Origin of the sequence: Candidatus Igneacidithiobacillus taiwanensis (assembly GCF_031962545.1) — a bacterium.
In the GTDB taxonomy this organism is placed as follows: Bacteria; Pseudomonadota; Gammaproteobacteria; order Acidithiobacillales; family Acidithiobacillaceae; genus Igneacidithiobacillus; species Igneacidithiobacillus taiwanensis.
Genome location: NZ_JAVRKK010000008.1, coordinates 1 through 48,658, shown reverse-complemented (window position 1 = coordinate 48,658; position 48,658 = coordinate 1). Strand labels below are relative to the sequence as shown.

Below are 48,658 nucleotides of genomic sequence, written 5' to 3'. Positions count from 1 at the left end.
TATGCCGACCCCGGAGTGGCGCCATTACAGCGACCCTGAGATGGCGCCATTATGCCGACCCTAAAATGGCGCCATATTGGTGGCCGTTGACAACAGGCACGGCTCGATCTGGAGAGCCACGCCGGGCGTGTTGTCGTTCGGCCCGTGACGATCACCTTGCCAGAAAAGCCCGATTTTAAGAGCGTGCCTAAACCGGTGCGTGACAAGGTGAGCTGGGACGGCAAGCTCAACCGGCTAACCATCACCGCCCCGTTGACCGAGGACGAGACCGAGGCACTCAAGGCCTCGGTCACTTCCGAAACTGCAGCAGCGACGATTGTGCAAGCTGCCGAAATCAGTCGCACCACGGCGATCGAGTTCTTCCAGACTCCAGCCGAGCAGGGTGAGCGCCTTTGCGTGCCGCAGCTGGCCTTGCGCGTGCAAGGCGAGTTGCAGCTGTTCGACGACCCGGAGGTGCTCGATTACCCTTGGGAGCTGTCGAGCTACGATGCTGCGCCAACGGATGCGGAACTTGCCGCACTGGGCGCGGCGCTAAAAGTGTCGGAAGGCGGTGAGATCGACATCGATGACGGCGGCCGCGTCATCTCGCGCTTTCTGCCTGAATTGCAGCGTGACCTGGGCCTCGTTTATCAACCCGAACACTGGGATCAGGTACGCCTTGCCACCTGGCTGTGCCGCAACCTGCCCGAACCATCGCTGACCCATACCAGCAAGCAGGCCTTTGTCGCCGCCTGGCTCACCGATCTACTGCACCGGGATGGATTCACGCTGGCACGCGCCAACCTGCAGAAGTTCCTGATCCGCAATCTGCTCGAGGCGCGCATTCGCGAACTGCGCAAGCAGGCCGTTGGCAAGGCATTCCAGCAAGTTCTATTTGGTGACGATGCGGCCACGCGTGTGGCGGTGACGGATCAATTCACCTTTGAGTTTCATGCCCAGGCCTACGCGCCCAGCCGTGACTACGACGGGCGCTTTGGGCATTTCGATTTCCGCAGGCACTTCCATGGGCGCATCGGCGACTTCGACAGCAAGGAGGAATTCGAGTGTGCCTGCCAGTTGGATATTTGGGCGCAACGGGGCCGTATCCAGTTCTGGGTGCGCAACCTGGTGCGGCGTGAAGGCAGTTCATTCTTCTTGCAGAAAGCCGATGGCCGCTTCTATCCAGACTTCCTCTGCCAGTTGCCAGGGACGGCAGGCCGGCTGGGGCCGATTCTCGCGGTGGAATACAAAGGCGCGGATCGCTGGAACGGGGCTGAAGATGATCGCCTGATCGGGGACCTGTGGGCCAACCTGTCGGGGGGCCGTTGCCGATTCGTGATGGTCAAGGACAAGCGGTGGGATTGGATCGAGGCGAAGCTTTGATGGCCGAAACATACTGGTTCGTTGGTGCAAGCTACGATCGCACCCACGATCAAACACCACGATTTCTTGCCGAGGGCATTTGGGAAAACGGATACGACGAGTCGCCACTCACCGGCGCGGGCGCCCATCGTGCACCATCCCTACTATTCCCGATGGAGGCCGTATTCGAGGCCTTCGTTGCCAAGCACCTTGCCCGTCAGCTCGGGCAAAAGGTTGGCTGGGGCGTTGGCGATGATTTCGATCATTTTTGGGCGAAAGCGGGTCTGCCAATGGATGGGTAAACATGGGCCCTTGGACCGATAACGTCTTCCGTCGCTGAATGCATCCGGCCGCCGGCTTCCCAACGGCGAGGGAGAAAAAACCGGGAGTCGCACATAGCTCTTTGCTTGCGGATGGCAAGCGGCCAACACCGGTCCTCAGGCGTAACACATTGGAGGTATTTTCGCTGCTAGTGCAGAGCCTTGCCGGCAGCAAAAAGGGCCGCAACTTCGCTGGCATCGAGGCGGTATACGGTCTGGCAATATTCACAGGTGACCTGGATGCTGCCTTCGGTGGCCAAGGTCTCCTCTACCTCGGTCTCGCCCAGGGCAATGAGCATCCGCTCCACCCGCTCACGCGAGCAACTACATTGGAATTGCAAGGGCTCCGGGGCACGCAAGCGTACCCCGACGTTTGGGAAGATCTCGGGCAAAAATTGCTCCGGCTGCGCCAGCAACAAAGAGCGATCCGATCCCACCGCCAAAAAGCCGGTGGCGGTATTCCACTCTTCGGTGGTGAGCACTCCGGGCAAGCGCTGCAAAAAATATCCTCCGGCAATTCCCTGTTCGGCATCTACCATTAGGCGAAAGTAGGCCGGCGCCTGCACCGATTCCAAAAAGTAGGCCTCGAGGGATTGGGTCAACGTTTGCCGCAGTTGAATCAAGCCTTGGTAACGGTCCCGATCCAAGCCCATGTCTACGGTTAGCGCCAAGAGTGCCTCGGGCAGGGTTGCGAGATCGACGCTTTCGTCGTCGCCACGCCAACGCGCGTAGGCGCGCATGCCGCCACCGGTGAGGAATTCCGCCACCAACAGCTGAAGATTTCCCCCACTCTGCGCTTGCAGGATGAGACGCTCAAAATGCTTTTGCGTGCTGGAAAGCAGCGCCAGCCCGACCATAATTTCGCCGAGAAGCTGGCGCACACTGTGGGGAAGCTGCACGTCGCGCAGCACGCGCTGGAATACGCCGTCCACCCGGCAACGCGCACCTCGCAGGGGCAGGCTCTCCCAGTAAAAGCTCTGCACGAAATCACTCGAGTTTGTATCGCTCATGCTGGCACCTCTCGCGCCATGAGGGGTTGCATGGCGTGTAACAGTTGCTTGAATAGACGCGGATCGCGCGCCTCTTGCTCGGCAAGAAGCTCCTTCATACGCTGCCGCTCGGTGGGATGACGAAAGCAGGCCGGGCAGTTTTCGATGATGATGGGTAGCCCCTGCCCTTCGGCGTAGGCGCGGGTCTGTCGTTCGCGACAGTACACCAGGGGCCGGATGACCCGCAGGTCGCCCTCGCGGACCCGGTAATGCGCCTTCATCGTACGCAATTCGCCGTTATAAAACATCGACATAAAAAAACTTTCGGCAAAGTCGTCGAGGTGCTGGCCGAGGGCTACGACGTTATACCCCTCGCGGCGGGCACATTGGTAGAGTACCCCGCGTCGCATTCGCGCGCAGAAACTGCAGTAGGACGGGCGGCCGAGATGTTTCTGCGCCCTGCCGAAAATATCCTGACGTTCCCAGAACCAGGGCAGGCCAAGACCGCGCACATGATCGCCGAGGGGTTCGGGCTCAAAATCCGGGCTTTGCGGATCGACCGTTGCCACCCCCAAAGAAAAAGACAATTTACTATGGCGCTGCATCTGCGCCAGCAGGGCAAGTAGGCTCAGGGAATCCTTGCCACCGGAGAGCGCCAGCAGGACCCGGTCTCCGGGCCGGATCATGCGATAGTCTTGGATGGCTTTGCCGACGCGTCGAGCAAGCAATCGGGGCACCGGCAGCCGGTGCTCCTCCCCCAACGTCCTCTCCACGCCCGCCTCAGGCTGGGGTAACACCGGCAAGCTCCAAGGCTGCGGACAATTCTTCTGGGGAAACGGTGGCAGCGCCCAACTTCCCGACCACAATGCCCGCTGCCCGGTTGCCCAACTCGACGGCACGGTCCAGCGGCCAGCCAGCAGCTACCGCGGTAGCAATGGTGGCAATGACGGTATCGCCGGCACCGGTAACGTCAAACACCTCGCGCGCCTGGGCGGGATGATGATGAATTCCATCGGCCAGGAAAAGCGTCATGCCCTCCTCGCCGCGAGTCACCAACAAGGCCTCCACTTGCCAAGCCTGGCGCTGCTGCTCCCCGAGTTGCCGGAACTCCTCCTCAGAACGCCAATTGCCGGCCGCAGCCTGAAATTCACCCTTGTTTGGGGTAATCAGGGTAGCGCCGCGGTAGCGGGTATAGTCGCGCCCCTTGGGGTCGACCAGTACCGGCAAACCCTGAGCGCGGGCGCACTGAATCCACGGCTGCGGATCGAGCAAAACCCCTTTACCGTAATCGGAAAGGAGTAGCGCCGCACAACCGTGCAAAAAATCGGCATCGGCAACAAAGAGCTCTGCCAGCCTGGCCTCCTCGGGCCGCTCTTCAAAGTCGAGACGCAAGAGTTGCTGCTGCTGCCCGATTACCCGCAGCTTGACGGTGGTGGGCAAGCCGTCGAGATGTCGGAAGCTCGTCTCCACTCTTGCTTGCTCCAGGAGTTGCGTCAGCGCATCGGCCGCCGCATCACGCCCCAAAAGGGCGCGCAAGCGGCAGTCTGCTCCGAGCGCCACGATGTTAAGGGCAACATTGGCAGCACCGCCGGGACGCTGCTCTTCCCGACCGACCTGCACCACCGGCACCGGTGCCTCGGGAGAAATTCGCTCCACCCGACCGAACCAATAGCGGTCGAGCATGACATCGCCAAGGACGGCTACCCGGGCCCGACGCAGGCGCTGCAAGGCTTCAGGGACGACCAATGGCACGGTAGCGGAGCCCTGCAGACCGCGGAAGGCGGGGTTCGTAGAGATTGCGGCCGTCGATGATCAGCGGATTGCGCAGCAAGTGGCGCAATTGCGCGAAATCGGGACTGCGAAAGATTTGCCACTCGGTACAAATGACCAAGGCGTCGGCCCCGGTACAGGCGTCGTAGGGGTCGGCACAAAGGCGTAGGTCGGTGGCGTTACCATAGATGCGGGCGGCCTCGTCCATGGCTACCGGATCAAAGGCCTGTATTGTCGCACCCCGCCGGCGCAGTCCATCGATGAGGGTACGGCTTGGCGCCTCGCGCATATCGTCGGTGTTGGGTTTGAAGGCTAGGCCCCAGATGGCAATGCATTTGCCGTCGAGATCTTCGCCAAGTTCCTCCACCAACTTGCGCTCAAGTACTCGCTTTTGCGCATTGTTGACAGTCTCGACGGCGCGAATGAGAGGCGCGTCAAAGCCCAACTCCCGCGCCGTATGCTCGAGAGCGCGCACGTCTTTGGGAAAACAGGAGCCGCCATACCCGCAACCCGGATAAATGAAATCAAAGCCGATGCGCGGATCGGAGCCAATGCCAATGCGTACCTTCTCGATATCGGCACCCAGTTTTTCTGCCAGGCCAGAGAGCTCGTTCATGAACGAAATCTTGGTGGCCAGTAAGACATTGGCGGCATATTTGGTCAATTCTGCCGAGGGCAGATCCATGAGAATCAGACGATCATGATTGCGGTTGAAGGGAGCATACAGATCGCGCATACGTTGCGCAGCATTTTCGTTATCCGTGCCAACAATGATGCGGTCGGGCTTCATGAAGTCGCCAACCGCCGCCCCCTCTTTCAGAAATTCGGGGTTGGACACCACGGCGAAATCACAACGCACCCCACGGCGGTCGAGCTCCGCCTGAATCGTGGCACGTACCTTTTGCGCCGTCCCCACTGGCACTGTCGATTTATTGACGATAATGCGCGGTTCCTGCAAATGTTTGCCAATATCCGCCGCTACTCCAAGCACGTAGCGCAAGTCGGCCGAGCCATCCTCGTCTGGAGGCGTCCCTACCGCAATGAAAAGAAATTCACCGTGGGCCACGCCCTCGGCAATGTCGGTACTAAAGCGCAAGCGTCCGCCAGCAATACCGCTACGCACGATTTCCGGCAAATCCGGCTCATGAATGGGAATTTCACCCGCGCGCAAGCGCTCGACCTTGGCGGCATCGACATCGATGCAGAGCACCTGATTGCCTACCTGCGCCAGGCAGGCACCCGACACCAATCCCACATAACCGGTGCCGATGATGGTCACCCGCATGATTCACCCTCCAAATTGGCACCGGCCTCTTCTTCGATGACGACGGTGGCAACAGCAAATTGTGCCTCATCGCTCAGGCTGAGCCAAAGCCGCGGCCGCCGCGCGCACTTTGCCAACTGTTGCTGGGCCGCACCCGAAAGGTGCAGAGAGGGGCGTCCCAAGGCATCGTGGCCCACCTGAATGTCGCCCCAGCAGATGCCATTGCGGAGGCCCGTTCCCAAGGCTTTCACGGTGGCCTCTTTGGCGGCAAAACGCCGCGCCAAAAAGGCCGCTCCTTGGCTTTGCGGAAACTCCTCGCGCTCCTGCTCGCCGAGGATGCGCAGCAACAGCCTGTCTTCCCAGCGATTGAGCAGGCCCGCCATGCGTTCTACCGATACCAGGTCGGTACCCAGGCCAACAATCACCGGCGTGCCTGTTCCATGATCCGTTTCATTTCCCGCACGGCATTTTCCAACCCAACAAAGACCGCGTGGGCAATGATGGCGTGACCAATGTTCAACTCGGCAATTTCGGGAATGGCAGCCACCGCCGCCACATTGGTGTAATCCAGACCATGCCCGGCATTGACCTGCAGCCCCAGGTCATGTGCCTGCTGCGCCGCCTTCTGCAATAACGCCAACTGCGCCTGCGCCTCTTGCCGACTCGATGCGTTGGCATAGCTACCCGTGTGCAGCTCGATGGCCGGAGCGCCAACGGCGCAGGCGGCCTCGATCTGTTTGGGGTCAGGATCGATGAAGAGCGAAACCCGCACCCCCGCGGCACCCAAGCGCTGGGTTGCCTCGGTAATGCGTTGCTGCTGTCCGAGCACATCCAAACCACCCTCGGTGGTCAGCTCGGCACGACGCTCGGGAACCAAACAGCAGTCACTGGGCCGTAAGCGCTCGGCAATGGTAAGAACGTCCTCATTGACCGCCATTTCCAGGTTGAGACGAGTGCGGAGAACCTGCCGTAGCAAGGTTACGTCGCGCTCCTGAATATGCCGCCGGTCCTCCCGCAAATGCGCAGTAATGGCATCTGCCCCGGCGCGCTCGGCCACGAAAGCAGCCTCCAAAGGATCCGGATACAGGGTACCGCGCGCCTGGCGCAGGGTAGCAACGTGGTCGATATTGACTCCCAAGGCTATCATCGAGCCTGCATCTCCTCTCCAGTTTTCCGCTTCCGATCTCGGCGCAAGTATGCCGCAAGAAGACGGCGACTCTCCAGTGGCCGCCCTGCCAACAGTTGATCCAGCTCTGCGGCAAGATAGGCACGCAGCTCCCCAGCGAGCCCGCGCGGTGGCGGCGCTTGCATCGCTCCCGCGAGCCAGACGCGGGCAGCCGCAGACAGAGGCGTAGCGCCCGATCGCCGATGGGCAGCGCAGAACAGGCCAGAACCCGGCTGCGCGTACCCTTCGTCTAATGCGCAACCGCACGCCGCGCAACACTGCAAATCGGCTGCCCAGCCCAAAATCTCCAACAAACGCCGCTCAAAACGACGCAAGCGCCAGTACGCCTCGGGCTCCGCGGCAAGGGCCTGCAGGGTATCCTCCATCTCGGCAAAGAGCATCGGCTGCGGATCACCGCGCTCGGTCAGGCGCAAGAGCAGTTCATTCACGTAAAACAGGAGCAAGGCCGGCACGGGCTGCAAGGTAAGAGAACAAGGAATCTCCTCGGCACCCTGGAGCACCGGCAACTCCCCTCTCCCTGCCCAGCGCAACCAGTAGGGGCGCCCCGCTTCGAGACGTCCGCGGCGCCGCTGCCCACGCGCCAACACCCCAAGGCGGCCGTGCTCCTCGCTAAAAACCTCAAGAATCAAACCGCCGTCGCCAAAAGGATGATGATGGAGGATCCAGGCCCGCTCGCCGCGATTACGCTCCATAACCCATTTCGCGTAGCAATCCGGGGTGGCGATCCCAGTCCTCGCGTTCTTTCACCCAGAGTCCCAGCCAAACCCGCGTGCCCGTCTGCTGGGAAATGCTCTCTCGCGCCCGAGTGCCGATCCGCTTTAGTCGCTGCCCCTTTTCTCCCAGCAAAATTGCCTTTTGCCCAGCCTTGCGACAATAAATGGTGGCCTCGATTTCATGACCGCCGTCGGGCGCAATATGGTACTTTTCGATGGCCACGGCGGTTTCGTAGGGAAGTTCCGCACTCAATTGCCGAAACAGCTGCTCCCGCACCGCCTCGGCAGCAAGAAAACGCATCTGGCGATCGGTAACTTCGTCGGCAGAAAAAAGCGCTGGCCCCTCGGGCAGGCGCGGCAAGAGAACATCGGCAAGATGCTCCACGTCATCCCGACGCCGCGCACAAAGGGGAATGATTTCTGCAAAAGATGCCCGTTTTGCCAGCTCCTGCAGGTAGGGCAACAGGCGCTCCTTGTTGCCAACGCGATCGATTTTGTTGACGACGGCAAAGAGAGGCAGCTCGCGTTGCTGCAGCCAGCGCAAGGCCTCGGCGTCGCCCGGCGTCCATACCGACGCTTCGACCACCAGTACGCCGATATCGGCGGCATCGAGGGCGGAGCGAGTGGCGCGCAGAATATGGCGATTGAGGCGACGATGCCCCTGGTGCACCCCTGGCGTATCGAGGAAAAGGATTTGCCCCGCAGGACGAGTGTAAATACCAAGAATCTGGTCGCGGGTAGTCTGCGGCCGCGGTGCCGTAATACTGATTTTTTGGCCAATCAGATGATTGAGCAGGGTAGATTTACCGACGTTGGGTCGCCCAATCAGGGCGACACTGCCGCAGCGATGCGCGGTCGCTGACTCCTCAGCCGACATGACGCTGACCGCCCAAGCGGCTCTGCAGTTGCGCCAGCATCAACTGCGCTGCCCCCTGTTCCGCCTTGCGGCGACTGCTGTCCTCGGCCTCCGTTGCCGGCATCCCCTCCACACTACAACGAGCAACGAAGCGTCGCTCGTGCGCCTGCCCTTTCTCTTCGACGAGTTCATAGCTGGGCAGGGCCCGCCCCTTCCCCTGCAAAAATTCTTGCAGACGGGTTTTGGGATCGCGCAATTCCTCCGCACCCAAGGTATCGGTAATCAAAGGCACGATCAGATGGTCGACTATCGTCTCGACCGCCGTCATGCCACCGTCCAGGTAGGCAGCACCGATGATGGCCTCTACCGCATCGGCGCGGATCGAGGCACGCCGAGCTCCGCCGCTACGTAGTTCGCCGGCGCCAAGAATGAGGGCATCGGCCACGGCAATCGCCTCCGCAACTTGCGCCAGGGTTTCCTCCCGCACCAGCCGCGCCCGCATCCGCGACAAATCACCCTCACTACCTCGGGGAAAGCGGCTGTACAAACGCGCGGCAACCACAAAATTGAGAGCGGCGTCGCCCAAAAACTCCAAACGCTCATTGTGGAGGGCAGCGGCACTACGATGGGTGAGGGCCTGACGCAATAAACTCAGGTCCTGAAAGTGATAGGCAATACGATCTTGCAGATGGTCGAAGGCGTTCATAGGCATAGTATACCCTCGCCGCCAAAAGAGAGGAATAAATCCTTAACTGTGGGTATGGAAGTGGATCAACAGACTGGTATTACCAATCAACGGCACGACCCGTTGATAGTCGACGACGATCTGCACCGGTGCATCGCCCTCTTTGACAATACGAATATCTTCGGACTTGATCTTAATCATGGCGACGTGGAGGCGATCCTGCAGGTCGTTGATGATCTGCTCATCGGACTCGCCAGCGCGAATGTGACGGGCCTGATCCTGAAGAATGTTTTGCAGGGACAAATTATCGTAATAGGCAGGCCCAATCTTCACGATCAGACCCACAACCACTGCCAAAACCACGATCCAAAAAATGGCGCCAATGAGGCCTATGCCAGCCTGACGACCTTGCGCACGCACCATCTCCTACCCCGAGTAAACACTGCTGGTTTTACTAATTAGAGGATAAACGTCAATCTGCAAGTTTTTCATCGGCCGCAAAATCTCAGTTATTGGCACCGTCGAGGGCACGACCAATCTGATGCCAGCGCACAGACCACGTCTCAGCATCCCAAGAGAACCAAATGAACAAGGCCTTGCCGACGATGTTACGTCGCGGCACACAACCCCAGAAGCGGCTGTCATCACTGTTGTCGCGATCATCCCCCATCATGAAATAACAATCCGGCGGCACTTTGTAGGGACCAAAGTCCATGTGCGCCTCGGGAGTATTGAATTCGATGATATGAAAGGTGTGGCCACCAATGGTTTGCGCATATTCCTTGGTGGGGATGACCATACCGCTCTCCCCCTGACCCTCGGGACGGTAATTGAAGGTGCCAAGATAGGTTTTGGGAATCAATTTACCGTTGATGTAGAGATCATTGCCTTTCACCTCGATGGTGTCACCAGGCAGACCAATTACCCGTTTGATGTAGTCGATGCGAGGATTCTTCGGAAAGCGAAAGACCATGATGTCTCCCGCCTGCACCGGATTGCCCTGGGTCAGCTCCGTATGAATCAACGGCAGGCGCAGGCCCCAGGTAAATTTATTTACCAACAAAAAATCGCCGACGCGGATGGTGGGCAGCATGGAACCCGAGGGTACCTGAAAGGGCTCAAAAAGAAAGGCGCGAATCAGAAACACCACCAGCAGTACAGGAAAGAAACTACGGGCATAGTCGATAAGCACGGGCACACGCTCGTCGACAGCACGGCGGCGACGTAAAAAGAATTGGTCGATAAACCAGATCAAACCGGTCACCACCACCGCCAAAAATAACCCGAGAGTAAAATCCATGCCCTGTTCTCCGTCGGTACGCGCTTAGTTGCGCTTGTCGCTCTGTAAAATAGCCAAGAAGGCTTCCTGGGGAATCTCCACGCGGCCCACCTGCTTCATTCGCTTTTTGCCTTCCTTTTGTTTTTCGAGGAGCTTACGCTTGCGGGTAATATCCCCACCGTAACACTTGGCGAGCACGTCCTTGCGCATGGCCTTGACCGTTTCGCGCGCGATGATCTTGGCACCAATGGCAGCCTGAATGGCCACCTCGAACATCTGCCGCGGAATGAGATCTTTCAAACGCCCCGCCAATTCCCGGCCACGCCGCTCGGAAAAATCTCGGTGCACGATCCACGACAGCGCATCAAGTTTTTCGCCATTGATGAGAATGTCCATCTTTACCAAGGGTCCCGCTTGGAAGCGAGAAAACTCATAATCCATCGACGCATAGCCGCGGCTCACCGATTTGAGCCGATCAAAAAAGTCGAGCACCACCTCGTTGAGGGGCAGCTCGTAGGTTACCATTACTTGGCCGCCAGTGAATTGCATGTTTACCTGCCGGCCGCGACGCTCTTCACAGAGGGTGATCACCTGCCCCAAATACTTTTCCGGCACCAGGATATTGGCGCGAATCATCGGCTCGCGAATTTCCCGAATCCGATTGACTGGCGGCAAATCTGCTGGATTGGAAAGGTGCACAATCTCGCCATCGGTGGTCTCGATCTCATACACCACTGTTGGCGCCGTACTCAGTAATTCGAGCTGATATTCCCGCTCCAGGCGCTCCTGGATGATTTCCATGTGCAGTAGGCCAAGAAAACCACAACGAAAACCAAAGCCCAGGGCTTGCGAGACCTCCGGCTCAAATTGCAGGGCTGCATCATTGAGACGCAGCTTTTGCAAGGCTTCGCGAAAGCGTTCGTAATCCGACGAATCGATCGGATACAGGCCCGTAAAGACCTGCGCCTGCACTTCGCGAAAACCCGGTAGCGCCGCGCTGGCGGGCTTGGCGGCATCGGTGAGGGTATCGCCCACTCGCGCCCCCTCGATGCTGCGGATGCCGGCAATCACAAAACCCACGGTTCCCGTCTCCAAAGCTGGCACCATGAGTGCTTTGGGGGTAAAAACACCCGTCTTTTCGACGGTGTATTCTTTGCCACCGGCCATGGTCCGAATACGCTGGCCGCTGCGCAGGTTGCCATTTACCACGCGCACCAGCACTACCGTACCGACGTAGTTGTCAAACCAAGAGTCGATGATCAGGGCTTGTAGGGGTGCTTGCGGATCACCTCGAGGCGCGGGGATATCGTGCACCACCTGTTCGAGAATTTCGCGAATACCGATGCCTTCCTTGGCACTAGCAAGGATGGCATTGGCGGCGGGCAACCCAATGATTTCCTCGATTTCACGCTTGACCCGCTCTGGATCTGCCGCCGGCAGGTCCACTTTGTTGAGCACCGGAATGATCTCGAGGTCGTGCTCCATAGCGGTATAGCAATTGGCCACACTCTGCGCTTCCACCCCTTGCGAGGCATCGACCACCAGCAGGGCCCCTTCGCAAGCGGCGAGAGAGCGGCTGACCTCGTAGGAAAAATCCACGTGCCCCGGGGTGTCAATCAAATGAAAAACGTAATCTTGGCCGTCGTCGGCATGGTATTGCAGGCGTACGCTCTGGGCTTTGATGGTGATACCGCGCTCGCGCTCGATATCCATGCTGTCGAGTACCTGGCTTTCCATCTCGCGCTCTGTCAAGGCACCACAGAGCCGAATGAATTGGTCGGCGAGGGTAGACTTGCCATGATCGACATGGGCGATGATGGAAAAATTACGAATTCGCTCTTGCTCTGTGCTCATGCACCCAAATCTCAATACAAAAGGGGGGTGGCTCGATGCCAACCCCCCGGAAACCGCCAGAAATCAGCGGGGCAGGGAGAGAACCACGTAGAAGTTCCCTTCGCGACGATGGATGAGTACCGGAATCGGCTGCCCAGCCGGTAAAGAGGATACCAACTTCTGCAATTGTGCGACGTTGTCGATGGGCTGCTGCGCCACCTGGAGAATGACGTCGCCGGGCCGAATTCCGGCCATTGCCGCCGGACCGTTGGCAACCCCAAGTACCAGAACGCCCGAGGAGACATCGAGCTGTTTGCGCGCTGCTGCGCTCAAGGGGCCAACCTGAATTCTCATCCGCGCCACACTGCCCTTCTGCTCCGGTGCCTCGCTTTCTTGGGCGGGGCCACCCTGATCGTCGGCGCTGGAGGGCAAACTTTCGACGGTAACAGGAATCGTCATCGACTTACCGTTGCGGATGATTCCCACCTTGGCCTGAAAGCCAGCCGGCAAACCACCTACCAGGGGCGGCAGCTGCGCCGAGTTGTAGATCGGCTGCCCGTCAAAGGACACGATGACATCGCCCGGCTTGAGACCGGCCTTGGCGGCGGGACCATCCGGCTCCACCTGAGATACCAGGGCCCCGATCGGCTCCTTCATGTGGAAAGAGCGCGCCAAGTCCATGCTGACGTTCTGCACCATCACCCCTAGCCAACCGAAATGTACCTTCTGGTGCAGTTTGAGCTGCTTGACGGCGTCCATGGCAACATTGATGGGAATGGAAAACGACAAGCCCATATACCCGCCGCTGTTGGTGTAGATCTGGTCGTTAATGCCCACGACCTGGCCCTTCATATTGAACAGCGGACCGCCCGAATTACCGGGATTGATGGGCACGTCGGTCTGAATGAAGGGAATGTAGGGATCGTCTGGCAACGGCCTTGAGGTGGCGCTGACCACCCCCTGGGTGACACTATTCTCAAACCCAAAGGGAGCACCCACCGCCAGTACCCACTGCCCGACCTGCAGGCGGGAGGAATCGCCGAGCTGCACCGTCGGCAGGTTCTGGGCGTCGATCTTGAGCAGTGCCACGTCGATGCGGTTGGAGAGACCAACGAGTTTCGCCTGATATTGTTGGTGATTGGTCAGGCTGACGATGATTTTCTGCGCTCCCCGCACCACATGGGCGGCGGTAACGATATAACCATCTGGGCTGACGATGAAGCCCGAACCAAGAGACTGCACCTGATATTTCTGGGCTGGCCCTTCGTTGGGTCCCGCGAAGGGGCCAAAGAACTGTTGCAAAGGCGAATTAGGCGGGAAAGGCGATTGCGGCTCTTTTGCAACTTTGGTCTCGGTGGTACTGATGTTGACTACCGCCGGACCGAAGCGCTTGACGATTGGGGTAAAATCCGGAAGCGCAACCAAATTGGCCGTATCCGCCAGCGCCGGGATGGGCGAAATTGCCATGCCCGCCAACACCACACCCAAAGCGGCAACCGAGCGCCGCAACTGCCATTTATTCCCTTGCACAGAACCTCCAGTATGTCGGCACCCAAGCCGATTCTTATGGGTAAACCACTGCGCCACGCCAAGGCGCCCTGCCGTGGCTTTTCGATCGATGGCAGATTTGTCACCATCGATCAATGCGCTACAGAGGGTAGCGAGGAGAGTGGGGCTTGTCCAGAACCGGAACCATCAATGATGGTCAGCGGCATCCAAGCCGGCATAGATGCCTTCCTGCGCACGATAGTCGACCGGCAAGAGCCCCGCGGATGCGGAAGAAAACCAAACAATCTGCGCAGAAGAACCCGACAAGTAACGCTCCGGCGCTGGCCGCCAGATTCGCTGTATATCACGTTGTATGGTTAGATCGGCATGCAGCAGGGGCGCCGAAGAAGTCGTGAAACGTACTGGGCGCAGATGAAAATGCTCCGCTGCCGGCTGGGCGAGGGCTGCAGCCGAGACGACGGCTTGTTCCTTGGCCACGGGGCTCACGCTGTCCCGCCAGGGAGTAAACACGAACAGCGACACCGAAAGTAGCGACACGGCCGCCACGGAAGACCATCCCCACCAATGCGCAGCCCGCCGACCCCGAGGTAATGCGGGGACTTCGGCGGCAATGGCCGCTTGCACGCGATCGGCAAAGCCGGGGCTCGCGAGCACCGCACCCGTACCGCGGGCACGCAGCAAAAATGACACGCGATATTGTGCCTCCCAAACATCGCGCAGTGCTGTCTCCTGCTCCAGGCGGCTAGCCATTCGCCGCGCCGAGAGAGTGCTCAATTCGCCATCCATGAATGCCATCAAGGCCGATTTCGTTTCATCGTTCATGACTACTATGCTCCAACAAAGGCGCCAAGACCTTGGCAATCGCCTCACGCGCCCGAAAGATTCGAGAACGCACCGTCCCCACCGGGCAATCCATCACCTGGGCAATTTCGTCGTAGCTCAGGCCTTCCAACTCCCGCAGGCTGACCGCCTCGCGCAAATCCGCCGGCAAGGCCTTGAGCGCTGCGTCGATGTGCTGCGCAATCTCTTTGCTCAGCAAGATGCCCTCGGGGGTATCGTATTCCCTTAGTCCATCGGCACTATCGAATTGTTCCGCCTCATCGGTGTCGACATCGGCAATGCTGACCTTACGCCCCTGCGCAACGAGGTGATTTTTGGCGGTGTTGACCGCAATACGATAGAGCCAGGTGTAAAAAGCGCTGTCTCCGCGAAAATTGTGCAGAGCGCGATAGGCCTTCACAAAGGCCTCTTGCGCCACGTCCTCGGCCTCTTCGGGCTGGCGCACGTAACGGCTGATGAGAGCGACGACCTTATGCTGGTACTTGCGTACGAGCAAGTCGAAGGCACGCCGCTCACCTTTCTGTACCCGCTGCACGAGGAGAAGATCGGTCTGGGCGCCACCATCCGTATTGCTCTCGGTAGCCGTCCCTGACGGTTTACGCATTCGGTATTTCCTTTTGGAAAAATCTGCTGGCCCATGCAGCGGCAAAAGTTGGCGCGCCTTTCACCAGTGCATTCGTCATCGTATCATGAGCGGTCCATAGTCGCGCAACCGCAAGGGCAATTCCCTCCATGCTAGAGACCGATTTTTTGATCATTGGCGCCGGTAGCGCCGGCCTTGCCTGCGCCTTGGAGCTAGCCGCCTTGGGGCGGGTAACGGTGCTCAGCAAAGACGCACTGACCCTCTCGGCGAGCGATTGGGCGCAAGGCGGCATTGCCGCCGTATTGCCAGAGAGCGACGATAGTGTCGACCAGCATGTGGCAGATACTCTGCGCGCTGGCGCTGGGCTTTGCGAGCCCGTCGCCACGACCCAAATTTTGGCGCAGGCACCGGCAGCCATTGCGCGACTCCTCCATTGGGGGGTGCAGTTTGACCGGCAAGACGAGCACTGGCAGCTCACCCGCGAGGGAGGACATCAGGCCCGCCGCGTTCTGCATCGTGCCGACCGGACCGGACACAGCATCATCCAAGGACTGCTGCACTCGGCGCAGGCGGAACCGCGCATCCAGCTGCTGCCCCACACCCTCGTTGGCGCCCTGCAGGAGGATGACGGGCGCATTACTGGCGCCTGGCTACAGGCTTCTGGGCAAGACTCGTGGACCTTTCTTGCGGCGCGCGCCGTGATCTTGGCTAGCGGTGGTTTGGGGCAGGTGTACCGACACACCAGTAACCCCAGCGTGGCGACGGGGGATGGCATCGATCTCGCCTGGCGCGCCGGGGTCACCCTGCGCGACCTAGAGTTCGTGCAGTTTCACCCCACCACGCTCTACAGCCCGGGCGAACCCGCTTTTTTATTGAGCGAAGCCCTACGTGGGGAGGGCGCCTTGCTGCGCCTGCCCAATGGCGAACGCTTCATGCCCCGTCACGACGAGCGTGGCGAATTGGCACCCCGCGACGTGGTCAGCCGCGCCATCATTCGCGAAATGCAGGCCAAGCGGCTCGACCATGTTCTGCTCGATATCAGTCATGCGCCTGGACATCTGATCGAGCAGCACTTTCCCAACATCGCCCGGCACTGTCGAGAGCGGGGCTACGATCTCGGCCGCGGCCCGATTCCCGTGGTGCCGGCCGCCCACTATAGCTGTGGTGGGGTGTTGGTCGACGCGCAAGGAAGAACCGAACTGCCCGGGCTCTACGCCATTGGCGAGGTCGCCAGTACCGGTTTACACGGCGCCAATCGCTTGGCAAGCAATTCCCTGCTCGAGTGCGTCGTTGCGGCACACGCGGTGTATGCCGACCTGGCCGGTGCCAGCGCCCTCCCCGACCGCAGCGCGAAGCGCCCGCCGCAACCCGCCACGGCGCCCAGCGCAACCCAAGCACAACGGCCGGAGCGGATTCGCGAACTACAGGATTTGCTCTGGCAGGAGGTCGGCATTCTCCGTCAGCAGCAAGGTATGGAGCGTGCCCTTACCCAGCTGCGGGAGTGGGAGGCAGAGGGTCTGGATACCGCGTTGCCCGTAGGACGCACCGACCTGGAGTGGCGGAGCCTACTACGCTGCGCCCTATTGATTACCGAAGGGGCCTTGCGGCGCCACGAATCCCGTGGCTGTCATTTCGATCAAGATTTTCCGGAACTGGCGGAGCCGCCGCGGCATTTGCTGCAGCGTCGCGACTGGACGGCTCCCCGAGCCGCAGACGTCGGGCGTGGACCCGCCATCGACGCCAACGCGGATCTTCGGGCGGAAACCACGCCAGCGCCGTGATTCGCGCACCGTTTTCCGCCTGTAAACGTAACACGAGCAGACGATAGGCAAAGACGGCACCGGGTAGGATGGTGCCGCGCCAACGCGCACCAGAAAGGAGGCGCAACTCGTAGACATCGCCGCCACGATGCAGCAGCAGGCGCGGCCGCTGCCGCGGACAACGTAGGTAGGTCCAGGCGCCCGCAATCGCCAAGAGGATGAGGCCGACGCGCCAGTCTACCCAGATGGTCAGCAGACTACAGCATATTGCCACGTAGCAGGGCAAGGCATAGAGCAAGCGCTGCGCGCGTCGATTACCCAAACGCAGAGCCGGTAATGATTGGTCCAACTCGCCTCCTGCGCTATCATGAGCGACCTGCAACAACCCATTCTTGGAGACAAACCCCATGGCCGACATACACTACGCTCCCCTGACCGACAGTTTGGGAGCCCTGCATGTCCATGGCCCCGACGCCGACAAATTCTTGCAAAGCCAATTCTCCAACGACCTACTCTCCCTGCCAAGGGGCGCCGGGCAGTGGAGCAGTTACAGCACCGCCAAGGGACGGATGATTGCCAACTTCTTTCTGTGGCGCGGCGAGAACGGTTTGTTCCTCTTCCTCGCCCGCGACCTCGTCGAAGAGGTGGCGCAACGACTGCGCAAGTTCCGCATGATGGCCAAAGCCGAAATCGAAACCGTGGCAGCAGACGTATGGGGGCTCTGGGGTACTGGTCTCGATCCGGCTGGGCTTGCAGAGCATACCGGCATTGCCGCTCTTGCCCCCCTACCCTGGCCAGTACCGGCGGCACTTCTGCTCGTCAGCGACGCCGCCTCAGTCGGCGATACGTTAGCCAAACTCCCGGCAACGGCAACTACCGCCAATGACTGGTGGGTAGCAGCCATTCGTGCCGGCACCGGCTTCATCACCCGCGCCAGCAGCGAGCAGATCATCCCCCAGGAGCTGAATTTGGAGGTGCTGGGCGGTATCAATTTCAAAAAGGGCTGCTATCCGGGGCAGGAAATCGTCGCCCGCTCGCACTACTTAGGGGTGCTGAAACGGCAGTGCTATCTAGTAGTTGCAGATGTGCCCCTAGAGCCCGGGCAAGAAGTCTTTGCCCCGAGCATGGGAGAGCAGCCCGTGGGTATGGTCATCAATACCGCAACCGAAGGCAACGAGCATCTCGCCCTCGTTGTATTACGCGCGGCAAATGCCAGCGAGCCGCTGCACCTCGGTGGTGGCAATGGCGGCAACCTACGGATTGGCACCTTGCCCTACACCCTGCCCCTCGACGCCAAAGCCAAGGAGTAAGGCATGTGGGGGCTGGTTGCTGGCATCGTCAGCTACTTTCCCTTTGCCTGGTATGGCCATCGCTACCTCGACGAGCATGGCATGCCTCCCGGCTTTAGCCGCAAGTTACTGGTATTTTTGATTGCCAGCGTACTGTCGACGGCGGTCGGCTTTGGAGTGTCGCGCTTGAGCAGCAGCCCACAGCATGCCGCAGCGCAGGCGCAGTTGCAGCAAAAGACCAAGCAACTGCTGAGTAGCAGCCTACATTGCCTCAACGACCCCGCCCAGCCACAGTGTCAACAAAACAGCGCCGCCGCCATGCAGTTACTGCACGAGATAATAGACACGGAATTCGGCGGTAAGCAGAGCTGACTCACGCGTCAACAAGGGTGCCGCCAAACTGCGCGAAGCGGTGCAGCAGGCTGTCGGGACTTACCACCAGTTCTGCGTAGCTTCCCTCCTCCTGCACCTTTCCGGCTGCCAGCACATAGATACGGTCCATATCCTCCAGCCCCAAGAGGCGATGGGTGATGTAGATGACCGTGCGGTCCTGCATCAGGCTGCGCAGGTCCTGTAAGAATTTTGCCTCGGTTATGGCATCCAGTCCTTCGCTCGGCTCATCGAGGAGGAGGATGGGACTATCCTTGAGCACCGCCCGGGCAATGGCAATGCGCCGCGCTTGTCCACCCGAGAGATTCACACCGCCCTCGCCGACGATGTTATCGAGGCCGTGGGGCAATCCCGCCACGAAGTCCGCGAGCTGAGCCTGGCGCAGGGCCGCCCAGAGCTCGTCCTCTTCGGCATCGCCTTTGGCAAGCAAGAGATTATCGCGAATCGTGCTGTGAAAGAGATGACTGCGTTGCGACAGCACCGCAAAGTACCGGCGAAGCTGATCACTCGGATACTCGCGTAACTCCCGCCCGCCCAGCTGTGCGGAACCGGTCTGGTAGTCATAAAAACGCAGGAGTAGGTTGGCAATACTGCTCTTACCGGCCCCGGTAGCGCCAAGAATAGCCACCCGCTCTCCCTGGCGCACGCTCAAATCCAAGCCAGCCAGCGCATCCTGCCGCGCATCGGGATAGCGCAAATGCACACCCTGCAACTGGATATCAAAGCGCTGCGGCTCTGGTACCGGCGTTTCGGCATCAGCAAAGAGCGGCTGTCGGTCGGCAATCTCAAAGATGCGGCGCGCTGCCTCGCGCGTCTGCCCGAGAAACTGGAAGGCCAGCGGTAACGCCAGTACTGCCTCAAAGGCTGCCATGGTGCCCAAGGCAAACATCGGAAGCTCGGCGGGGGGCAAAGAGTGCCGTGCCACCATGGGAATTGCCAAGAGCAAAATGACCCAGAGGGTGAGGTTGGCCATAAAGCTCATACCAGCGGTACCAATACCGGCCACTCCTGCCAGTCGTCGCTGGCGCTCGAGCAAGGCCTCGTTTTCGTCAAGAAACCGCTCCTGGACACGGCCGGCGGCATTGGCGGTGAGAATTTCGCCCATTCCCTGCAGGGTGTCCACGATCTGCACCCGCATTTCTGCCTGGATTTGGGTAATTTCGCGGCTACTTTGCGCGCCCAAGCGCTCGCTGAGCAAGGGCAGCAGCAAGCCGGTAAGGGCGAGCAAAATTAGTAGCGCAAGCCCCACCGACCAAGCATAGAGGGCGAAAAACCCGGCCATGAGCAGGGTCGCAATGCCGGCCACCAAAAATGGCGTAAAGACGCGCAGGTAAAAATTATTGAGAGTATCGATATCGGCAACGATGCGAGAGAGAACGTCGCCCGAGCGATAGCCCTGCAGTCCCGCCGGTGCCAGCGGCTCCAGCCGGGTATAAAACCAGACTCGCAGTTCAGCAAGCAGCCGAAAGGTCGCTTCATGGGTAACAATGCGTTCGAGCCAGCGGGAAATTACCCGAGTAGTCGCAAAGCCGCGCACGCCCGCCGCCGGCAGGAAAAAATTGTATTGGTTTAGGGTCGCCCAACCACCCAGACCCGCCAGCGCAGCACTTGCCAAAAACCAGCCGGAAAGCGTCATCAGTCCAAAGTTGGAGAGCATAGTGAGCAAACTGAGTAGTGCCCCCCCCAGCATCCACCAGCGGTAGGGAGCAAAGAGACGCAGCAGGCGCCAGAGATCGCGGTTTTTATCCATGATGCCCCCGATAGGCATGTACGAGGCGCGCGTAGGCGCGGTTCTGGGCGAGCAGTGCTGCGGGGCTCCCCTGTTCCACCGCGCGACCGGCGTCGAGAACGACAATGCGCTCCGCCCGCTGCGCGGTGGCCAGACGGTGGGCGATGACGATCACCGTACGTCCCTGACGCAAACGCTCCAAAGAATCCAGAAAGAGAGACTCGCTCTCCATATCGAGATTGGCGGTGGCCTCGTCCATCAGCAAAAAGCGCGGATTTTTGAGAAAGGCGCGCGCCAAGGCCAAGCGCTGGATCTGCCCGCCTGAGAGACCTTGGCCAAGATCACCAATGCGGGTATCCCAGCCCTGAGGTAACTGCTCGATGAATTCGAGGGCATGGGCATCTCGTGCTGCCTGCCGCAGCTCGGCATCCGTCGCCGCGGGCTTGGCCAAGCGCAGATTGTCGGCAATGCTGCCATAAAAGAGCCGCGGATTCTGTGGAATCCATGCCAACTGGGCATGCCAGCTATCGCGATCGATTCTCGCCAGGTCTTCGCCGTCGATACGAATACTGCCGCTTTGCGGCTGCAGGAAGCCCAAGAGGGCATTGGCCACTGTGCTCTTACCCGCACCGCTGGCGCCAACGATGGCGGTGTAGCTTCCCGCCGGAAAGCTCGCAGAAAAACCAGCCAGGGCCTCAGCATCCTCGGGGGCGTAGCGAAAATGTAGATCGTTGATCTCGATGGCAGGTGCCGTCGTCGATGGCGGCAAGGTCTTTTCCGCCGCCGAGCGCTCCGGTACCGGCATATCGAGGATGGCGAAGATGCGCTTGGCGGCCGCAATGGCGCTCATCCGCGCATGATAATGGGTAGACAACCCGCGTAGTGGGGCAAAATATTCCGGTGCCAACAGCAACACAAAGAAAGCGGCATAAAAATCGATAGAGGCATGCACTTGCAGCAAGCGTGCGCCAAGAGAGACCGCCACCAAGGCAATCGAAAGGCTGGCAAAGAATTCCAGCACCGCCGAGGTCAAAAAGGCGACACGCAGACCAGCCATGGTCGTGCGGCGATAGTTTTCGGAAATATGAGCAACGATCTCGATTTCGTCCTTGGCGCGACCAAAAATCTTGAGGGTCGTGAGCCCCTGCAGAACATCGAGAAAGTGCGCGCTCATCAGCAGGAGTTGCTGCCATTGCCGTTGATTGATGGCCTCCGCGGCATATCCAACGAGCACCATGAAAAACGGCACTAGGGGGCCACAAATCAACAAAATCAGACCACTGATCCAATCGACCGGAAAAACAAAGACGAGGATGGCCAAGGGCACCAGACTGACCAAGGCCATCTGTGGCAGGTAACGGGAAAAATAGGGCTCCAGGGCTTCGACGCCCTCGATCAGGGTACTGGCGACATCACCGGCACGTTCACCGGCCAAGGCCACCGGCCCAAGACGGAGTAGATGCTGGAGCATCTCCTGGCGCAACTGCGTTTTGATGCTGGCACTGGCTCGAAAGGCCACCAACTCCCCCGCCCAAGACAGCAAGGCGCGGAGCACAAAAAGACCGAGCAAGGCGCCGAGGAGTCCCGAAACCGCGGCAAGGCCCCAGCCCTTGAACGAAACATCGTTGACGATGTGGGCAAGGAGCCAGGCCTGCAAAATGACCAAAAGGCCAGCGAACACTCCCAAGCCGATGGCAAAGTAGAGCGCAGCTCGCGCCCCTTTGCCGGTTTTCACGAGTCGTTGATCTACGCGTTCCGCTTTCGCCACCGTCTCCGCCTTTTTGCTGCGATGATCGAGTATATCACAATACAGGCTTTACTGATGGACTAGCCCAAAAAGAGGGTGAGCACGCCGGTGTAGCCATAAATGCGGTCGTGGTAGATCTCGCCATTGGCAAAAAAGCCGACTAGGGGTATGGCACCAAGGACATCGGAGATCATCCGCAACTCCGCGGCCTGCGGGCCAAAGAGATTCTCTCCGCGCCCCAAACAAGAAACATAGAGCCCACCTCGGATCGACCGCCCGGCGGTCAGCTCGCGCAACTCGGTCAGCATGCGCTCCAGATCCTGCCGCGCACTCTCCGCATCGCGCTTACAAAACATCAGTTCCGCCCCGGGTTCGACATAATCGCCAATGGCCACCAGCCCGTTTTGTTCGTCCACACCAATGAGATTGCGTACCAAATAATCGCTACGGTCCGAGCCCGGTAGCGGTAGTGCCGCAAAGATAAAGCCCGAAGCGCGGCGCAGATCCCGCGCCAAAATCTCGCCGACCTCCTCGCGCAGGACCGCCAGGGCAGGACGGCGATCGAGGGTAGCGATGATATTGCGCTCGGCCTCTTGGATGTGGTGTACCGGCCCGATAGGGGTGCAGCCCTGACTCAAGCGGGTGCGCACCGCCACCGCATCCGACAAAGCCACACCACTCAGCCCACCACGGACTACGCGCCCGGCAATTTGTGCCCCCTGACTGCGGCTACTGCTAACCCCGCCAATCAGGAAACCGGTGCTGCAACGTCCTGCCAAATGCCGCACCTGTTCGGGCAAATCGGTACTTTGCGGGTCACCGTGTACAATGGCGAGGGCGGCCTGGCGTCCGTCGTCCAGGGTCAAAGCACCCTCGCCGTACGCATCCATACCCGCAAAGAGGCGGTACTCTGATTTTGCTAGATCGGTGAACAGCAGCGCCAAGGCCGGCTCATCGAGGTATTCCGCATTGGTGGCGGCAATACCAATGCCCACCGCACCCACCCAATCTGCCACTCCCGTACGTTCCTGAAGGGTGGTCAGGAGAAGCGGCAGCTCCGTTTCGAAAGCTTCGTTGACATAAACAAAGCCGAGCGTGCTCGGAAAGTCCTGCCAAGCACAGCTTGCCATCGCCTGATCGAGAGCATCCTGCCAATGCGCAGCAGCCGCATGGCCAAAGGGAAAGGGAGTAGGCATCCGTATCGTCCTGATGTTTGCGGCAGGCAAACCTGCCATGGTTTGGGCATTGTACGGAGACTGGCGCCGCGACGAAATGCCTAGCCCAGCTACCTAACCTCCATTATTCGTCGATCGGCAGGGGTGGTCTGCGGCGGTTTCCAGTGACTGCGGCGCGGCTTGTGTTGGTCTGCACAAATGCTGTGCAACGAATGACGATAGGCGCAGGCAGCCCGCAAGATGCAAATGGATGTCGACGCGAGCGGAAAGCTAGGGCGAGACGGTTCACTGCGCGAATCGAATTGTCTGGATTGCAGGGGCATCGACTTGGATGAGTCAACCTGATGCACATGTGCCTATCCGCGTGAGCCCCAGAGCAGACACTATTGCTTGCGGTGTCGGCCAGTAAAAATCGCCATAGATCGGCCGGGCCGCTTACCCGACGGGAAAGCTGATCCTACACGCTGCGGTTGCTACCCCTTACAAACCACTCCTCGAGGGTGGGGAGGTCGACCACCCGCTTTTGCCCTGCTTCGGTACCCGCAAGAACGGTACCCGGCTGCCCTACCTCGCCAAGGTGATCGAGCACACGCAGTGCACCAGAAAAATCCTGGTCGGCAGTGTACTCGGTTTGGGTAATGACTACCGCGAGGTCAGCGCCGAGGGCGGAGCGCAGGCCGTTCTCGGAGTCTTCCAGGGCCAAGCATTCCGCAGGAGAGAGCTGCAGTTGGGCAAGAACGTGCTGGTAGATGTCGGGTGCCGGTTTTTTGTGGGGCACGATGTCGCCTGCGCCGATGTAATCAAAGCGTTCCCAGGCGCCGGCGCCAAGGGTGCTTTGCAGTAGGGCCGAAACATTGTCGGGGGTCGTGGTGGTGGCGATGGCAAGCCGCAGCCCCGCTGCTTGGGCGGCATCGAGCAGGCGCGCTACGCCCGGGCGCAGGGGTGCCACGCCCGCGGCGATGATTTCGCCGTAGAGGGCTGTCTTGCGCTGATGTATTTGGCGAATCTCGGCATCGCTCAGTTGCGGATACTGGGGATGATCGTTGAGAAAGCCGCGCAGCCGCTCCTTGCCGCCGGTAATCTTGAGATATTTGCCGTACGTGGGCACATCCCACCGAAACGGTAGGGAAAACTCCTCAAAGGCTAGATTGAAAGCAACGCGGTGGGCGTCGCGCTCGGTATCGGCCAAAGTTCCATCAACATCGAAAATCAGGGCGCGCAAGCGATGCATTTTGGTCTCTCCTCGAAGCTACGGTTGGCGCCAGTGCGGTGGCCGCGCCGATGCGGCGGAGTTATACCTGAAAATGTAACAATTGCCAAAGGCGGTAATCTCTGCTAAACCATGGCGAATTTTCTGTAAGCTAACCATAGGAAGACAGACCATGACGGACAGCGCTGCCGCCCTCCAGCCAGGCAATGCAAGCCAAATCCAAGCCTTTGAGCCCTACCAGCCGGGGGCCGACGAAGAGTACATGAGCCCCGCCCAGGTTGCACATTTTCGTAAGATCTTGACCGACTGGCGCAACGAGCTAATGGCCGAAGTGGATCGCACGGTGCAAAACCTACAGGTGGAGAACGTCAACTACTCCGACCCCAACGATCGCGCCAGCCTGGAAACCGATATGGGCCTGGAACTGCGGGCACGCGATCGGGAGCGCAAGCTCATCCGCAAGATCAATCAGGCCCTGGCGCGCATCGATGCGGGAGAATATGGCTATTGCGAGGCCTGCGGGGTAGAGATTGGCCTGCGTCGCCTCGAGGCGCGCCCCACCGCCACCCTCTGCATCGATTGCAAGACGCTCGAAGAAAAACGCGAACGGCAAATGGCGCAGGATTGATGCTCCCGCCCTCCCTACCGGTGGGCAGCAGTCCAATCCACCCAGAGCCACTCCTCCGCGCCGGCCGCTGTGAGCGCCGGCGGGTAAAAGCCGGGGATGCAGAGAATCTCCCCGGCTTCTGTCCATAAGATCGGGATGCGGTCGCGCAAAAAAGGCGGCACTGCGAGCTCCAGCAACAGTTTTTTTACCGGGCGCTTTTGTCCGCTGCGATTGCAATAGAGGCTCCCCTCTTCGCGGCGCCGCCAGTACAGTCGGCTTGCTGCCAGCTGCGTTTTGGTGCCCACCGCCACTGCGCTCTCGCTGAGTTCGACCGGCCGCTCCTTGCCCCAAGCCCAGCGGAATCCGCAGCTTTCCCCGCTGGGTAGCTTGGGTAGCCAAGGTCTTTCATCGAGACAAAAATCCGGCAGCTCGCGCCAGAACCAGAGCCGCTCTCCCTGGCGCCAAAAGAAAACATCCTGCCATTGCAGTCGTTTGCCGCCTTGCTGCGGCCCGCACAGACGCAGAAGGCGCTGCAGGGTGTGCTGGTCGGGCATTGGCACCGCCAAATCGCGCAGCCAACGGCGCAGCAAGACCCGCTGTAGCGGTGGGGACAAGGCCTGCACTGCCCGCACGGGAAGCCAGTGAGGAGGCGACTTCGATGTCGCCCAGATCTCCTGCTTTCGCGCTAGGTACCACGCATCCTCCACGGCGCGCTGATCTGCTAGGTTGGTGGCGCTGCGCGCTAGGCATTCTGAGGCCTTGGGCCAGCCCAAGTCGGCAAGGAGCGGAAAGACGTGTTGACGCACGCGAGCACGGGCATAGCGCGGATCGGCATTGGCCGGATCCTCGATCCACGTAAGCCCGCGTTGCCGCAGGTACTGCTGCAGCTGCGCCCGCGACAAGGTCAAAAAAGGACGCGCCAAGGTACCGCGGCCAAGGGGACGGCGCTCGGGCATGGCCGCCAAGCCATCAATGCCCGCACCACGCAAGAGCTGCAACAGCAGGGTCTCGGCTTGGTCATCGCGATGCTGGGCACTGAGCAGCCAATCCCCTGCCTGCAGTTGCGCGGCCAGCAGGGCATAGCGCCCTTGCCGGGCACGGTCTTCCGGGCCTTCTCCTTCCAGGTCGGCAGGCAGATTAAGCACGGTGCAGGGATAGCCGTAGCGCGCGGCTTGTTGCTCGGCATGCGCAGCCCAGCGATCACTGTCGGGATGCCAGTGGTGATTTACGTGCAACAGGTGCAATTGCAAACCGATGGCCTGCCCAGCCGCCAGTAGGGCCGTGGAATCGCCACCGCCGCTAAAGGCAAGAAAAAGACGTTTTTCTGGGGGAAGGGACCACTCAGTCCAGACTTTGTGGCGCAGCCAAGCCTCGGGCTCAGGCGGCGCCAACGACACCATAGTGCATCAAGCGTTCGTAGCGATGGCTCAACAGCCGACTAGTTTCCAAACTTTTCAGTTGCTGAAGCTGCGCGGCAAAACTCTCGCCAACGCGGCGATAGACCAAGTCGGGGTCGCGATGCGCACCACCCAGGGGCTCTTCGATGACTTCGTCGACCAGCCCGAGAGCCTGTAAGCGGCGCGCCGTGATGCCCAGGGTTTCTGCCGCTTCTGCCGCCTTGCCGGCATCCTTCCACAGAATCGAGGCGCAACCTTCTGGTGAAATCACCGAATACACGCTGTGCTCGAGCATCAACAGGCGATCGCCAACGCCAATAGCCAAAGCGCCACCAGATCCCCCCTCCCCAATCACCAAAGAAATGATGGGCACGGCGAGGTCGGACATCACCGCCAAATTGCGGGCAATGGCCTCGCTCTGGCCACGCTCCTCGGCGCCAATGCCGGGGTAGGCACCAGGGGTGTCGATGAAGGTGAGCACCGGGAGATGAAAGCGCTCCGCCAAACGCATCAGGCGCAGGGCTTTGCGGTATCCCTCGGGACGCGGCATGCCAAAATTGCGCAGAATCTTTTCCTTGGTGTCGCGCCCCTTCTGCTGCCCGATCCAGACCACGCCCTGCCCCCGAAAGCGTGCGAGACCACCGACGATTGCCGCATCGTCGGCGAAGCTGCGGTCACCGGCAAGCACCTCCACCTCGGTGAACAATGCCGCGACATAGTCGAGGGTGTAGGGACGCTGGGAGTGCCTTGCCACCTGTACCGTTTGCCAAGCGCTGAGCTTGCTGTAAATCCGCTGCAGCTCCTTACGCGCCTTGAGTTCCAGGCGCTTGATGTCTTCCTGAATGCCCGGCTGATTGAGGGCCTTGAGCTCTTCCACCTTGCCTTCGAGTTCGGCAATGGGCTGTTCAAAATCGAGATACTGTAATTTCACCCTTTCTCTCTCTCACGCAGAACGCTGACGCCGCAACTCTTCGCGGGAAGAAGCAGCCTCGCTGAGCAGGTTGCCTGCAGGCGCATATTGCCATTCCTGTCGGCTGGGGTCGAGCAATGCCGTCAGGGCAGTACGGAAGACAGCGTTGGCGGCGACACCGCCCGCCGTCGATTCGAGCAGGGCCACCGCCCGCCCATCGGCAAGGCTGAGGGCGATACGTAGGGGTGTTGGCCCCGGGTGGGCGCGGAGCAAAGCCGCCAACTCGGCTACCGCCAACGGCACATCCGGCCCCACATGCAGCACTATCTGCCGGGCCAGCAGTTCGCGGGCCTCGTCGAGCTCGAGCACGCGCTGGGCAGTCAGGCGCAGGCCACCGGCATATTTGTCTTCACTCGTCTCGCCAACGATCAAGAGTGGCTGATCGTCGCGGATCTGGCCGCGAAACTGCTTCCATGTTTCGGAAAAGACCACCACCTCCATGCGCCCGGATTCGTCTTCCAGGGTGAGAAAGAGCATGCGGTCGCCGCGCTTGCTGCGCATACTGCGCCGGGCCACCACCATGCCCGCCAAAAAAACCTGCTGCCCGGCGTTGGCCTGGGCGATTTCCTCGATCCCCAGGGCGCGCAGGTCCGTGCGCAGGGCGCGTAAGGGGTGATCGCTAAGATAAAAACCCAGGGTTTCGCGCTCGCCATTCAGGTCGCTACCCGCCGCAACGGGTACCGGCAGGAGGACGGGACTCGCCCACTCTTCGGGACTATCGTCACCAAAGAGAGAGGATTGGGCGCTGAACGCTTGCCGTTGCTGCTGCTGCGCTGCCTCGAGGAAGCTATCGAGGGAAGCCAGCAATTGTGCCCGGGGTACGGCAAAGCTATCGAGGGCACCGGCCTTGATCAGGGCCTCGAGGCTACGACGATTGATGCGTTGCCCGTCGATGCGGCACAAAAAATCGAAAAAATCGCGGAAGGGCCCGCGCGCGCGGGCTTCGATGATTGCTTGCACCGCCGCCCGTCCCAGCCCCTTGATGGCACCCAGGCCGTAGCGTAGTCCCGCGGCATCCGGACGGAAAGCAAGATCACTGAGCTGCACGCAAGGCGGCAGTATCGCAATGCCCATACGCCGGCATTCGCTGATCATGGCCACGACCTTATCGGTATGGTCCATATCGGCAGTGAGTACGGCAGCCATGAAATGCTGGGGGTAATGGGTTTTGAGGTAGGCAGTCTGATACGACACCAACGCATAGGCGGCGGAGTGCGACTTGTTGAAGCCATACTCGGCAAATTTTTCCATCAAGTCGAAGATGGCGGTGGCCTGATGCACCTCGATGCCATTCTTTGCGGCCCCGGCAAGAAAAATTTCCCGCTGCTTGGCCATTTCTTCCGGCTTCTTTTTACCCATGGCGCGGCGTAGCAAATCCGCTCCGCCCAGTGAATAGTTGGCAAGAACCTGGGCGCACTGCATTACCTGTTCCTGGTAGACGATGACGCCATAGGTGTCTTTGAGGATGGGCTCGAGCAGGGGATGCGGATAGGCGACCTTGGCCTTACCGTGCTTGCGGGCGATGAAGTCATCGACCATGCCCGACTGCAGGGGGCCAGGCCGAAAGAGCGCCACCAGCGCGACGATGTCCTCGAAATTATCCGGCTGCAGACGCCGAATGAGGTCGCGCATGCCCGCGGATTCGAGCTGGAAAACAGCGACGGTTTCGGTGGATTTGAGTAAGGCAAAGGTTTCGGGATCGTCGAGGGGTAGCTTGGCAATGTCGAGAGGCGCCTGCCCTGCCGCCTGGCGCTCGGCGTTGATGCCACGTAAGGCGATGTCGATGATGGTAAGGGTGCGCAAACCCAAAAAGTCGAACTTTACCAAGCCCATTTTCTCGACATCGTCCTTGTCGAGCTGGGTCACATTACCGCTGCCCTCGGCGCCGTCGGTAAAGAGAGGCAAGCGATCCGCCAGCGGCTCCGGCGAGATCACCACCCCACCGGCATGGGTGGAGGCGTGGCGCGGTAACCCCTCGAGGCGCAAAGCGATGTCGAGAAGTTCTCGCACATCATCCTCTTCCTGCTGGCGACGACGGAGTTCCTCCGACTCCTCCAGGGCCTTGGCAAGGGTCATGCCCAAATCCCCGGGCACCAGCTTGGCGAGCTGGTCGACAAAGCCATAGGGTAGGTTGAGCACACGCCCCACATCGCGCACTACCGCTCGCGCCTTGAGGGTACCGAAGGTAATGATCTGGCCAACACGTTCACGGCCGTACTTATCGGCCACGTATTGGATGACACGATCGCGCTGGTCCATGCAGAAATCGATATCGAAATCGGGCATGGAGACCCGCTCCGGATTCAGAAAGCGCTCGAAAAGGAGCGCATTGGCAATCGGATCGAGATCGGTGATGCGCAAAGCATAGGCCACCAAAGAGCCGGCGCCGGAGCCACGCCCCGGGCCCACGGGCACGCCATGATCCTTCGCCCACTGGATGAAGTCGGCAACGATGAGGAAATACCCGGGAAAGCCCATCTGCAGGATGACTTCCACCTCGCGCAGCAGACGCTCGCGATAGGGAATGCTCTCCGTCGCACCCAGTTCCAAGGCCCGCAAACGCTCTTCCAAACCCTGCTCCGCTGCCTTGCGAAAGTAGACCTCGATGGAACTTCCATCGGGGGTAGGAAAATCGGGAAGGGTATACTGGCCTAGGTTCAGGGTGAGATTGCAGGATTTGGCAATTTGCACGGTATTGGCGCAAGCCTCGGGCAGATCGGCAAAAAGTTCCTGCATTTCCTCTGGGCTACGCAGCCGATGCTCGGGGGTAAAACGCCGCGGGCGCCGCTCGTCGGCCAAGGTGTAGCCGGCAGCGATACACTGGCGGGCATCAAAGGCGGGAAAATCGTCGCGATCCAAAAAATGGGCGTTGTTGGTAGCCACCAGGGGCAGATCGAGGGCCAAGGCCAAGGCAAGCGTAGCCTCATTCAGGGCCTCTTGTTCTGCCTCGCCATTGCGTTGCACTTCCAGGTAAAAGGCCTCGGGAAACCATTCTTGGTAGCGCTCGGCCGCGACGCGGGCGCGTGCGGGATCGCGCAAGAGCAGTTGGCCGACCTCCCCCTGCCCAGCCGCAGACAGGGCAATGAGGCCGGAGCGGTCTTCGGCTTCCAGCCAAGCGCGGCGGATGCGCGGCTTGCCATCCACCAAGCCTTCCAGATAGGCGCGGCTCAGCAAATGACTGAGGCTACGGAAGCCCGCGGCGTTACGGCAGAGCAGGATCAAACTCGCTGCCGGCGCCTCGCCCTCTCCTTGCAGCCAGAGCTCGCTACCGATGATGGGTTTGACGCCTTGGGCGCGGGCGGCATTGTAGAATTTGACCAAGGCGAAGAGATTGCCATGGTCGGTAACGGCAATTGCGGGCATGCCCTGGGCCACACAGCGCTGCACCAGTTTTTTGATGGGGATGATCCCATCTTCCAAGGAATATTCCGAATGCACATGCAAGTGCACAAAACCCGGGTTCATCCTTCCTTCCTCAACAGTGCTGCCACTGGCGCAAACTGCCGTCGATGCAATGACGTCACCCCAAAACGACGCAGCGCCAGCAAGTGCGCGGCGGTTCCATAGGCCTGATGACGGCCAAATTCGTACAAAGGGTAGTGTTGATCGAGCAAGCGCATCTCCCGGTCACGCGCCTCCTTGGCCAGGATACTGGCCGCGGCAATGGCATCTACGCGATCGTCTCCTCCTACCATAGCCTCCGCCTGCCAGTGGGACAAGAGACGATTGCCGTCAACCAAGATGCGCTGCGGGCGCAGCGGCAAGGCGCGCAGGGCGCGATCCATGGCGGCAAGGGTGGCGCCGAGAATATTGTCGCGTTCGATCTCCCAGGTGCTGGCGGAGCTGATCGCCCAGGCTTGTGCCTCGGCACGAATGCGCGCAGCGAGCTCCGCACGTCGGCTGGGCGAGAGCTTCTTCGAGTCGCGTAAGCCCGCAATCGGCCGCGCCAACATCACCGCTGCCGCCAACACCGGCCCGGCCAAAGGGCCACGTCCTGCCTCATCTACCCCGGCCACCCCCGGCCCGAGATGCTCGATCACGCCTCCACTCCCAGCAAGCTACGTCGTAAGGCCCGAGCAATCGCCTCATCGCTATCGCCTTGGAGGAGTTCGCGCAGGGGCTGCAGGGCTTGCTCCTGTTCTGCTACCGGCAACTGCTCCAACTCCTGCAGCACCCGCTCGGGTGTGATTTCGCTTTGCAATAACTCAGGGTAGACCCGTTGCTGCAAGAGGATATTGGGAAGGGCGATGTGCGGCACCCGCACCAAGCGTTTGGCAATGGCAAAGGTGAGGCCTTGCATGGCATAGAGGACGATGGCCGGGCGCCGCAGCAAGGCGGTCTCGAGGGTAGCCGTACCAGACGCCACCAAGACCCGGTCGGCGGCCGATAGGAGTTCGGTGCTCTGCCCGCAGAACTCCAGAATCCGCTCCGGGCCTACTCCGGCCTGCTGGCGCCAGAGCGGGCGCAATTCCTCCCGCGCCAGGGCCACGGCAAGCTGCCATTCGGGATGCGCCTGCTGCCAACCCAAGGCCGCAGCCGCCATCGGCCGCGCCAAACGCTGCATCTCGCTACGCCGGCTACCGGGGAGCAAGGCCAAGAGCGGACGCTCCCCCAGCTGCAGGGCTTGGCGCACCGCCGTCTTGTTGGGCACGGCGAGGGTTTGCGCTAGCAAGGGATGAGGCAAGACCTGCGCTGGAATGCCGGCGGCTTGGTAGAGCGGCCGTTCAAAGGGAAAGAGCAGAAAAATCTCGTCGATGCGGCTGCGAATCTGCGTAATCCGCCCGCGCCGCCAAGCCCAAATCTGCGGACCCACCACGTAGAGCACGCGAATTCCCAGGCGCTTCGCCTCCTTGGCAACACGCAGGTTGAAAGCGGGATGGTCGATCAGCACTACGGCATCGGGCCGCTCGCGCCGCAAATACTCCTGAATTTGCCGAAAAAGCCGCCGTAGCGCGCCATAATGGCGGAGGACCTCCACCAAACCCATGACGCCGAGCACCTCGCCATCGGCAATGTTCTGCACTCCAGCGGCTTGCAGTCGCTCGCCAACCACGCCTTGCCAACGCATCTCGATTCCCGCCCGCTGGCAACGTGCCAGCAGATCGAGGCCGAGGTTTTCCCCCGAACGTTCGATGGCGATGACAAAGGCAGTCTTCATCCGCCGCGCAGATGCGCCCGTATGACTCCGGCGATGCGCTCCACCTGCGCCGCTTGCAGCTCCGGAAACATGGGTAGGGAGAGCACCGTGTTTTTGAGTTGCTCCGCCGTCGGGCAAGGCCGCGGGGGTAGATCCGCAAAGGCCTGCTGCTGGTGACAAGGAATGGGATAATAGACCCCACTGGCAATGCCTTCGGCCTGCAGTCGAGCGCGCAGGGCGTCGCGGCCCTCTACCTGAATGGTATATTGATGGAAAACATGTTCCGCCCCCGCGCGGCGCGCCGGCAGCCGCAGGGGTAGATCCGCCAGGGCAGCATCGTAGAGGCTCGCGGCACGGCGCCTGCCTTCATTGTAGCTGTCGAGCTGGCGGAAGAGTTTGCGTAGGATGAGGGCCTGCATCTCATCAAGGCGGCTATTGTAGCCGAGCACCTCATGATGATAGGTCTGCCAGGAGCCATGGTTGCGCAAACCACGTAGGCGCTGGGCGAGGGCATCGTCTTGGGTAAAGACCATGCCGCCATCGCCAGCTCCTCCCAGATTCTTACTGGGGAAGAAGGAAACACAGGCAATACGACCAAAACCGCCAACGCGCTTGCCATCCAAGCGGGCACCGATGGCCTGGGCCATGTCTTCGATGATGGGAATGTCATGGCTTGCGGCCAGGTCCAACAACTCCGGCATTGGCGCCGCTTGACCGTAGAGGTGTACCGGGATGATGGCGCGGGTACGCGGACTGATCAACGGCGCGACGGTCTCGGCACTCACACAAAAATAGTGCTCGTCTACGTCTGCAAAAACGGGGGTTGCACCCACATAGCGCACCGCCTCGGCGGTGGCAATAAAGGTAAACGTTGGAACGATGACTTCATCCCCCGGGCCGATATCGAGGGCACGCAGGGCGAGCAAAAGAGCATCGGTGCCCGAAGCGCAGCCAATACCGTGGGCGAGGCCCAGATAGTCGGCAATCTCTGCCTCCAAGGCGCGGCCTTCGGCGCCGAGGATAAAGGCCGTCTGATCGAGCAAGTGGCCAATACCGGCAAGGATTTCCTCGCGCAGCGGCGCAAAATGGGCGCGCAAATCGACCATGGGAATGGGTTGCTGTTCCATCGTTAGGATTCTCCCAGAGAATTGGGGTGCAAGGTTTGCGACAAAAAGGCGCCGACGGCTTGTCGAACGGCATGCGCCGCCGCCAACGCTGCCCTACCCTCCTGGTCGCTGCAGAGCACCTTGCCTTGCCCTGCCACCGCATCGAGAAAGGTACGAATTTCATATTCCAGGGCGTCGACCGGCTGCAACTCCACCACTTCTTCGGCTATACCGGGAATACCGGGCACCTGCCCCGGCCCGCGCCGATAAAAAGTCAGCCGATTTTGCAGAAAATCTACCGAAGCATAGCGATCCGGCCAAAAGATGCGCATGCGCCGCACTGCCTCGCGCACCACCCGCGAGGCGGCGAGATTGGCCACACTGCCATTGGCCAGGGTCACCCAGGCATTGGCCATGTCGGCCTGCTCGGTTACCGCCGCCACTCCCACGGCCCGCACTTCCCGCAGGGTCGATGCCCCGAGCATCAGGATGAGATCGAGATCATGGATCATCAAATCCATAATGACGTCCACATCCAAGGAACGCGGCTTGAAGGGTGCCAGGCGCTCTGCCTCGATATAGCGCGGCGGCGGGAAGCCCTGGCTGCGAAGATATTGCATTACGACCTGCCCGCGCTCGATCTGCCCTACCGCCACCAGCACGCCGCGCTTGGCGGCTGCAGCGATGAGATCGTCGGCCTCTGCCAAGGTAAAAGTGAAAGGCTTTTCGACCAAGCAGTGTACCCCAAGCGCAATGGCTTGCTGGGCAACCGTATGGTGATGCAGGGTTGGGGTAACGATGGAGATGGCATCGACCTCTGCGAGTAGCGCTTCCAGACTCGAAAACGCCCGACAGCCCAACTCTTCGGCAATTTGTTGTGCTCGGCCGCCGTCGACGTCGTAAACCCCCTGAAAATTACCGATGCGCGCATATTTTTGCGCGTGAAAACGGCCAAGATGCCCTGCACCTACCACCCCAGTACGTAAGAGTTTCATGGTCGCGTAATCCCGCGCTGGGTACTACGGATAAAATCCAAAAGGCGTTGTATTTCCTCCAGCTGCCCAAGTTCTTGCTCGATTTCCGCAATCGCTTCCTCGAGCAGCTTTCCGGAACGAAAAAGCAATCGATAGACGCGTTTCAGAGCGGAGATCTGCTCGCTGCTAAAGCCGCGGCGGCTCAAACCCCGCACATTGATGCCGTGTAAATGGGCGTGATTCCCCGCTGCCATCATATAGGGCGGAATATCCAGTGCGGCCATGGTGCCACCGCCAAGAATGGCGTGGGCGCCAACTCGAGCAAACTGATGCACCGCCGACAAGCCGCCGAGAATGGCATGATCTTCGACGATCACATGCCCCGCCAGAGTCGAAGCATTGGCCATGACCACATGGTCGCCAATGTGGCAGTCGTGGGCGACGTGACAATACGCCATGAAGAGATTATTGGACCCGATTTGCGTAATGCCGCCGCCCTTCACCGTGCCGCGATTGATGGTCACAAATTCGCGAAAAGTATTGTTCGCACCAATCTCCAGCCGCGTCTCCTCGCCGCGGTAGCCGAGGTCCTGGGGCGCGGTGCCAATAGAAGCAAAGGGAAAGATTTGGTTGTTCGGGCCGATATGGCAGGGACCTTCGATGACGGCATGCGCGCCGACCCGAGACCCGGACTCGAGCACCACACCCGATCCAATGACAGCAAAAGGGCCAACACTGCAGCCATCGGCAATGCATGCACTGGCGTCTACCGCAGCTCGCGGATCGATCTGCGCGCTCATGCATCGCGCTCCCGCAAGGTAGCCATGAGCAAAGCCGAAGCAACCAAATTGCCGTCTACCGATGCCGCGGTTTCCATCTGCCACATCCCTGCCTTACGTCGCGTCACTTCCGCCGAAAGGATCAATTGATCACCAGGAATTACCGGTTTCCGGAAACGCGCCTTGTCGATACCGGCAAAATATACGGCAGCATTCTCGCCGTACTTATCTTCCGAAACAAAAGCGAGAATTGCGGCGGCTTGAGCCAGCGCCTCGATGATCAGTACCCCGGGCATTACCGGAAAGTCTGGGAAGTGCCCCTGAAAATGCGGCTCGTTCATGGTCACATTCTTGATCGCCCGCAGGTTTTTATTGGGCTCGACCTCGACAATACGATCGACCAGCAAAAACGGATAGCGATGCGGCAGGCGACGCAGAATCTGGTGGATGTCAAAACCTTCCATACAAACTCCTAGGAGGAAGAGGAATGGGATGCGGGATCGGCGGCTCCGCGCAGACGCCGCAAAATACCATCTAGGCGATGCAGTTGCGCGACGGTGCGACGCCAACGGCGCACCTCCTGCGCGGGAATCACCCCAGAGTAAATCCCTGCCTGCCGAATATCGTGGGTGATGGCGCTTTGCCCGGCAATCACGGTGCCATCGGCAATCTCGATGTGCCCGGCAAAACCTACTTGCCCACCAATGCGACAACCGCGACCGATGCGGGTGCTACCAGCCACGCCCGTCTGTCCGGCAATCACGGTATCAGCACCAATTTCGACATTGTGGCCAATCTGTACCAGATTATCGATCTTTACCCCATCGCCAATGACGGTATCGCCCAGGGCGCCGCGATCGATACAAGTGTTTGCCCCAATCTCCACCCTTGCGCCCAGCACCACCCTGCCGATTTGCGGGATTTTTTCATAACCGCCGGCGCCCTGAGCAAACCCGAAACCATCGGCACCGATTACCGCATTGGCGTGGATGATGCAGTCAGGACCAAGTATCGAACCTGCCAAGACTTTCACCCCAGGATACAGATGGCTACCGGCACCGATTTCTACGCCGGCACCAATGACCACGCCCGCCTCGAGCCACGCGCCGTCACCAATCCGGGCGCCCGCCCCAATTTGCACGAAGTCCTCCACCCGCGTCTGGGCGCCAAGCTCGACATCAGCGGCTATTTCGGCACGCGGGGATATGCCAGGCGAGGGTTGTTCTGGGGGATAAAATAACTGCATCGCCTGCGCAAAACTCAGGTACGGATTATTGCTCCATAGCGCCGCACCAGAATAATCCTGCGCATGCTCTTTGCGTAAAATCAGCGCCCCAGCTCGCGTTTGCGCCAGCAAGGGCAGATATTTGCTATCCTGCAAAAAACTCAGCTGCTGCTCGGTTGCAGTTGCTATCCCGGCGATGCCGTCGAGGCGTAGCGCGGGGTTTCCTCGAAACTCGAGGCCCAGCGCATTTGCCAATTCGGCAAGCAAAAAAGATCGCCGCGCCCGGATGCTCATTTACCCTTACTCGCCTTGGGTTTTTCCATGGCAGCAACTACTTGCTGGGTCAGATCGATTGCGCCGCTTACATATAGAACAGATTTGTCGTTCAGAATCAAGGTGTAGTGACCCTGCTTGCCAATCTGACTAACTACTCGCACCAGCCGCGCCTGGATGTTTTCGAGAATCTGATTACGCTGCATATTGATTTGATCCTGCGCCGACTGTCGCAACTTTTGCAAATCCATCACCATGGCTTGGAGCTGCGCTTCACGCTTTTGCCGTTCGGCATTGCTGAGCTTGGGAAAATCTTGTTCCAACGCCTTTTGCGCAGAAACGATCTGCTGCTGTTTTTGCTCGATCGCTTTTTCCTTTTCCGCAATCAGCTGATTGAGGTTCTTCGCGCCCACCTGTGCTTCCGGGAGCTCGCGCAAGGCCTTGTCAAGGTCGACAAAGCCAATTTTGGGAACCTCGCCCAGCGCTGCCGGCGCCAGACATAGACTACCCACGAGGCAGAGGATGGCACGCCAACAACGACGCATCAGAAAGCATTACCCACGGTGAACTGCAGAGGCTGCGTCAAATCACCCGGCTTCTTGTTGAGCGGGACAGCCAAAGATAGGCGCAACGGTCCGAGCGGACTGATCCAAAGCAGGCCAATACCTGCCGTGGTGCGCATCTCACCAAAGTTGGGGAAATAATTGTTCGAATAACTGTAAGTGTTGGTGCTGCCGCTGACAGGGTTCACGCCGTACACCCAGCCGCTGGCAACAAAGGCATTCATCCGGAAATTTTTATTGTCTTGTAGGCCAGGCAGCGGGAAGTACAGATTGGCATCGAGGAGCAGCTCACGGGTACCGCCCACTGGATAGCCATCGATTTGCGGGCCGAGCGCATAGGTTTGGTAACCAGGCAAGGTCAGCGGACCACCAAGATAGAAGTTATTGAAGAAAGGTACCGGCTTACTAGAGTAGCTGTTGATGAAGCCATAACGCAGCCCTAACCCACCCGAGAGCCAAGAGGTAAAGGGATGGTAGTAATTGGTTTTCACCTCGGCCTTATACCAACGTAGATTGCCCGGTGGTATCGCTGCCTTCAGAGAAAGGCTGCTGTAAATACCCTTGGTGGGGAAAATTGGTGAGTTGGTACTGTCGTAAACCAAATCATTACCAAGCGTTATCGAGTTGGTCGTATTGCCATAGTTATCAATATAATTTTGGTAGAGGGGTATGGGATTACTCGTATCCAAAGTGATACGGGTATGGGTGTAGCCCAAGGACATATAGTCATATACATATTCCATTACTGGAATGCCCAAGGTTACCGCGCCACCAAGATCGACCTCCTGATACGGCGCAACCGCCAAAGTCGATAAGTTGGTATCGTTGCGGAAGATATTGAAGCCGAGACTGATGCCATCGGGCGTGAAATAGGGATCGGTGTAGGAAAGATTGAAGGCGCTTCCCAAGCCACCGACGTTGGCCGAGAATGATAACGCATTGCCGGTGCCCATGAAGTTTTTCTGGGAAATCGAGCCGTTGAACAGAAATCCTTGCGCATTGGAGTAGCCAACACCCACACTGAAGGAACCCGTTGGTCGTTCGTCTACCGCCACATCGAGATCGAGCTGATCGGGGTGGCCGGGTACAGGCACCGTCTTGGTGGTGACATTCTGATAAAAGCCTGTCTGATCGAGACGTAACTTCGAGCGATCAATCAGACTACGGTTGTACAGAGCTCCTTCCATCTGCCGAAATTGCCGACGTACCACATAATCCATACTGCGGTTGTTGTTGCTGATGTTGATACGCCGAATATAGACCCGATGCCCGGGATCGACCTGGAAATTCAGCGCTACCTCATGGGTTTTGGGGTCAACCGTGGGTACTGGTGTGGTATTGGCAAAGGCGTATCCATAATTGCCCAACTCATCCGCAATCGCCTTGTTGGTATCGAGGATTTTTTCTTTTGAGAAGCGCTCACCGGGATGAATTTCTATCAGCTTTTCGAGCTTTTCTCGGGGCAATACCAGATCACCAGTCAGGTCTACTTTGCTTACGTGATAAACGTCCCCTTCGTGAACGTTTACAGTTAGGTACACGAAGCGACGATTAGGAGTAATTTGCACCTGCGTAGATTCGATGGCAAAATTCAGGTAGCCACGGTCGAGATAAAAATTGGTAAGCTTTTCTAAACTCTTAGAAAACTTTTCCTGTGAGTAACGGTCGTTTTTTGTGAAAAACGAAAAGGTGTCGGGCGCGCCAATGGAGAACAGACTACGCAGACGACTCTCGGAGAATGCATGGTTGCCAACGATATTCACTTGTTTGATGGTAGCCTGCTCACCCTGATCGACATCGATGCGGATGGCTACCCGATTGCGCGGCAAGGTTTCCACGTGCGGAGTGATCTTCGCATCGTAGTACCCCATTCCCTCATACTGCTGTTGCAGCCCCTGCACCACCTGATCAAGAGTCGCTTTATTGAAAATATGGCGAACCTCGAGACCGATGCCCTTGAGGGTGGAATTGACCTCATCCTTGGAAAAAGCCTTGATGCCCTTGGTCTCGATACTGGCGATGATGGGCCGCTCTTTCACCACCACGACTAGGTCATTGCCGGAGCGCGCGATGCTCACGTCCTGGAAGAACCCCGTAGAGTAGAGATCCTGCACTGCCTTTTGTGCCAAGGCATCATCCACCGACTCGCCAATATGAATAGGCAGATAATTGTATACCGTGCCCGGCGTGATATGTTGCAAGCCTTTGATTTCGATATTTTGCACAGTGAACGGCGTAAATCCCCATGCGGGAACCAGGGCGGCTGCGCAGAATACGGCCGCCGACAGCGTCAGGGCCCGGGTGGAACGGGTAGGAAGGCGCATTTTCTTCACGGTTTCAACATTCTCACAGTGTCGTTGTAGAGGGCCAGGAATAGAAGCATCAGGATCAGCACTATACCGATCATCTGCGCTTTTTGCATCCATTCTGGTGGCAAGGGCCGGCCGCGGAGGATCTCCGCCAGAGCAAAGAGGACATGGCCACCGTCGAGTACCGGTAGAGGAAAGAGATTGATCACCCCCAAACTGATGCTGAGCAGGGCCAGAAAACTCAGATAGGGAGTGACACCAGCTACGAAACTCTGGCCGGCCACCTCGGCAATGCCCACCGGGCCGCTGATGTTGCGGGTGGACACCGAGCCCTGCAGCATGCGCCAGATCATCTCCACCGACAGACTTGCCACCGACCAACTCTGCTGCGCCCCGTACCCGATGGCAGGGAGGAGGCCACGGCGATGCACGACGATCAGCGACTTCGGCAGGGGCGCGAGGGTAACCCCAAGATATCCTTCGGGTTTACCCTGGGAGAGGATCATTTGCAACTGCACCTGTCCTTCTTGCAACCGGCCCTGGGGGGTCTGCCAGCGCAGGGAGGTTTGCTTGACGCCCTGTTTCTCGATGGCGTGAACGACATCTTGCCAGCTGTAGATGGGCTGACCCCCTATCGTAAGGATACGGTCTCCAGGTTGCAGGCCGAGGGTGGCCGCCGGAGTATGGGGCAGAACCCTTCCGATCACCGGCGGTAGGTAGGGTCCCAAACCCAAGACCTCACCCAGAAAACCCGGGCCGACACTATCCTTGGGAAGCCGTTGCAGCGGCAGCACCGTTTCCTCCGCTTGTCCTTGCGCATTTCGCAGCGTAAGTTTGGCCGCTTGCTCATTCATGGCCGCGGCGAGCAGCTGCTGGCGCAAGCTCTCCCAGTCGTGTACCGCCACCCCGTTGACGGATTCGATACGATCGCCAGCCTGCAAGGTACTGTGTTGGGCGGCAAAATGATGAGGGTCGACGTGACCAATGATCGGCGCAATGCCGGGAATTCCCAGCATACCCACCGCGGCATAGAGAAAAATGGCGAGCACGAAATTTGCGCCCGGCCCGGCAATGGCAATGAGCATACGACGTGCGGGAGGCAAGGTGTTGTAAGCACGCCCGCGGTCGCCGTCGGGCACCGTCTCCCCCGGTGTCGCTTCGAGCATCTTCACATAACCGCCAAAGGGAATCGCCGCCAAGCGAAACTCGATGGCATCCGCGCCAAAGCGGCGCTGCCAGAGCGCCGGACCAAAGCCTACACTAAAGCGCAGAATCCGTACCCCCAGGGCGCGCGCCACAAAAAAATGCCCGGCTTCGTGAAAAGTTACCAGAATGCTGACGGCAATAATGAAGGCCAGAAGGGTGATCAGGATATTCACGCGGGCTCAGGCAGCGCCGGCAAGGGGAATTTGCTGCTGGGCGCGGATACGGGCCTCGGCATCGATAGCCATTACGGCTGGTAGATCCGCCGGACGCTGCGGCTGATACACCTCGAGGGTGGCGGCAACGACTCGCGGAATGCCGAGGAATGGCAGTTTGCCGTCGAGAAAGGCCTGAACGGCAATTTCATTGGCGGCGTTGAGCACCGCCGTGGCCGCCGAACCGCCGGCCAAGGCCTCGAAGGCCAGGGCCAGACAGGGAAAGCGTTGCAAATCCGGCTCCTGAAACTGCAGGGCCGGCCCCCGCGCCAAGTCGAGGGAGGATACGCCGCTATCGATGCGCTCTGGGTAGGCCAGGGCGTGGGCGATAGGAGTACGCATGTCGGGATTACCGAGCTGCGCCAACACCGAGCCATCGAGATACTCCACCATGGAATGGATGATACTTTGTGGGTGGATGAGCACCGAGATACGATCGACGCTCAGGTCAAAAAGCCAACGTGCTTCGATGACCTCGAGGCCTTTGTTCATCATGGTTGCCGAATCGACGGAAATCTTGCGTCCCATGACCCAATTGGGGTGCGCACAAGCCTGCTCCGGCGTGACCTGCGCCAAGTTCGCCAGGGGGGTTTCCCGGAAGGGTCCGCCGGAGGCGGTAAGGATGATGCGGCGCACGCCCCGCTCGTCACCAAAACACTGAAAAATCGCATTGTGCTCGCTATCGATGGGCAGGAGAGTAACGCCATGGCGGCGCACCTCTTCCATGAAGAGCTCACCCGCCATCACCAGACATTCTTTGTTGGCGAGATAGATCTTCTTACCCGCGCGCACGGCGGCGAGGGTCGGTAGCAGCCCCGCGGCGCCGACGATGGCCGCCATGACCTCCTGCACGCCTGGGTAATCCACCGCCGCGCAGAGCGCCTCCTCACCACCGCCGACCTCGATATCGGGAAGATCGGCAAGACGCTCGCGCAGGCGTTGCGCAGCAGCCGGATCGCGCATCACGGCGAGCTTGGGGCGATGCTGGCGGCAGAGCTCCGCCATTTCGTCGACCCGCCCGTTGGCAGTCAAAACCAGCACACGAAAGCGCTCCGGATGGCGGGCCAGGACGTCGAGGGTGCTCTTGCCGATGGAGCCCGTCGCACCAAGGATGCAAATGCCGCGTGTCATAGTTTCCCCCACAGAAACAGTAAGCTGATGAATACTGGCAGGCCCGCCGTCAAGGCATCGAGGCGATCGAGTACACCGCCATGACCGGGCAAAAGCTGACCGCTATCTTTTTGGCCCGCCGAGCGCTTCAACAGACTCTCAAACAGATCGCCCGCCACCCCAAAGGTCGCCACTACAATCCCAATACCAGCCCCAGCAAGGCAGATTGCGGGTTGCCAAGACCAAAAGAGTCCAGCCCCCAGTGTGCCCCCGAGCACGCCGCCAAGCAAGCCGCCCCAGAGCCCGGCCCAGGTCTTGCCCGGACTCAGCATTGGTGCCAAACGCGCGCGACCGAAGCGCTTACCTGCCAACATCGCAAATACATCGGTGAGGATTACGATACCGATGCCCCAGAGCAACCACAGGGGTTGCCTGCCCTGTAACCAAATGCCCAAGGCAAAGGCGGGGATCAGGGCGGGAAAGCCAGCCACGGCAAGAAAACCCGGAGACAACGTGCCGCGCCGGCGCAGCGCAATGAGCAGGACTAGGGTACAGGCCCAAAAGATCGTCGACGCCCCGGCAACGTAGATGGGCAAATCCGGCAACTCGAACAGTAACGGAGTCAACAACAACAAGGTGAAGGCGGCGGCACTCTGCCAAAGTCGCGGATGTCGAACTCCGCTCAGCTGCCACCACTCGCCGGCGGCGAGGATAAATACCAGGACAAGAACCGAAAAAAAGAGCCAGACCGGGCTGTACAGCAGTAGCGGTAGAAAGACCGCCAAAAGAAGAGTGGCAGTGATCAGTCGCTGGCGCAAGCATCATCCAAGATTTGATCGCCCGTGCGACCAAAGCGTCGCTGCCGATGGGCAAAGGATTTTAGCGCCAACTCCAAGGCATTGCCGTCGAAATCCGGCCACAGGGTGTCGGTAAAATAGAACTCGGTATACGCCAACTGCCAAATGAGGAAATTGCTGATTCGCTCCTCACCACCAGTACGAATGAGAAGATCGGGCTCCGGGCTGTCGGCCAAACAGAGTTCTGCGGCAAGGTCTTCTTCACGGAAGGTGTCGAGACTCTCTCCCGATTCCAGGTGCCGGGCGACGGCGCGCTTCGTTGCTTGGGTAATATCCCAGCGGCCACCGTAGTTGACCGCCAAGTTGAGGGTGAGCCGGCGATTTTCGGCCGTTAGGGCCTCGGCCTCGGCGATCAGGGTCTGCAAATCTGCGGCAAGGTTGCTACGCTCGCCGATGATGCGCAAACGCACGCCATTCTCGTGCAGCTTGCGCGCCTCGCGGCGCAAAAGGAGGCGAAAAAGATTCATCAGCAGCCGCACCTCGAGCGGCGGACGGCGCCAATTCTCGGTGCTGAAGGCAAAAAGGGTGAGGTGCGGAATTTTTAAGTCGACACAGCGCTGCACCATCTCTCGCACCACCTCGGCGCCGCGCCGGTGACCAGCCACACGCGGCAAATGCCGGCGGTAGGCCCAACGGCCATTACCATCCATAATGATGGCAATATGCCGAGGATGCTTGTTGGCGGTCTCTGCCGCCAAAGCGGAGCTCAACTCAGACCTCCATCAGGTCTGATTCTTTGGCCTCGATCACCGCTTCCACTTCATCGATGAAACGATCGGTCAGCTTCTGGAATTCCTCTTCCGCGCGCCGCTCTTCATCTTCAGAAATCGCTTTATCTTTGAGCAAACTCTTGACCTGAGCAATGCCATCTCGACGAATGTTGCGAATGGCAACTCGCGCCCCCTCGCCTTCGGAGCGAACGATCTTCACCATCTCCTTGCGTCGCTCCTCGGAAAGCGGCGGCAAAGGTACCCGCACGTTGTCAGAGCCGGCTACCGGATTCAGACCCAAGCCAGCATCGCGGATGGCCTTGTCGATCTTTGGGATCATGTTTTTTTCCCAAGGCGTGACCAGTAGAGAGCGGGCATCCGCCACGCTGACCGAGGAAACTTGCGACAAAGGCGTGGGAGTGCCGTAATAGTCCACTTCCACGGGATCGAGCAGGGCCGTAGTTGCACGGCCCGTTCGCAGTCGCGCCAGTTCACTTTTCAGCGACTCGATGCTCTTCTTCATCCGCAATTCGGCGTCTTTCTTGATTTCCGCAATGCTCATACTTGTGTACCCCGCACCAGAGTCCCCTCTTCCTCGCCTTGCAATACGCGCAGAAGGGCCCCGGGCTTGTTCATGGAAAAGACGATGATTGGCATATCGTTGTCACGACAAAGAGTGATGGCGGTTGCATCCATCACCTGCAATCCCTGCTCCAACACCTGATCGAAACTCAGCTTGCGGTAGCGCATGGCATCGGGATTGGTGACCGGATCGTCGGTGTAGATACCATCGACCTTGGTGCCCTTGAGTACCAGCTCGGCGCCAATTTCGACGGCGCGCAGGCTGGCCGCAGTGTCGGTGGTGAAAAAGGGGTTGCCGGTACCGGCGCCAAAGATGACTACCCGTCCTTTCTCCAGATGACGAATGGCGCGACGACGGATGTACGGCTCTGCTACCTGTTCGATATGCAAAGCCGATTGCACCCGGGTAGGAAGACCCAAATGCTCGAGGGCATCCTGCACCGCCAAGGCATTCATCACCGTCGCCAACATTCCCATATAGTCAGCGGTGGCACGGTCCATACCCTCGGCAGCCTTCGCCATGCCTCGAAAGATGTTACCGCCGCCAATTACCAGAGCGACTTGCACCCCGGCGTCGGCTATCTCCTTGATCTCGGCGGCCATACGCTGCACCACGCCCCGGTCGACGCCGTACTGTCCGTCGCCCATCAGGGCCTCTCCGCTCAGCTTGAGCAGAACCCTCCGGTAGCGCAGCGGGGCCTCCATCAGCTACCCCGTACTTGCGCCATGACCTCGGTGGCAAAGTCCGCCACCGGCGCCTTTTCGATACCCTCGCCCACCTCGTAGCGCACGAACTCGAGTACCTTTGCGCCGCCTGTCTGCTTGAGCAAATCACCTACCGTCTGATCGGGATTTTTTACGAAGGGTTGGCCGGTAAGAGCGATTTCGTTGAGAAATTTATTCATCCGCCCCGAAATCATTTTTTCGATGATCTCCCGGGGCTTGCCCGAATCAGCAGCCTGGGCGATAAGGATTTCCTTCTCTTTCTCCACCCGCTCTGGCGAAACATCTTCCGGATACACGACCTCCGGACGCGAGGCGGCTATGTGCATGGCAAGATCGCGTCCGAGCTCCTCTGAAACCTCTCCTTGCACCGCCACCAACACCCCGATCCGACTGCCGTGCAGATAGCTACCCACTCGCCCTCGGTCGACAGACACTTGCTGCAGACGACGCAAGGCAATGTTCTCGCCCAGTTTGCTGACCAAGGCCTTGCGCTCCTCCTCGAGGGCGCCCGAGGCCAGCGCCGCAAGGTCGGCTCCCTGCTGCAGGGATGCTTCAGCGCAGCGCTTGGCAAAACCCACGAAATCCTCGTTTTTGGCTACAAAATCCGTCTCACAGTTGAGCTCGAGAACCACCGCGCGGCGTTGGTCGGCGCTCGTCGCCACCACCACTACTCCTTCGGCGGCAACACGCCCGGCCTTTTTGTCGGCCTTGGCCAGACCCCGTTTACGCAGAAGGTCGATGGCGGCATCCATATCGCCGTTCGCCTCACTCAGAACCGTCTTGCATTCCATCATGCCAGCGCCGGTACGCTCGCGCAGTTCCTTGACTTGCTGTGCCGTAATTGCCATTGCTTACTCCTGAACTCCGGGATGGAAGGGGGCTGATTAATCTGCGTCGATTTCGATGATCTCTTCGTCTACCTCGACAAAATCGTCGAGAAGATCTGCCTCGATGCCCTGCCGGCCGGCCAGGATCGCATCCGCGGCGAGACTGGCGTACAGCCGAATCGCCCGCGCCGCGTCGTCATTGCCGGGAATCGGGTAGTCGATCAGGGTCGGGTCGCAGTTACTATCGACGACGCCAATCACCGGGATGCCCAACTTCTTGGCCTCGGCAACGGCGATGTTTTCGTGACCGACGTCGATGACGAAAATGGCATCCGGCACCCCGGTCATTTCCTTGATACCGCCCAGGCTGCGCTCCAACTTGTCGAGCTCACGCTGCAGATCGAGAGCCTCTTTCTTGGTGAGTTTCTCGATGGTACCGTCACTGCGCATCTGCTCGAGCTCTTCCATACGGCGCAGAGACTGGCGAATGGTTTTGAAATTGGTCAGGGTGCCGCCCAGCCAACGCTGATTGACGTAGAAAGCGCCGCAGCGCTTGGCCTCTTCGGCAATCACGTCGCGCGCCTGACGCTTGGTGCCCACAAAGAGCACCCGACCATGCTTGCGCGACAGTTGCTCGAGAAACGCCAGCGCGGTGCGCAGCATCGGCAGGGTGTGCTCCAAGTTGATGATGTGGATTCGATTGCGTTCGCCAAAGAGATAGGGCGCCATTTTTGGATGCCAATAACGGGATTGGTGGCCAAAATGCACACCGGCTTCGAGAAGAGCACGCATACTCACAACAGGACTGGTCATGAAAACTCCATAGATTCGGGTTGATCTCCGCCACCGACCCCCGCTTTGCCATCCCGCAGGACACCCGGCAAGCAGGTGTGGGTCGGTGTGTGAATTTGGCCCCAGCGGGCCTGCGGCGCGTTATAGCAAAAAAGACCGTCGACGGCAAACCGAGCTATTGCCGCCTGCGCCGCCACTGCCGCCAAAGAAAGTAGGCCGCGCCCATCAAGAGCAAGACCAAAAACAAGATCTGCACATAGCGCAGCTCGCGCAGAATAACCGGCAGCGAAGCGGCCAGCAGATAGCCAGCGGCACTGATCAGTACCGACCAAAGCAAGGCGGCAACGAGATTGACCCAGAAATAACGGCGCGGATGATAGCGATGCACGCCGAGGAGAATCGGGGTGATGGTGCGGGTGCCATAGATGAAGCGAAAGAGCACGGTAATCCAATCGCCAAAGCGGCGGATCAGGGCTTCCGCGCGCTCCACGTGCCGGCGCAGAAAGCGCGGCAGCCAGCCAACCAGACGTGTGCCGTAGCGATAGCCAAGCAGGTAGAGAATCTGGTCGTTGAGGGTACTGCCGGCCCAGGCCGCCAAAATCACACCGGGCCACGAAAGAATGCCGGTATGCGCCAGGGCACCGGCGATGATCACCACCGCCTCGCCCTCAAAAAGGGTACCGAGAAAGAGAATACCGTAGCCGTAGCGTCGCAAAAATTCGCTAACGTCGGCGAGCGTTACCGGAGTAACCCCTAGATGCGCGAGGATCCAGTTCAGCAGTTCCAAGAGCGTTAGAACAGCAACTGGAATTCGGGGGCCAGCAACTCCCGTTCGTGATCCAAATCGGCATGCAGGAGCGGGGCCTTTTGCTGCCAGCCCGATGCAAAGGACAATTGCAGGGTCTGCCCAAGAATTTGCAGTTCGGGCAAAGACAACTCCGCGGCGCCGCGCTGCAAGAGGATGGCAAGGCGCAGGAGTACCGCCAAGCGCTGCAAAACCGGCGCGTCGTCCATGCTTACCCCCATGGACTGCAACTGTGCAATGTTCAGCAGCTTTTTGCGCTGCATGCGCACCAGCAGGGCCAGAAGATTCTGTTCGCGATTGGAAAAACCGGCGAGGTCGGCATTGCGCCAGATGTATTCGCCGTGCTTGTGAAAACCGGAGTGCGCAATATCCAAACCAATATCGTGGGTGAGAGCAGCCCAGCGCAACCAGGCACCGTGAAGATCCGTAAGCTTCCACTCACGGCAGGAGCTGGCAAAGAGGTGTTCCGCCCGAGTCCAAACCTGGCTATTGCGCTCGCGCTGGCTATGAAAACGCTCCTGGAGACCAAGAACGCTCAACTCGCGACTGTCTTCGTGGTGGATGCGCCCTAAGAGGTCGTAGAGGGCGCCCTCGCGCAGGGCTCCCTCCGAAAAACGCATCTCTTCTAGCTGAAAAGCATCAAAAATTGCCGAGAGGATGGCAAGCCCACCCGGAAACACGGGCACGCGGTCTGCCTTTAAGCCGGGTAAACGGGCAAGGGCGCGAAAACTCCCCAAAGAAAGCAGTTCGTCTTGCAGCCAGCGGAGTCCCGCCGCGCTGATCCGCGAGCCCCGACCATTTTCCTGTAGGATTCGTGCTATTGCTTTGATGGTACCGGAAGAGCCCACGGCTTGATCCCAACCAAAACGGCGATAGTCGCCGATCGTGGGTTCAATGGCCAAACGCACCCGCTGCCGCAGGGCGTGGAAGGCGTCGCGATCGATTTTTTCCCCGGGGAAATACTCCCGCGTCGAGCCCACGCAGCCAAAATGCAGGCTCTCGCGAATACCTGGCTGAAAGCCT

At 59.6% G+C, this 48,658-nt stretch carries 47 protein-coding genes; 6 read left to right on the top strand and 41 right to left on the bottom strand.

The window, feature by feature from the left end; translation table 11 throughout:
* The first annotated feature begins 144 nt into the window (after positions 1 to 144).
* The gene (locus RTI30_RS02505; RefSeq protein WP_312260823.1) at positions 145 to 1,362 is read left to right on the top strand and encodes a hypothetical protein; all 1,218 of its coding nucleotides are present in this window, start codon (positions 145 to 147) and stop codon (positions 1,360 to 1,362) included.
* On the top strand, positions 1,362 to 1,643 hold the full coding sequence (locus RTI30_RS02500; protein ID WP_312260824.1) for a 5-methylcytosine restriction system specificity protein McrC: 282 nt from the start codon (positions 1,362 to 1,364) through the stop codon (positions 1,641 to 1,643). The genes RTI30_RS02505 and RTI30_RS02500 overlap by 1 nt, the downstream gene beginning before the upstream one ends.
* 167 nt (positions 1,644 to 1,810) lie before the next feature.
* Here RTI30_RS02500 and RTI30_RS02495 read toward each other — a convergent pair whose 3' ends face one another.
* The 15 genes from RTI30_RS02495 to rpoE all read right to left on the bottom strand — a co-directional run bounded on the left by RTI30_RS02495 (position 1,811) and on the right by rpoE (position 15,189).
* A complete protein-coding gene (locus RTI30_RS02495) occupies positions 1,811 to 2,671 on the bottom strand; it encodes an Hsp33 family molecular chaperone HslO (protein WP_312260825.1) in 861 nt (286 codons plus the stop codon).
* A complete protein-coding gene (locus RTI30_RS02490) occupies positions 2,668 to 3,447 on the bottom strand; it encodes an ATP-binding protein (RefSeq protein WP_312283320.1) in 780 nt (259 codons plus the stop codon). The genes RTI30_RS02495 and RTI30_RS02490 overlap by 4 nt, the downstream gene beginning before the upstream one ends.
* Positions 3,431 to 4,402 carry a D-glycero-beta-D-manno-heptose-7-phosphate kinase gene (gene rfaE1 / locus RTI30_RS02485; protein WP_312260827.1) on the bottom strand — a complete coding sequence of 324 codons (972 nt, stop codon included), beginning with the start codon at positions 4,400 to 4,402 and terminating at the stop codon, positions 3,431 to 3,433. The genes RTI30_RS02490 and rfaE1 overlap by 17 nt, the downstream gene beginning before the upstream one ends.
* Entirely contained in the window at positions 4,383 to 5,705 is a 1,323-nt protein-coding gene (locus tag RTI30_RS02480) for a UDP-glucose/GDP-mannose dehydrogenase family protein (RefSeq protein ID WP_312260828.1), read from the bottom strand. The genes rfaE1 and RTI30_RS02480 overlap by 20 nt, the downstream gene beginning before the upstream one ends.
* Positions 5,696 to 6,109 (bottom strand): holo-ACP synthase, encoded by a 414-nt coding sequence (acpS, locus tag RTI30_RS02475; protein ID WP_312260830.1) that lies wholly within the window; start codon positions 6,107 to 6,109, stop codon positions 5,696 to 5,698. The genes RTI30_RS02480 and acpS overlap by 10 nt, the downstream gene beginning before the upstream one ends.
* Positions 6,106 to 6,831 carry a pyridoxine 5'-phosphate synthase gene (gene pdxJ / locus RTI30_RS02470; protein WP_312260832.1) on the bottom strand — a complete coding sequence of 242 codons (726 nt, stop codon included), beginning with the start codon at positions 6,829 to 6,831 and terminating at the stop codon, positions 6,106 to 6,108. The genes acpS and pdxJ overlap by 4 nt, the downstream gene beginning before the upstream one ends.
* Positions 6,828 to 7,562, bottom strand: a complete 735-nt coding sequence (gene recO / locus RTI30_RS02465; protein ID WP_312260834.1) for a DNA repair protein RecO — start codon at positions 7,560 to 7,562, stop codon at positions 6,828 to 6,830. The genes pdxJ and recO overlap by 4 nt, the downstream gene beginning before the upstream one ends.
* Positions 7,552 to 8,460: a GTPase Era gene (gene era, locus RTI30_RS02460; RefSeq protein WP_312260836.1), complete on the bottom strand. Its 909-nt coding sequence runs from the start codon at positions 8,458 to 8,460 to the stop codon at positions 7,552 to 7,554. Before era ends, recO begins: the two co-directional genes overlap by 11 nt.
* Positions 8,450 to 9,145: a ribonuclease III gene (rnc, locus tag RTI30_RS02455; RefSeq protein ID WP_312260959.1), complete on the bottom strand. Its 696-nt coding sequence runs from the start codon at positions 9,143 to 9,145 to the stop codon at positions 8,450 to 8,452. The genes era and rnc overlap by 11 nt, the downstream gene beginning before the upstream one ends.
* A gap of 42 nt (positions 9,146 to 9,187) precedes the next feature.
* Positions 9,188 to 9,547: a DUF4845 domain-containing protein gene (locus tag RTI30_RS02450; RefSeq protein WP_312260837.1), complete on the bottom strand. Its 360-nt coding sequence runs from the start codon at positions 9,545 to 9,547 to the stop codon at positions 9,188 to 9,190.
* Between the two features lie 82 nt (positions 9,548 to 9,629).
* Positions 9,630 to 10,424 carry a signal peptidase I gene (lepB, locus tag RTI30_RS02445; RefSeq protein WP_312260838.1) on the bottom strand — a complete coding sequence of 265 codons (795 nt, stop codon included), beginning with the start codon at positions 10,422 to 10,424 and terminating at the stop codon, positions 9,630 to 9,632.
* A gap of 24 nt (positions 10,425 to 10,448) precedes the next feature.
* On the bottom strand, positions 10,449 to 12,257 hold the full coding sequence (gene lepA, locus RTI30_RS02440) for a translation elongation factor 4 (RefSeq protein ID WP_312260840.1): 1,809 nt from the start codon (positions 12,255 to 12,257) through the stop codon (positions 10,449 to 10,451).
* A gap of 63 nt (positions 12,258 to 12,320) precedes the next feature.
* Positions 12,321 to 13,703, bottom strand: a complete 1,383-nt coding sequence (locus tag RTI30_RS02435) for a DegQ family serine endoprotease (protein ID WP_312260961.1) — start codon at positions 13,701 to 13,703, stop codon at positions 12,321 to 12,323.
* 228 nt (positions 13,704 to 13,931) lie between these two features.
* The gene (locus RTI30_RS02430; RefSeq protein WP_312260842.1) at positions 13,932 to 14,567 is read right to left on the bottom strand and encodes a sigma-E factor negative regulatory protein; all 636 of its coding nucleotides are present in this window, start codon (positions 14,565 to 14,567) and stop codon (positions 13,932 to 13,934) included.
* The gene (rpoE, locus tag RTI30_RS02425) at positions 14,557 to 15,189 is read right to left on the bottom strand and encodes an RNA polymerase sigma factor RpoE (RefSeq protein WP_312260845.1); all 633 of its coding nucleotides are present in this window, start codon (positions 15,187 to 15,189) and stop codon (positions 14,557 to 14,559) included. The genes RTI30_RS02430 and rpoE overlap by 11 nt, the downstream gene beginning before the upstream one ends.
* A gap of 128 nt (positions 15,190 to 15,317) precedes the next feature.
* On the opposite strand from rpoE, the gene nadB reads away from it, so the two are divergent.
* The 3 genes from nadB (at position 15,318) to RTI30_RS02410 (ending at position 18,589) form a co-directional block, all read left to right on the top strand.
* The gene (gene nadB, locus RTI30_RS02420) at positions 15,318 to 16,949 is read left to right on the top strand and encodes an L-aspartate oxidase (RefSeq protein WP_312260847.1); all 1,632 of its coding nucleotides are present in this window, start codon (positions 15,318 to 15,320) and stop codon (positions 16,947 to 16,949) included.
* 386 nt (positions 16,950 to 17,335) lie between these two features.
* Entirely contained in the window at positions 17,336 to 18,238 is a 903-nt protein-coding gene (locus RTI30_RS02415; RefSeq protein WP_312260849.1) for a folate-binding protein, read from the top strand.
* A gap of 3 nt (positions 18,239 to 18,241) precedes the next feature.
* Positions 18,242 to 18,589 carry a hypothetical protein gene (locus RTI30_RS02410; protein WP_312260851.1) on the top strand — a complete coding sequence of 116 codons (348 nt, stop codon included), beginning with the start codon at positions 18,242 to 18,244 and terminating at the stop codon, positions 18,587 to 18,589.
* A 1-nt stretch (position 18,590) separates the two neighbouring features.
* Here RTI30_RS02410 and cydC read toward each other — a convergent pair whose 3' ends face one another.
* From cydC to RTI30_RS02390, 4 genes are all read right to left on the bottom strand, one after another.
* On the bottom strand, positions 18,591 to 20,357 hold the full coding sequence (gene cydC, locus RTI30_RS02405; protein ID WP_312260853.1) for a thiol reductant ABC exporter subunit CydC: 1,767 nt from the start codon (positions 20,355 to 20,357) through the stop codon (positions 18,591 to 18,593).
* Positions 20,350 to 22,104 carry a thiol reductant ABC exporter subunit CydD gene (gene cydD, locus RTI30_RS02400; RefSeq protein ID WP_312260854.1) on the bottom strand — a complete coding sequence of 585 codons (1,755 nt, stop codon included), beginning with the start codon at positions 22,102 to 22,104 and terminating at the stop codon, positions 20,350 to 20,352. The genes cydC and cydD overlap by 8 nt, the downstream gene beginning before the upstream one ends.
* A 59-nt stretch (positions 22,105 to 22,163) precedes the next feature.
* Complete coding sequence (locus RTI30_RS02395; protein ID WP_312260856.1) at positions 22,164 to 23,279, bottom strand: FIST C-terminal domain-containing protein; 1,116 nt, start codon at positions 23,277 to 23,279, stop codon at positions 22,164 to 22,166.
* A gap of 436 nt (positions 23,280 to 23,715) precedes the next feature.
* Complete coding sequence (locus RTI30_RS02390) at positions 23,716 to 24,489, bottom strand: HAD-IA family hydrolase (RefSeq protein ID WP_312260858.1); 774 nt, start codon at positions 24,487 to 24,489, stop codon at positions 23,716 to 23,718.
* A 151-nt stretch (positions 24,490 to 24,640) separates the two neighbouring features.
* On the opposite strand from RTI30_RS02390, the gene dksA reads away from it, so the two are divergent.
* Positions 24,641 to 25,096 (top strand): RNA polymerase-binding protein DksA, encoded by a 456-nt coding sequence (dksA, locus tag RTI30_RS02385; protein WP_312260860.1) that lies wholly within the window; start codon positions 24,641 to 24,643, stop codon positions 25,094 to 25,096.
* 14 nt (positions 25,097 to 25,110) lie between these two features.
* Here dksA and tilS read toward each other — a convergent pair whose 3' ends face one another.
* The 22 genes from tilS to RTI30_RS02275 form a co-directional block, all read right to left on the bottom strand.
* Positions 25,111 to 26,466, bottom strand: a complete 1,356-nt coding sequence (gene tilS, locus RTI30_RS02380; RefSeq protein ID WP_312260862.1) for a tRNA lysidine(34) synthetase TilS — start codon at positions 26,464 to 26,466, stop codon at positions 25,111 to 25,113.
* Complete coding sequence (locus RTI30_RS02375; RefSeq protein WP_312260863.1) at positions 26,453 to 27,403, bottom strand: acetyl-CoA carboxylase carboxyltransferase subunit alpha; 951 nt, start codon at positions 27,401 to 27,403, stop codon at positions 26,453 to 26,455. The genes tilS and RTI30_RS02375 overlap by 14 nt, the downstream gene beginning before the upstream one ends.
* Positions 27,404 to 27,415: 12 nt before the next feature.
* A complete protein-coding gene (gene dnaE, locus RTI30_RS02370; RefSeq protein ID WP_312260864.1) occupies positions 27,416 to 30,907 on the bottom strand; it encodes a DNA polymerase III subunit alpha in 3,492 nt (1,163 codons plus the stop codon).
* A complete protein-coding gene (locus tag RTI30_RS02365) occupies positions 30,904 to 31,482 on the bottom strand; it encodes a ribonuclease HII (protein WP_312260865.1) in 579 nt (192 codons plus the stop codon). Before RTI30_RS02365 ends, dnaE begins: the two co-directional genes overlap by 4 nt.
* A complete protein-coding gene (gene lpxB / locus RTI30_RS02360) occupies positions 31,479 to 32,600 on the bottom strand; it encodes a lipid-A-disaccharide synthase (RefSeq protein WP_312260867.1) in 1,122 nt (373 codons plus the stop codon). The genes RTI30_RS02365 and lpxB overlap by 4 nt, the downstream gene beginning before the upstream one ends.
* A complete protein-coding gene (locus RTI30_RS02355; RefSeq protein ID WP_312260869.1) occupies positions 32,597 to 33,706 on the bottom strand; it encodes a DegT/DnrJ/EryC1/StrS family aminotransferase in 1,110 nt (369 codons plus the stop codon). Before RTI30_RS02355 ends, lpxB begins: the two co-directional genes overlap by 4 nt.
* A 2-nt stretch (positions 33,707 to 33,708) precedes the next feature.
* Complete coding sequence (locus RTI30_RS02350) at positions 33,709 to 34,680, bottom strand: Gfo/Idh/MocA family oxidoreductase (RefSeq protein ID WP_312260870.1); 972 nt, start codon at positions 34,678 to 34,680, stop codon at positions 33,709 to 33,711.
* On the bottom strand, positions 34,677 to 35,459 hold the full coding sequence (gene lpxA, locus RTI30_RS02345) for an acyl-ACP--UDP-N-acetylglucosamine O-acyltransferase (protein WP_312260872.1): 783 nt from the start codon (positions 35,457 to 35,459) through the stop codon (positions 34,677 to 34,679). Before lpxA ends, RTI30_RS02350 begins: the two co-directional genes overlap by 4 nt.
* Positions 35,456 to 35,902, bottom strand: coding sequence for a 3-hydroxyacyl-ACP dehydratase FabZ (gene fabZ, locus RTI30_RS02340; RefSeq protein ID WP_312260874.1), 447 nt, complete (start codon positions 35,900 to 35,902; stop codon positions 35,456 to 35,458). Before fabZ ends, lpxA begins: the two co-directional genes overlap by 4 nt.
* A gap of 8 nt (positions 35,903 to 35,910) precedes the next feature.
* Positions 35,911 to 36,957 carry a UDP-3-O-(3-hydroxymyristoyl)glucosamine N-acyltransferase gene (lpxD, locus tag RTI30_RS02335; protein WP_312260876.1) on the bottom strand — a complete coding sequence of 349 codons (1,047 nt, stop codon included), beginning with the start codon at positions 36,955 to 36,957 and terminating at the stop codon, positions 35,911 to 35,913.
* The gene (locus RTI30_RS02330) at positions 36,954 to 37,481 is read right to left on the bottom strand and encodes an OmpH family outer membrane protein (protein WP_312260878.1); all 528 of its coding nucleotides are present in this window, start codon (positions 37,479 to 37,481) and stop codon (positions 36,954 to 36,956) included. Before RTI30_RS02330 ends, lpxD begins: the two co-directional genes overlap by 4 nt.
* Positions 37,481 to 39,823 carry an outer membrane protein assembly factor BamA gene (gene bamA, locus RTI30_RS02325; RefSeq protein ID WP_312260963.1) on the bottom strand — a complete coding sequence of 781 codons (2,343 nt, stop codon included), beginning with the start codon at positions 39,821 to 39,823 and terminating at the stop codon, positions 37,481 to 37,483. Before bamA ends, RTI30_RS02330 begins: the two co-directional genes overlap by 1 nt.
* A 5-nt stretch (positions 39,824 to 39,828) precedes the next feature.
* The gene (gene rseP / locus RTI30_RS02320) at positions 39,829 to 41,187 is read right to left on the bottom strand and encodes an RIP metalloprotease RseP (protein ID WP_312260880.1); all 1,359 of its coding nucleotides are present in this window, start codon (positions 41,185 to 41,187) and stop codon (positions 39,829 to 39,831) included.
* Between the two features lie 6 nt (positions 41,188 to 41,193).
* On the bottom strand, positions 41,194 to 42,357 hold the full coding sequence (ispC, locus tag RTI30_RS02315) for a 1-deoxy-D-xylulose-5-phosphate reductoisomerase (RefSeq protein WP_312260881.1): 1,164 nt from the start codon (positions 42,355 to 42,357) through the stop codon (positions 41,194 to 41,196).
* Entirely contained in the window at positions 42,354 to 43,154 is an 801-nt protein-coding gene (locus tag RTI30_RS02310; RefSeq protein WP_312260883.1) for a phosphatidate cytidylyltransferase, read from the bottom strand. The genes ispC and RTI30_RS02310 overlap by 4 nt, the downstream gene beginning before the upstream one ends.
* Entirely contained in the window at positions 43,139 to 43,843 is a 705-nt protein-coding gene (gene uppS, locus RTI30_RS02305) for a polyprenyl diphosphate synthase (protein WP_409449672.1), read from the bottom strand. The genes RTI30_RS02310 and uppS overlap by 16 nt, the downstream gene beginning before the upstream one ends.
* 61 nt (positions 43,844 to 43,904) lie before the next feature.
* Positions 43,905 to 44,465, bottom strand: coding sequence for a ribosome recycling factor (frr, locus tag RTI30_RS02300; protein WP_312260885.1), 561 nt, complete (start codon positions 44,463 to 44,465; stop codon positions 43,905 to 43,907).
* On the bottom strand, positions 44,462 to 45,190 hold the full coding sequence (gene pyrH, locus RTI30_RS02295; protein WP_312260887.1) for a UMP kinase: 729 nt from the start codon (positions 45,188 to 45,190) through the stop codon (positions 44,462 to 44,464). The genes frr and pyrH overlap by 4 nt, the downstream gene beginning before the upstream one ends.
* Positions 45,190 to 46,059 carry a translation elongation factor Ts gene (gene tsf, locus RTI30_RS02290; protein WP_312260889.1) on the bottom strand — a complete coding sequence of 290 codons (870 nt, stop codon included), beginning with the start codon at positions 46,057 to 46,059 and terminating at the stop codon, positions 45,190 to 45,192. Before tsf ends, pyrH begins: the two co-directional genes overlap by 1 nt.
* Positions 46,060 to 46,095: 36 nt before the next feature.
* Complete coding sequence (gene rpsB, locus RTI30_RS02285) at positions 46,096 to 46,851, bottom strand: 30S ribosomal protein S2 (protein ID WP_312260890.1); 756 nt, start codon at positions 46,849 to 46,851, stop codon at positions 46,096 to 46,098.
* Between the two features lie 154 nt (positions 46,852 to 47,005).
* The gene (locus RTI30_RS02280; protein ID WP_312260891.1) at positions 47,006 to 47,617 is read right to left on the bottom strand and encodes a DedA family protein; all 612 of its coding nucleotides are present in this window, start codon (positions 47,615 to 47,617) and stop codon (positions 47,006 to 47,008) included.
* A 5-nt stretch (positions 47,618 to 47,622) separates the two neighbouring features.
* Positions 47,623 to 48,658 (bottom strand): Ppx/GppA phosphatase family protein (locus RTI30_RS02275; RefSeq protein ID WP_312283319.1); only part of this gene is annotated, 1,036 nt, incomplete at its 5' end.

What these genes read in the sequence shown, in the direction of transcription:
- RTI30_RS02500 (WP_312260824.1), top strand. Translation starts at nt 1,362, where the DNA reads ATGGCCGAAACATACTGGTTCGTTGGTGCAAGCTACGATCGCACCCAC.
- RTI30_RS02495 (WP_312260825.1), bottom strand. Translation starts at nt 2,671, where the DNA reads ATGAGCGATACAAACTCGAGTGATTTCGTGCAGAGCTTTTACTGGGAG.
- RTI30_RS02480 (WP_312260828.1), bottom strand. Translation starts at nt 5,705, where the DNA reads ATGCGGGTGACCATCATCGGCACCGGTTATGTGGGATTGGTGTCGGGT.
- pdxJ (WP_312260832.1), bottom strand. Translation starts at nt 6,831, where the DNA reads ATGATAGCCTTGGGAGTCAATATCGACCACGTTGCTACCCTGCGCCAG.
- recO (WP_312260834.1), bottom strand. Translation starts at nt 7,562, where the DNA reads ATGGAGCGTAATCGCGGCGAGCGGGCCTGGATCCTCCATCATCATCCT.
- era (WP_312260836.1), bottom strand. Translation starts at nt 8,460, where the DNA reads ATGTCGGCTGAGGAGTCAGCGACCGCGCATCGCTGCGGCAGTGTCGCC.
- rnc (WP_312260959.1), bottom strand. Translation starts at nt 9,145, where the DNA reads ATGAACGCCTTCGACCATCTGCAAGATCGTATTGCCTATCACTTTCAG.
- RTI30_RS02450 (WP_312260837.1), bottom strand. Translation starts at nt 9,547, where the DNA reads ATGGTGCGTGCGCAAGGTCGTCAGGCTGGCATAGGCCTCATTGGCGCC.
- lepB (WP_312260838.1), bottom strand. Translation starts at nt 10,424, where the DNA reads ATGGATTTTACTCTCGGGTTATTTTTGGCGGTGGTGGTGACCGGTTTG.
- lepA (WP_312260840.1), bottom strand. Translation starts at nt 12,257, where the DNA reads ATGAGCACAGAGCAAGAGCGAATTCGTAATTTTTCCATCATCGCCCAT.
- RTI30_RS02435 (WP_312260961.1), bottom strand. Translation starts at nt 13,703, where the DNA reads ATGGCAATTTCGCCCATCCCGGCGCTGGCGGATACGGCCAATTTGGTT.
- RTI30_RS02430 (WP_312260842.1), bottom strand. Translation starts at nt 14,567, where the DNA reads ATGAACGATGAAACGAAATCGGCCTTGATGGCATTCATGGATGGCGAA.
- rpoE (WP_312260845.1), bottom strand. Translation starts at nt 15,189, where the DNA reads ATGCGTAAACCGTCAGGGACGGCTACCGAGAGCAATACGGATGGTGGC.
- nadB (WP_312260847.1), top strand. Translation starts at nt 15,318, where the DNA reads ATGCTAGAGACCGATTTTTTGATCATTGGCGCCGGTAGCGCCGGCCTT.
- RTI30_RS02415 (WP_312260849.1), top strand. Translation starts at nt 17,336, where the DNA reads ATGGCCGACATACACTACGCTCCCCTGACCGACAGTTTGGGAGCCCTG.
- RTI30_RS02410 (WP_312260851.1), top strand. Translation starts at nt 18,242, where the DNA reads ATGTGGGGGCTGGTTGCTGGCATCGTCAGCTACTTTCCCTTTGCCTGG.
- cydC (WP_312260853.1), bottom strand. Translation starts at nt 20,357, where the DNA reads ATGGATAAAAACCGCGATCTCTGGCGCCTGCTGCGTCTCTTTGCTCCC.
- RTI30_RS02395 (WP_312260856.1), bottom strand. Translation starts at nt 23,279, where the DNA reads ATGCCTACTCCCTTTCCCTTTGGCCATGCGGCTGCTGCGCATTGGCAG.
- RTI30_RS02390 (WP_312260858.1), bottom strand. Translation starts at nt 24,489, where the DNA reads ATGCATCGCTTGCGCGCCCTGATTTTCGATGTTGATGGAACTTTGGCC.
- dksA (WP_312260860.1), top strand. Translation starts at nt 24,641, where the DNA reads ATGACGGACAGCGCTGCCGCCCTCCAGCCAGGCAATGCAAGCCAAATC.
- dnaE (WP_312260864.1), bottom strand. Translation starts at nt 30,907, where the DNA reads ATGAACCCGGGTTTTGTGCACTTGCATGTGCATTCGGAATATTCCTTG.
- lpxB (WP_312260867.1), bottom strand. Translation starts at nt 32,600, where the DNA reads ATGAAGACTGCCTTTGTCATCGCCATCGAACGTTCGGGGGAAAACCTC.
- RTI30_RS02355 (WP_312260869.1), bottom strand. Translation starts at nt 33,706, where the DNA reads ATGGAACAGCAACCCATTCCCATGGTCGATTTGCGCGCCCATTTTGCG.
- RTI30_RS02350 (WP_312260870.1), bottom strand. Translation starts at nt 34,680, where the DNA reads ATGAAACTCTTACGTACTGGGGTGGTAGGTGCAGGGCATCTTGGCCGT.
- lpxA (WP_312260872.1), bottom strand. Translation starts at nt 35,459, where the DNA reads ATGAGCGCGCAGATCGATCCGCGAGCTGCGGTAGACGCCAGTGCATGC.
- fabZ (WP_312260874.1), bottom strand. Translation starts at nt 35,902, where the DNA reads ATGGAAGGTTTTGACATCCACCAGATTCTGCGTCGCCTGCCGCATCGC.
- lpxD (WP_312260876.1), bottom strand. Translation starts at nt 36,957, where the DNA reads ATGAGCATCCGGGCGCGGCGATCTTTTTTGCTTGCCGAATTGGCAAAT.
- RTI30_RS02330 (WP_312260878.1), bottom strand. Translation starts at nt 37,481, where the DNA reads ATGCGTCGTTGTTGGCGTGCCATCCTCTGCCTCGTGGGTAGTCTATGT.
- bamA (WP_312260963.1), bottom strand. Translation starts at nt 39,823, where the DNA reads ATGCGCCTTCCTACCCGTTCCACCCGGGCCCTGACGCTGTCGGCGGCC.
- ispC (WP_312260881.1), bottom strand. Translation starts at nt 42,357, where the DNA reads ATGACACGCGGCATTTGCATCCTTGGTGCGACGGGCTCCATCGGCAAG.
- uppS (WP_409449672.1), bottom strand. Translation starts at nt 43,843, where the DNA reads ATGGATGGTAATGGCCGTTGGGCCTACCGCCGGCATTTGCCGCGTGTG.
- frr (WP_312260885.1), bottom strand. Translation starts at nt 44,465, where the DNA reads ATGAGCATTGCGGAAATCAAGAAAGACGCCGAATTGCGGATGAAGAAG.
- pyrH (WP_312260887.1), bottom strand. Translation starts at nt 45,190, where the DNA reads ATGGAGGCCCCGCTGCGCTACCGGAGGGTTCTGCTCAAGCTGAGCGGA.
- tsf (WP_312260889.1), bottom strand. Translation starts at nt 46,059, where the DNA reads ATGGCAATTACGGCACAGCAAGTCAAGGAACTGCGCGAGCGTACCGGC.
- rpsB (WP_312260890.1), bottom strand. Translation starts at nt 46,851, where the DNA reads ATGACCAGTCCTGTTGTGAGTATGCGTGCTCTTCTCGAAGCCGGTGTG.